Raw genomic sequence first — 57,671 nt, forward strand, 5'->3', positions numbered from 1 at the left:
TGTTCGACACGAGGATCGCCGTCCAGAAGAGGGCTTCCGCGCGGAAGGAGACGATGTCGCGGATGGCGAACGTCAGCCCGGTGGACTTCCAGATGACGAAAATGGCGATCAGCAGCGAGATCAGGATGGCGGCCCCTGTGGGGTATCCCAGCCCCAGGCCCTGCGGTCCCCAGCCGAGCGACTTGGCGCCGTCGGTGAGGAACTTGGCGCTGGCGTCCCGGTTCATGAAGTCGGACATCGTGGTGCCCGCCATGCTCGTGGACAGGATGACGGTCCAGTAGAAGAACGGGTTGTAGCGGCGGGACCGGAGCTGTACGACCAGCGTGATTACGAAGATCAGGAACAGCGCGATGGTGGTCAGGAAGTAGCCGAGCTTGAGGGTCTGGGCGAAGAGGTCGCCGGCCGTCTCGCCGAGGGTCGTCGCGGCGGTCTTCATGACCCAGAAGGCCAGGGTGACTTCCGGGAGCTTCCGCAGCACGTTCCTGTCGGTGCCGGCGACGTCCATGTCGGCCAGGACTTCGGGCTCAGGCAATGTCGATCCCTTCCGGGTGGCGCCTCCGCATCGCCTCACGTCGTGCCGTGGGGGCCTTGCGGAGTGCGCACAGGGGCGGCAAAAGGCGAGTACGAGGTGCACGCGCGCAGCGATGACGTCGCACACCGCCCGACGCTTCCAGCCGCAGCCTGAACACATCCTGAACGCCAACGGCCGCACCCACGAAGCAGCCCCGGACGGGTGAAGCCGGCCCCCGGAACCCGGGGACCGGCCGCCGTCCGGGGCGATCCGTGCTCAGCTCGCCTGCGGGGTGAGGCGTTCCGGCTCCGAGACGTCCCTGCGGGTGACCGTCAAGAAGACCACCAGGCCGAGGATGACGGTCAGGAACAGCACGCTGGTGATCACTGTGCCGAGGCCGAGTCCGCCGTCGGCGGTCGGCTGGGACAGGTAGTCGCCGATCGAGGCGCCCAGTGGCCGGGTCAGGATGTAGGCGATCCAGAAGCTCCACACCGCGTCCAGGCCGAGGGCGAAGTGCGCCACCGCGACCGCGGCGATCGCCAGGGCGAACAGGCCGGCGGAGATCCAGTATCCGAGGTCCATGCGCTCGGCGACCAGGTCACCGGCCGCGGTGCCCAGGGCGAAGGTGAACAGGACGGCGAGCCAGTAGAAGGACTCGCGGCGGGTGGTGTCGACGTGGTGGATGGAGAGCGTGCGCTCGCTGCGGTACCAGGCCACGAACACCACGACGAGGGCCACCGCGAAGGCGACGGTGCTGGTCTCCAGCGGTACGCCCAGGTTGTCGGTGAGGTTGTCGCTGATCAGTGTGCCCACGACGCTGATGAGCGCCACGGCGAGCCAGTAGACGCCGGGCCGGTAGGCGCGGGTGCGGAACTGCGCCACCAGGACCGCGACAAGCAGGACGCTCATCAGCAGCGACACGCCCGTCAGGCCCAGGCCGAGCTTCTCGTTCAGCAAGTCCGCCGCGGTCTCGCCGACCGTGGTGCACAGGATTTTGATCACCCAGAAGTACGCCGTGACTTCGGGAACCTTGTTCCAGCGGAGGCGCTGGCGGGCGTGGGCGGGAGCGGTGCCGGACGCCTCGTGCGTCTCGGTGGCCCCAGGGATATCGGCTGTCATGGTGCCCGACCGTGTCACCCCGAACCTGAACGCATCCTGAGCACCCGCGCTGCGGCGCCCACGAGGGACGGCCCACGCCGAATCATGACTGTCATGTGTCTCCCCCCGCTGCTCGCGATACAGGCGCTCGACCGCGATCTCACGCCATCGACGAAAGAGCGCCCCCATGAACCCCCTACCGCCCGCATCACTCACTCCGCCGCGAACGACCGCGTGGCTGCGCCGACACCTGGGGTGGGCCGTGGCCACGACTTACGTCGTCGCCACAGCTCTGCCCGCACCCGGCCTGTGGCTCCGCCACCCCTTCGTGCTGCCCGGTGCCAACGGTGCGTTCTCCGTGGCCCTGCCGCCGCTGCTGTTGTCACTGGTGCTGTTCGCCGCCGGACTGCAAGTACACCCTGACGACCTGGGCCACCTCCTGCGCAGGCCCGCCGCCCTGCTGACCGGACTCGCCCTCCATCTGCTGACACCGCTGCTGGTCATTCCGTTGATCACGTTCGTATTGCACCGCTCGCCGGACTCCGACGGCGGCAGCGGTCTGACCGCCGCGATGATCCTGATCGTCGCGATGCCGGTGGCGGCCGGCGCCACGGTCTGGACCAGCAAGGGGCGCGGCGCGCAGTCGGTCATGGTGGGGCTGGTCCTGGCCTCGACCCTGATCAGCCCCTTCACCACCCCGGTGACCATCGGGCTGTTGTCTCCGCTGCTCCAAGGGGACTACCAGGGGACACTGTCCCGGGCCGTGTACGGCAACGGCTTCGCGCTCGCTTTCGTCCTGCTGCCTTGCGGGGCGGGCCTGCTGGCGAGGACGCTTCTGTCCGGCAGTTCCCTGAACCGGCTGCTGGGGACCGCGGTGCCCGCGGCGCTGTGGGGCTCGTTGGCCCTGACCTACGTCAATGCCAGCGGAGCCCTGGGCACCTTTCTCGCCCATCCGCGTCCCGTCCTGCTGACGGCGGCCCTGGCCGTGGCCTCGACCGTGTGCGTCCTGTGCTTCGCCGTGGGCCACGTCATCTCGCGGCTGCTCCGTATGGACGCGTCCACAGCGTCGTCCGTCACTCTCGCCTGCGGCATGAACAACAGCAGTGCCAGCGCTGTTCTCCTCACCACCGCGCTTCCCGACCGGCCTCACCTCCTTCTCCCCGTCCTCGCCTACGGCCTCCTGCAGAAACTCGCCGCCGGTCGCGTCGTACGCGATCGGTCGCCCCGCTAGCCTGAGGACGTGGCGCGCATCGTGCTTGTCGAGGACGACGAGACCATTGGGGGCCGCCTCGCCGCGACGCTGCGGGGTGCGGGACACGACAGCGAGTGGTGCCCCGATGGTGCGTCGGCGCTGGCCCGTGCTGTTCGTGGCCCGGCCGACCTGGTGCTGCTGGACCTCGGGCTACCAGACGCCGACGGCTTCGAGCTGTGCCGGCGGTTGAGGGAACTTCTGCCCGGTGCCGTGCTGGTCGTGCTGACCGCACGCACCGCAGAGATGGACGTCATCCAGGCCTTGGAGTCGGGTGCCGACGACTATCTGACCAAGCCCTTCCGGCTCGCCGAGTTGCAGGCGCGGATCGCGGCTCATCTGCGTCGCGCCGAACCGGGCGGGAACCCAAGCCCGCTGCGGATCCGCCACGGCACCCTGCTGATCGACCGCGCGGCCCGGCGCTGCTCCACACCGACGCAGGAGGTGGAACTGCGCCCCAAGGAGTTCGACCTCCTGGTCAGGCTGGCCGAGTCCGTCGGGCAGGCGGTGAGCCGGGAGGACCTGATGAGCGACGTGTGGGACGAGAACTGGTTCGGCCCCACCAAGACGCTCGACGTCCACGTGGCGGCGTTGCGCCGCAAGCTGGGCGACCGGGTGCGCATCACCACCCTGCGGCACTTCGGTTACCGGCTCGAACCGTCCGGGGAGCACTGACCGTGCGCCGCCGTATCCTCCGGGCGGTCGTCGTCGCCGTGGTGTGCGCCGTGGTGCTGTTCTCCGTGCCGCTGGCCGTGGCGACATTGCGTCTGTACCGGCAGGACGAGACGCGCGAGTTGCAGCAACTGGCCGACCGGGTGGCCGTGACCGTCCCCGCGGACATCCACCACCCGCGTGACCCGATGGAGCTGCCGCACGTCGAGTCGGACACCCGGGTCGGGGTGTACGACGACGGCGCGCGCCTCGTCACCGGAGCGGGGCCCGCGCGCGGGGACCGCCCGGTGCGGGATGCCCTGGCGGGGCGTGCCTCGTCGGACCGGCAGGGCGACCGGCTGGTGGCAGCGGTGCCGGCGGGTACGGGCGAGCGGGTACGGGCGGTGGTGCGGGCCAGTTCGCCGGCCGACGGGCCGTTGCACCGGGCGGCGCTCACCTGGGCGGGCATGCTCGCGCTGGCCGTTGTCGCGGTGGGCGTGGGAGCCGTGGTGGGGATCCGCTCGAGCAGACGCCTCGCAGGTCCGATGGAGGATCTGGCGGCGACAGCCGTCCGCCTGGAGACCGGTGATCTGGCCGCCCGGGCAGCCCCTTCCGGCCTGCCGGAAGCCGACAAGGTTGCGACCGCGCTCAACCGTGCCGCCGAGCGCATCGGGGAACTGCTGCGGCGTGAGCGCGCTTTCAGCGCGGATGCCTCGCACCAGCTGCGCACGGCACTGACGGGGGTGCGGCTGGAGCTGGAGAGCGCGCTGGCCGCAGGCGCTCACGCCCCGGGCGCAACCGCGGATCCCCACGAGGCGATGCGCGCCGCTCTGGAGTCGCTGACCCGCATGGAGAGCACGTTGGACGATCTGCTGGACCTGGCCCGGGAGATGCCGGAGCAGGCGCCGCTCGATGTGGAGGTGCTGCTGGCCGATGCCGAGCTGCGCTGGCACGGCGAGCTGGCGGACGTGGGCCGGCCGCTGCGGTTCACCGTTGAGGAGCAGCTGCCCAGCGCGGTCGGCTCGGCGCGCGCCGGGCGGCAGATCCTGGACGTCCTCCTCGGCAACGCCCTCGCCCACGGCAGCGGCACGGTGACCGTCACCGCTCGCGATACGGCAGGGGCGCTCGCGGTAGATGTCGAGGATGAGGGGCCCGGCCTTCCCGAGGGCGAGGACGTCTTCGCGCGGCGGAGGGGCGGCGCGAACGGCGAGGTCAGTGGTCACGGCATCGGGCTGGCCCTGGCCCGTTCCCTGGCGGAGGCCGAGGGCGGCCGCCTCATGGTCTCCAGAAGAGTCCCGCACCCGCGCTTCACCTGGCTGGTTGCGCGTCAGCAGCGCGCCGACGGAGCGGACCGGCCCACCCCGTGACCCGGGGCACGAAGCGACGGGGTGGGTGAGTCACAGCTCTCTCAGCTCCGTGAGCGGTGGCCGCCGGGCGTGACGTACGGCCGTCCACGCCGCGAGGGCCAGGGCAGCCGCGACGGCCACGGCGAGTGCGCCCAGGTATCCCCACGGCACGGCGAGTGCGTCCGGGGGCGGGTCGAACACTCCGGAGAGGACCTTGACCAGCACTTCGGACAGCGACCAGCCGAGGAGGACTCCGCCGGCCGCGCCCGCCACCGCCACCAGGCCGGCCTCGCTCCACACGATTCCGGACAGCTGCCGCCCCCGGGCGCCCAGCACGGATGCCAGCGCCAGGGTGCGGCGCCGCTCGGTGAGGCCGAGGGCGAGCACCAAGCCGCCCGCCGCCGCGCCGATGACCAGGGCGAATCCCAGTTCCACGCGGGTGAGTCCGCCCAGGTCCACGGCGGTGAGGCTGGATCCGGTCACCGTCCGGGCGGACGGCAGGTCGGTGACCTGGGCGGCGGGTCCGAGTACCGACCGGACGTGGCGGGCCACCGCGCGCTGGCCGCTGCCGCCGGTGTCCACCAGCAGCGTGCCGATCGCGCCGCTGCCGGTCGACCGGGCCACGTAGGCGGAGTTGGCCACCAGGAAACTGTCCTTGGGGGCGGTTGGGAACTCCTTGACGACGCCCACGAAGCGGAACGCCACGGGGTGCAGCCGGTGAGTGCGGCTGTCCTGAAGACGCAGCCGGACCTGGTCGCCCGGGTGGAGCTGGAAGTCCTTGGCGGTCTCGGCGCTGACGAGGAGTCCGTCGGGCTGCCGCTGGAGCCGGTCCATCAGCTGCCGCGCGCTGCCGCCCGAGAAGTACGCATTCTGGAGCCGGCCCGCTCCGACAACGGTGGACGGCCGTACCCCGTACAGGTCCTGGAGGTCGGGGCCGACATACGCGAAGCGGTGCTGCAGGGGTTCCACGCTCCGTACCCCGGGCAGGGCCGCCACCCGCGTCGCGTCGGCCGTACCCCCGGTGGAGCCGGGCGACTCGGTGACCGTGACATCGGCGCCGTTGGTGAGCACCGCGTCGACTCCGGCCTGCTGCCGGTACGTGGAGTTGAAGACGGCGGTCGACGCGGCGAAGGCGATGGCCAGCGCGAGCAGCACCACGGCCCTGAGCACGGTGCCCCGCTGCCGGGACAGGCTCGCCGCGGCCGTGCCGGACAGTGCCCCGGTCAGCGGTCGCAGCAGCCGGGCCAGTACCCGCCGTCCCCGCCGCAGCAGCAGGTCCATCAGCAGCCAGGCCAGTAGAGCCCCACCGGTCCACAGCAGGGCCGGGCCGGCGAACGCCCAGTAGTTGACCGACAGGGTCGGTGTGCCCTCGGGAGCGAGGATCAAGGCGTAGTTCGTACGGCTGGTGATCCTGAACACCACCGACGCCGAGGCCAGCAGCCCGGCGGCCAGCACCCACCACGCAGCGCGCGGCACCCGGCGGCGCTCCACCGCCGCCCGTCCCGCCACGACGGTGGCGGCCTTGACGTCACGGCGCGCGGGCAGCAGCACCGTACCGCCGGCGATCACCGCGCCGACGGCGACCGCAGCCAGCGCCCAGCCGGCGGTGAAGGTACCGGTCGTCCCGAAGGCCGTACGCCCCAGCAGTGCCGCCACCCCCAGCCCCGCGGCCCCGCCGGCGACGGCCACGATGCCCGCTTCCACGGCCGCAAGCGCCAGCAGCCGGCCGGCGGAGGCACCACGCGTCCGCAGCAGCGACTGCTCCCTGCGCCGCCGCGCGGCACCCGCTCCGGCGACCGCCGCGGTGAGCGCCCCGGCCAGCACCGCCCCGGGGACGCCGAGGAACAGGAAGAGCATCTGCGCGTACAGGGCGTCGGACCGGGCCGCGTCCAGCACCGCGCCGAGGTTGTCACCGACCACACCGGCACCGGCCAGTCGCAGGTCCGTGTGGTGCGCGCTGCCGGTCGCCGTGTTGTAGGCGACGGCCGGGTCGTGCGGCAGGGCGTGGCTGCGCCGTACATGGATCTGGTCGCGGACGAGGTCGGGGCGGGCGGTGGCCAGCCGGTCGAAGGCCGCGTGCCAGCGCGCTTGCGGAAGCAGCACGACATTGTCCGGGGGAGCGGTCGGCTGGGACTGCGGGGGCGCGCCGACCTTCTGGAACAGCGAGTCGGCGTACGGAAGGTCCACCACCCCGTCGACCCGCACCTTGAGCGGCGGGAGTCCCGCCCGCCCGACGGACACCACGTCACCGGGTGCCGCATGCAGGTTCGCGGCGGTCTGCTGGGCCAGCAACACCCCGTCCCCCCGTCCGGACAGCACCCGGATCTCGCCCGGGAACGCCGTGCGGTAGCCGGCCGGAACGCCCAGCACGGCGCCGGGCCCGGTGGTCTGGGAGGTACCGCCGGCGGTGGCGCTCAGTCCGCTGGTGTCCGCGTACCCGACCGGCAACGCCGTCCGCGTGCCCGGCGTGTGCCGCACGGTGGCCAGCACCTGCCGGGCATCGGCGCCGCTCGCCGCCTGCACCTGCCAGTCCACCACGACCCCGCGCACCGACTGCGCCGTCATCGTCGCGCGCGTGGCACCCAGGAAGCCGCCGAGCGCCGCCAGCAGCGCCACCGCCGTGGCCACCCCGGCCGCCACTCCGAGCAGCCGTCCGCCGCGGCGTCGCAGCAGTCCGGCCAGCCAGATCCTGATCACGGCCGTTCCCCTCCTCGGGAGCGCCGGGGCGGACTCGCCGGACCGCCCGTTCCGTCGTCCGGCTCCGGCTGGATCAGCCGGCCGTCGGCCATGTACCAGCGGACGCCCAACTCCCGTGCGACCCGTGGATCATGGGTGGTGACCAGCACCGCCGCACGCAGCTCTGCGGCCGCGCCGAGCAGCACCGACAGCACCTGACGGCCGGTCTCGCGGTCCAGCTGCCCGGTCGGCTCGTCGGCGAGGACGAGCCGTGGCCGGCGCGCCAGCACCCTGGCCACCGCGACCCGCTGGGCCTGCCCTGCCGACAGCTCGTCCGGCAGCCGCCGCGCCAGCTCCTCCAGCCCGAGACGTGCCAGTGCGGCCCGCGCCCGGGTGTCCGCTTCGTCGTCCGGTACACCGTCGATCCGCAGCGGCAACGCGACGTTCTCGACGGCGGTGAGCGGGGGCAGGAGACTCGGGCCCTGGAAGACGACGCCGATGTGCCGGGCGAGACCGCCCGCAGGCGAACTGCCGAGGCCCGGGTGGCTCACCCGGCCCGCCGTAGGACGGTCCAGCCCCGCCATCAGATGCAGCAGGGTGGACTTCCCCGACCCGGAAGGACCCACCACCGCGATCCGGACGCGGGGCGCAACCACGCAGTTCAGGCCATGGAGGGCGACGACGGCGCCCGGCCCCCTCCCGTAGGTCCGGGCCGCGTTCTCACAGCGGACCAGCGGCGCGCCGGTTTCCTTCGTGCCGGTGGCCCTCAGGGTGTCGGGTGCGTCCATCATGCCCACTTCCCGTCCCTCAGCCGCAGTACCCGGTCAGCGGCCCCCGCCACGGCACGGCTGTGGGTGACGACGACAACGGCGGTCCCGGCAGCGGCACGTTCGCGCAGCAGGTCCAGCAGCCTCCGTTCCGTCTCCGCGTCCACCTCGCCGGTCGGCTCGTCGGCGAGCAGCACATCGGGCGCGTTCGCCAGCGCGACGGCCAGGCCCGCGCGAGCAGCCTCCCCTCCGGACAGCTCACCCGGCAGCGCCCCAGCGCGCAGGCCGATGCCCACACGGTCCAGGAGCTCCTGCGGTGGCGTACAGGTCCGGGCGGGCGCCAGTCGCTGCACCAGCGCGATGTTGTCCCGGACGGTGAGGTGGTCCAGCAGATTGCCCGTCTGGAAGAGCACGCCGATGTGCCTGGCCCGGATGCCGCCGCGCTCGCGTTCGGCGCGGTGGCTGAGCCGTTCGCCGACGACCCGTACCGTGCCGCCGTCCGGTTCGTCGAGCCCCGCCAGACAGTTCAGCAGGGTCGTCTTCCCCGACCCGGACGGCCCGGTCACCGCCACCGTCTCGCCGCGCTCGACCTCCAGTCCGACGCCTCGCAGCGCGAATGTCTCCTCCTCGCCGGCCCGGAAGAACCGGTACAGGGAACGGGCGCTGAGGACGGGCGCGGCCATCAGGACCACCGGAAGGAGTCCGTGACGGTCCGCCAGGGGTCGACGTTGTCGGCTCCCACCCCGCCGGACAGCGTCAGCACGGCCTCGCCCTTGTGCGGCTTGTAGAACACATACCGCTGGACGTCCAGGGGAACGCGCTTGCCGGTCACCTGGTTGGGAGCGGAGCTGACGCGGTACTCGGCCAGCACCGCTGTGCCCTCCTTGCGCTGTACCGAGACCACCTTGACCAGTGAGAAGTGGGTGCTCGCGGCGCGGATCGCCGGAATGTCCTTGGTGCGTACGGAGTTCACCGTCGGGGCAGTCGTCGCGTGGACGCGTTCCACCCGCACGCTGTTGAACTTGTCGGTGAACACCGTCGCCGGCCCCTGCGTGGCCCGCGCCCATCCCTCCGGCACCTTCACCGTGAACCCGCCACCGGGCGGCGACCACGGTACGTACACCTGCGTGTCGGGGATGTCTCCAGGGGGGTTCGAGTCGGCGGGCGCCGGCGTAGGGGCGGACGGCGCCGAGACACCGACAGCGTGACGTGCCGCCGTGGATGCGGACGACGAGCAGGCCACCGCGCCTGCCGTGGCTCCGGTGACGAGCACGACGCCGGCCGCGGCAGCGGCGAGAGGACGACGCATGAGGGACACCTCCCGGTGAGGGCGGCGGCCGACCCGCCGCCGCGGTTTCCGTCCATACCCCGACGCTAGGAGCCGTCCGGCCAGGGCCCGCACTGCGCGTGGTGAGCGCACGGTTAACGGCCCGTCGTGCCCGGCCTCAACGACTCCGACGTTGACCTCGCACGGGCCCGCGAGCTTTCCCAGTACGCGCACGCCACCCCACGCCGCTCGTCCGGTGCCGAGCCCTGTTGCTGTGGTACCGCAGCACGATTGAGAGGCGTCGGGGTCACTCCAGCCCGGCCGCGTGGTCGGGAACGTACGTCTGCAGGTCCCGGGGCGGCCGCTGGTAGCCGGTGGCCGGCGGCCGGGGCGGCAGTTCGAGTGCCGGCGGGGCGACGTCGCGGTAGGGCATGGTGGACAGCAGATGGGCAATCATGTTCAGCCGGGCCCGGCGTTTGTCGTCGCTTTCCACGACGTACCACGGTGACTCCGAGATGTCCGTGTGCACGAACATCTCGTCCTTGGCGCGCGAGTAGTCCTCCCATCGAGTCAGCGACTCGAGGTCGATGGGGGAGAGCTTCCAGCGGCGGGTCGGGTCTTCGAGCCGGCGCCGGAACCGCTGCTCCTGCACCTCGTCGCTCACCGAGAACCAGTATTTGCGCAGCAGGATCCCGTCCTCTACGAGCATCCGTTCGAAGGCCGGGCACTGCCGCAGAAACCGCTGGTGTTCGGAGGGGGTGCAGAAGCCCATGACCCGCTCGACGCCGGCCCGGTTGTACCAGCTGCGGTCGAACAACACGAACTCGCCGGCCGCGGGCAGGTGCTCCGTATAGCGTTGGAAGTACCACTGGGTGCGCTCACGCTCGGTGGGTCGGGGAAGCGCCACGATGCGGGCCACCCGAGGGTTGAGGTACTGGGTGACGCGTTTGATCGCGCTTCCCTTGCCGGCCGCGTCGCGCCCCTCGAAGACCACCACCAGCCGGGCCCCCTCGGTACGCACCCATTCCTGAAGCTTTACCAGCTCCGTCTGTAGCCGGTACAGCTCCCGCTCGTATACCGACCGCGACAACTTTGCACGACTCCCGCTGCCCGGTGACTCCGCCATGCGACGACCGTACGAAGAATTGCCGCCTCCAGCTCAGGCAGGAGAGCCGAACGGGGCCAGGGCCCGCCCGGTGCGCCGCCGCGCCGCATCAGCCGGACATGGTGCGGAGCCGCTCTCGGCCAGGCACATCAGCACTGGAAGTAGCGGTCTCGTCCCGCGTCCAAACGGGCGATGGGCACCCGGTAGGGCGAGCACGAGACGTAGTCCAGCCCGGCCGCATCGAAGAAACGGATGGAGTCAAGGTCGCCACCGTGTTCGCCGCATGCCCCGACCGACAGGCCGGAGTGGGCGGCGCGGCCCTCTTCGCGTGCGAGGGCGACCAGGCGGCCGATGTGAGCGGGGCGCCCACGACCGAGCCGTCCGCGTGCAGGGTGCGGAAGGCGTACGAGCCCCACCCACACCGCTCCGGCGGTACGGGAGGGGGATCAGGCGACGCGTGACGGTGTGGGACTGGAACTGCGAGAGAGGTGGAGGATTCGTAGCCCAGTTCCACACTCAGGGTGGTGCTGACCTTCCCTCCGATCCCGAAGACGCTCACGCCGGCCTCGGCGGTGATGGAGATATCTGTGCTTGCGCGGAATGTGTCGCCCGTCCGATTTCCTGGTGCTTGGCGGCTCCGATACCGGGTACTTTCCGTCGAACTCAGGGGTTTGGCGGTGCCGTGGATCCGCTGTAAGATCCGCGGCCGCCTGTGCGGATATTGATCACCATGCGCATTGACTTTGATCCCGCTGAGATGTCCGGCAACGAGTTCTACAAGCTCCTGACCGCGGTGGTCGTGCCGCGGCCCATTGCATGGGTGTCGACCATTTCCGCCGACGGGACGGCGAACCTTGCCCCTGCGAAGTTCTGAGGAAAGTGGTACGGGGGATGGGACGTTAGCCCAGGTCAAAGCATCGCGGCGATGCGTTTCCTGATGCGCAACCCCCGGCGGGTGCTGTCCGAGGCACAGATCCTCTTCGCTGGGGCGGTACCGGGTCAACGCGGCGAATGGGTGACGACCGCGACGTGCTGATCACGGGTCTGGCACTCCACCCGGTCGAGGAGAGGGTGCACCGGTTGGTGGCGGTCGAGGCGGCGGTGTTCGGCGGCGCCCTCGCGGTGACCGGGTCGGAGTTCACTGACACTGTAGGAGCCCCCTTCCGCTGGCCGGTGCATGCGGGCCGGGGCCCGCCCCCTCGACGTGTTCCCCTCGTCATGCAGGCGTACGACCCGGCACGTGAGCGCCGCGAACGACGCCTCCTCCCTCGGCGGCCCGTCGTGACTCGAGTGGCTCCGTCCCAGGGGGCGGCGCCAGCCCGTCCCGTGCATTTCGGAGCCGCCGACTGGCTGTGTCCCCGCACGGCCATCGGTCCCGGCCGGCATCGCGAGGGCCTCCCACCCGCGGTGCGTTACTGGCTGGACTCCTCGATCAAGCGTCGGTGCAGTTCGGTGGTGAGCGCATGAATTTCCCGCGTGAGCTGGGTGTTGGTCTTGAGCTCCAGCTCCTGCTCGTTGAAGTCGTGGTCGGCCTTGGCCTGCTGGAATGTGGCCTGGCGATTCTGTCCGATCATGATGAAGGTGGACAGGAAGATCGCCTCGAGAGACACGACCAGGGTGAGCGTGGGCCAGGGATCGGACTCGATGAAGAGCATCCAGAGCGCGAACACCGCGGCGTGCACATAGACGAACCGCATCGAGCCGGCATACCTGGTGATCGCATCCGCGATCCGCAACTGAAAGTCGGCCATCCGCTGCGCACGGTGTGCCACGACAACAGGGTGGTGCGGACGACCCTCCGTAGGCTCGGGCTGCACGGGATCTCCAAGGTGGATCTACGGAGCCGGAACGGCTGCCGCGAGCTCGACTTGACTACCACCACACCCCCGGCCGGGTTCGGTGGCAAGCGATGGAAGCAACTGGAGTAGGCCGGTGCCACCACCGGGGTGGACGTCCTTTCGCGCCGGTCGTTCTTCGTGAGGCCGCGAACCGCATCGACGACGCGTCCGACGGTTGGTCCGCTCGTGTATTCACGAGAGGCCGCGTGCGGCTTCTCAGGGACGGGACGGCCCGATTCAGCTCAGGTGGACCCACGCAGCTGAGGACTCAGCCAGGCCAGGGCTGGTCCTGGACGGATCGGCGCTGTGGCCCGTCCACGCAGCGAGGCTCGACGTTCCGCGCACAGCAGCCGTGTGGCTCGCGACGGACACGACACCCGCCTGGCGGACAGGGCGAGAACCAGCTGCGGCTCCAGGGTGGACGAGGCGGGCGCAGGTCGGTTGCGCTCAGTGGGGAGGGGCCCGCGGTGCCGAGACTGCTGAGGCTGGTCGACAGGCATGGGCCGGTCTCGTGGGGGAGTTGCGAACGGTGGATTTCGCCGCGACGTCACCGCCCTGCCCCGCCGGTGGGAGGATCGAGTTCGGGCCCTGGCGCGCTGGGGCCGGGGCGCGATCCGCGCGCGCCGCGATGCGGCCCGCCTGCTCGCCGGGCTCTCCACGGCAGAGGCGCATACCTACCGGTTCGCCGACACGATGATCCAGACTCTGCCCGACGCGGGCTTCTCGCCCCGCACGGCGGCCTGGGCGAACTGGACCATTTTCTATGTGGTCCTGGGCATCACCCAGGAACAGCAGGCGCATGCCGCCGAGCCGCCCGAGCGGGTGACGGAATTCGACGACCCCGACTACCCGGCGCTGAGAGAGGCCGCCGCACACGTCGTCGCCGGTACCTACGAGGAACGCTTCGAGTTCGCACTGAACATGCAAGTGGTCGCGCTTCGAGCGGAGTTGGACCCTATGGGCGGCGGTCCGGCCTGACTCGGTCCGGGCCCGAGGCGGTGTGACGTGCAGACGTTGCCCCGTCGGCGCCTCGCGGAACTCGGCGACCGAAATGTGCGTTGTGCTTCCCAACAACGTTCCCGACCACGGGAGAACGGAGGGACGGCCGATGCGAATCACCGTTGTGGGAGGGGGCATCGCAGGGCTGACCTGCGCCCTGAGCCTGCATGCCGCAGGCTTCCGTCCGCAGGTGCGGGAGGCGGCACGGACCATCGAGGCGGTCGGCGTGGGAATCAACCTGCTGCCGCACGCGGTACGGGAACTCACGGAACTCGGCCTGGCCGACGAACTGGCCGCCATCGCGATGCCGCCGCACCGGCTGAGCTACCGCGACCGGGCGGGCGAACCGGTGTGGGAGGAAGCCCTGGGGCTCGCGGCGGGTTACCGCTGGCCGCAGTACTCCGTACACCGCGGCTGTCTGCACCTGATGCTGCTGGCGGCGGTGCGCAGCCGCCTGGGATCGGACTGCATCCGCACCGGTCAGCTGTTCCAGCGCTTCGAGCAGACGCCGCACGGCGTCCGGGCCCATTTCCTGGACCGGACCGGCGGCACACCAGTGGCCGAGGACACCGATCTGCTGATCGCGTCCGACGGCATCGACTCCGCGGTACGCGCCCAGCTGTACCCGGCCGAAGGCCCCGCGCACGGGAACGGCGTCCACATGTGGCGCGGGGTCGCACCGTACCCTCACCTCCTCGACGGCCGGTCGATCGTGGTGGCCGGCGGCACCCCCGGTGCGAAGTTCGTCGCCTACCCGATCGAGGACGGGGTGGCGCAGGGCGGCGACGCCCTGATGAACTGGGTGCTCGAAGTGCGCCGCGGCACGCACGTCGCACCGCTGGACCGCTCGAACCGCCGCATCACGACGGCGGAAGCCCTTACAGGCGTGAGGGACTGGAGCCTGCCGTGGGTCGACCTGGCGAAGCTGGTCGAGCGCTCATCGGCGATCTTCGAATACCCCATGCTCGACCGCGACCCCCTGCCGCGCTGGAGCTTCGGCCGGGTCACGCTGCTCGGCGACGCGGCCCACCCGATGTTCCCGATGGGCATGAACGGCGGATCGCAGTCCATCGTCGACGCCCGGGTACTGGCCTGGTGCCTGGCTCGGGAGCACGACCCCGAAACCGCACTCCGCCGCTACGACACCATGCGCCGGCCGACGGTCAACGCGATTGTCCTGGCCAACCGCGAGTTGGGGCCGGAGAAGATCATCGCGCGGGCTGCGGAGCACGGCGGGGCGCTGCCCGTCGACGAGGCCACAAAGACGGCGAGCGCCTACAAGGAGCTGACCCGGGCGACAGTCGCACAGGTCAACTCCCGCCCCTCGTGGACCGTTCGGACAGGGCCGCGGACGCGGCCTCGGATCCTGCACGGTGAGGACGCGCCCGCGGGAGTCCCTACATGACTGCCGTGGGATCGCTGTGCGTAGTCGGAAGGGTTCGGCAGTGCACGGGGTTGCCGGTTCGGCAATCCTGATGCAACCCCTTCCATGCACTGGCACAAACTTCTTGCACAGCGTCGAAGACCAAGCAGCGTCCGGCAAGGTTCCGCAGGCTGGGCCGGCCGTCCCGGGGAAGATTGCTTGCCGAAGGTGGTGGTGTCCGGAAGTGTCGCCGGGATAAGCGGGGTCCACACCGGCCCGGGGGCAACTGCGTTGACGCGGATGCCGTCGGAGGCCAGCATCTGGGCGAGTCCCTGGGTGAAGATGACGATGGCGCCCTTCGTCGTCGCGTAGCCGAGCAGGTGCGGGCTCACTGCCGCGTTCATCGTGCATCAGGCTGACGACAGCGCGGACCGTGGTACGGACGGGAGGATCGGGGGAGTGCCCTCTGCTGGAGAAGCCGATGCCCGGGTGGTCGGCCCAGAGCAATAGGCTGGAGAAGACGCATGCACCCGGGGCCCGCACTCTCGGGGCGGAGGTGCCGTATGAGCGCAGGGACAGCGATGCTCGCCCGATCGCGCCCGCTGGTGACGCTGCCCGGTGTCTACGTGCCGCATGAGGACACGCGGCTCCTCTTGCGCGCCCTGTATCGCGAGGGGGTGGGGGCCGGCACCGAGATCCTGGACCTCGGTTCGGGCAGTGGAGCCCTCGCGGTAGGTGCGGCACGGCGTGGCGCCCGGGCCACTGCTGTCGACATCTCGTGGCAGGCGGTGATCTCCACGAGGATCAACGCATGGCTCTCCCGGCAGCGCGTCACCGTGCGCCACGGCGACCTGACTGAGGCCGTCTGCGGCCGTTCCTTCGACATGGTCGTCAGCAACCCGCCTTACGTCCCCACACCCAGCAACCGCTCGCCCTGGGGGGCGGCGCGGGCGTGGGATGCAGGACGCGACGGGAGGCTGCTCGTCGACCGCATCTGCGAGGTCGCGCCTCGGACGCTACGCCCCGGGGGCGTACTGCTCATGGTCCATTCCGCACTGTGCGGCACCGAGGACACCCTGGAACGTCTGGCATCCGAGGGGCTGGCAGCAACGGTCAGTGATCGCGCGATCATACCGTTCGGCCCGGTCATGCGCTCCCGGCTGGCCTGGCTGCAGCGCCAGGGCCTGCTGGACGAGGTCCGGGACACAGACGAATTGGTGATCATTCGTGCCGAGCACTCCTGAACGCCCATGCCGTATCGCCCTCGTCCGCGACGGTCCGCTTCTGATCGAGGGTCCGGTGGAAGTGGTCGGTGACGACGGTACGGTCTGCGTCTCCCGACGCTTCACCGTCGCGATCTGCATGTGCCGACGCAGTCGCAGCTACCCCTGGTGCGACACCAGCCACCGTAATCGTTCGGGGCCTGCGTCCGATCCCGATGACGGCGCCGTGTCCCCGACAGCGGACCGGATCCGCGAAGGAGATGAGCCATGACGGCCGACCTCGGGGCGACCCGTCCCGGCAGGCCACAGCTTCCGCGGCCGCGCGGCTGTCTGTCGGACATGGTGATCGAGTGGCTCCGTGCCGGGGAAGGGCCCCTGCCGGCCCAGGAGGAGGTCCAGCGAGCCGGCCCGTACGGGGAGGATTTCCAGCTAGCCCTCTACGTGCTGTACGAACTGCACTATCAAGGCTTCGACGGCGTGCCCGATGACCGTGAATGGGAGCCTGCGCTGCTGTCGGTGCGGCCCCACCTGGAGGAGGCGTTCCTCCGGGCCCTGCGTGCCGACGTCCCGGCGCTCGACGCACGGGAGGCGATGGCCCGCCTGCTGACCGAGCCCACCACCGACGACGGCACCAGCGTCAGCCACTACTTGAAGCGCGAAGGCCGGCTGTGGCAGCTGAGGGAGTACGCGGCCCTCCGTTCGTTGTACCACCTCAAGGAAGCGGACCCGCACGCCTGGGTTCTTCCTCGTCTGCGGGGCCGCGCGAAGGCAGGGATGGCCGCCATCGAATTCGATGAGTTCGGCGCCGGCCGGGCCGAGGACGTCCACGCCCAGCTCTTCGCCGACCTCATGGCTGACCTCAGCCTGCAGACCGCGTACGGCTACTACCTCGACCTGGCATCCGCCGAAATTCTCGCCACGGTCAATCTGATGTCTCTGCTGGGATTGCACCGATCCCTGCGCGGCGCACTGATCGGCCACTTCGCTACGGTCGAGGTGACCTCGCCGCCGGGGGCACGGCGACTTGCGGAGGCGATGCGCCGCACCGGTGCCGGTCCCGCCGCGGAGAGGTTCTACGACGAGCACGTCGAGGCTGACGCCGTCCATGAACAGGTAGTCCGCAGAGAAGTGATTGACGGCCTGCTGAGCGACGAGCCGAACCTCGAACCCGATGTCGCCTTCGGGATAGGCGCCACCGAATTTCTCGAAGGCAGGCTCGCCGGAAGTCTCCTTGCCGCCTGGCGAGAAGAGCGTAGTGCGCTGCCGACCCCGTTGCCGCTTGCCTGCGCCTGCAAGCCGACATGAAGTGAGAACTGAGGTCGGGTACGTCCTCCTCATAAGGCTCCCGAGGACGGCAGGAGGATGGCATGGACGTGAGCAACGACGGCTTCAGGCCTCTGGCGGTGGAGGGGCATCGGTTGAGAACGGCTGCTGAGGGTCAGCGGGCCGCAAGGAGGACGGCGGTGTAGTGGGCAGCGAAGGCGGCGACGGTGAAGGCGTGGAAGACCTCGTGGTAGCCGAACCAGCGGGGAGAGGGGTCGGGGTGCTTGAGTCCGTAGGTCACTGCGCCCGCGATGTACAGGAGACCTCCGGTGACGATGAGGATCACCACGGCGGCTCCGCAGGTGCGCAGGAAATCGGGCAGGTAGAAGACTGCCGCCCAGCCCAGCACGATGTAGCAGAGGGTGTAGAGCCAGCGTGGGGCGCCGATCCAGACGATGCGGAAGGCGATGCCGGCCAGCGCGCCGGTCCACACCCACCAGAGCAGGACCGAGCACTGTGGGGAGGGCAGAAGGAGCACGCCCAGGGGGTGTAAGTGCCTGCGGTCATCACGAAGATGTTGCTGTGGTCCAGGCGGCGCAAGATGGCCTCGCCGCGCCGTCCCCACGCTCTGCGGTGGTAGACGGCACTGGTGCCGAACAACAGCCAGGAGGAGATCGAGAAGACCGCGCACGCAAGGGTTGCTCGCGGTGAGCGGGCGAGGCGGATGATGACGACACCAGCGACGACCGAGGTGGGGAATATGACTGCGTGAAACCATCCACGCAGTCTCGGTTTGAGCGATTCCAAAGCATCGGCAGCCTGATTCACCGCACCTTTGGCAGAGGCACGCGGGGTGAGGGCCGGAAAGGATGAAGGACCCCTTGCCTGCTCACGCTCCAGGGGGTCTTCGGCAGTCATGCGGTCATGCTAGGAACCCGATGGCTGTGGCGATCGGAGGCGCGGGCGTGCGCAGACCGGAAAAGCATGAGCATTACGTCTTCGGGTTGTTCTTGCTTACGAGCGCGCGAAAGAAGGACGGTCAGCTGAGTGAATTTCTACCCCTGCACCTCGCCCGTCACGTACGTTTCGCCGCTGATGCAGGTCTCGCGACGACCTCGACTCCGGCCGGTGGGCTGAACTCAACAGCGACCTCGCCGACCTCGACGCGGCAGATCTCGGCCTCCGCCTGCTCATACCTTGACCCGCGTCGCATGGCGGCTCCTGGACGGCCTGCTGGTTCGGCTGGTTGTCAGACGGTCCCTCCCGCGTGGCGCAGTCGGATAGGAAGATGACCGTCGCGCCAGGCCCCTCCTGCGGCTGGGCGGGACGGGCCGGGTCGGGCTTCGTCACCTCGGGGTAGGTCCCGCCTTCAGCGGCCTTGCGGGCCTCAAGCGCGACCGCGTCCGCGGTCAGGGCGCCGGCCCGGTGGGCCGCGGCGAGTCCGGCGACGACGTGCTCGTGTTCCATGTGCCGGCCCAGCAGCACCTCGATCAGGGCCTGGTGTTGGCCGCCTCGCCGTGAGGAGCGGCGCGAGCCGCGGTCCACCAGGCTTCATGGACGGGGGTCTACAGACCCGGAGTTGCGTTGGCTGGGTCGGGTCGACTTGTTGAAGACACTCTTTCACGCATGAAGGCACGCCGGGACCGAGTCAGGTGTGCGCAGCGCGTGCCGAAGGGAGCCGGAGCCGCAGCTGTGGGCCCGACATCCTGGACAACTGCTCAGCTATCCGCATCAGTTCGCCCACTGCTACGTCCGTGCCTCGTTCTACCGCGGGATAGTCCGTGATCTTCATGAGGAACCGCCTGGGAAGATGCGAGCCCGTTGTTCCGGGTGGAAGCTGGAAATGCGGGAGGGCACAGCCACCTCGATGGCACCTGGGAGTCTTTCCCTCAGACCGGCGGCAGTGCAAGGAGCTGCTTGCCCTCTAAGTAGTCTGATTCCACGAGTCACACGAGGCCATTCATGGATACCGAAACGAAAGTCACTTTGGCTGCTGCGATCGCTGCCGGATACGCGCTGGGCCGGACCAAGAAAGGCAAGCTCGCCATCGGAGTCGCCTCGATGCTCGCCGGGAAAGGGATGCTCAGTCCGAAAGCGCTGCTCGGTCAAGGCGTGAGCAAGCTGGCTGAGACACCCCAGGTCGCACAGCTCATTGACCAGATTCGTGGTGAGGTTTTGGAGTCTGGTCGTGCCGCACTGTCGGCGACGGTCAACCGCGGGTTCGCGTCCGTCGCCGAGGTCCTGCAGGAGCGCACGAGCGCTCTACAGGAACCACCCGAAGACGAAGAGGCCGACGAGGAAGAGGGCGAGGAAGCGGAACAGCAGGATGAGGACGAAGAGGCCGACGAGGACGAAGAGGCCGACGAGGCCGAGGACGAAGGGGAGAAGACTTCCCGCCGGAGATCAGGGAAGAAGGCGGCCGCGAGGCGGACGGGCAGGGCGCCGCAGAAAAGGGCGACAGGACGGAAGGCTCCGGCGAAGAAGACTGCGGGCAAGAAGGCTCCGGCGAAGAAGACAGGAGCCGGCAAGACGACGGCAAGAAAGTCCGCTGCGAAGAAGACATCCCGCCGGACCGACCGGAGGAGGTAGGCCATGGCCGAGAAGGAGGACGACACCACTCCAGAGGGCCCCTCCGGCCTCGACATGCTCAAAGAGCAGCTAGCTGAATTTGCCCAAGCACAGGGCCAGCGGCTGGTAGACAAAGCCGGGGACAAAATCACCGAACTCGCGCAGGGCCTGGGCGACGTGGGTGACGGCAACAGCACCCTGCTCAACGTAGGGAAGCGCGTTCTCGGCGGAGGGGAGTCGCCCATCAAGGCGTTTCTCAGTGAGAAAGCCGGTGACCTCAAGGATAAAGCGGTAGATACCGTCAAGGGGTTCTTCGGTGGTGGCGGAAAATCCGGGGACAAGAAGGTAACTAATATCGTCGAGGTCATCGACGTTGGTGTGGATCTGCGCACCGTATATGACCGCTGGACTCAACTCGAGGAGTTCAGTAGCTTCACCAAGGGCGTCAAGAGCGTCTCGCAGTCGGACGAGATCGAGAGTGACTGGAAGCTCAAAATCGCCTTTTCCAACCGCAGTTGGAAAGCGACCGTCCAGGAACAGGTCCCCGACGAGCGGATCGTGTGGAACTCCGAGGGAGGGAAAGGCACCACGCGCGGTGCCATCAGCTTCCATGAGTTGACCTCGGACCTCACGCGCGTCGTTGCCGTCGTTGAGTACTACCCTTCCGGATTCTTTGAGAAGACCGGCAACATCTGGCGTGCTCAGGGGCGACGTCTGCGTCTGGACCTCAAACACTTCCAGCGGTTTGTCACGCTCACTGATAACGAAGAGGTCGAGGGCTGGCGCGGCGAGATCCGCGACGGGGAAGTCGTCCGGACCCACGAAGAGGGGCTCGAGGATGACGAGGACCAGGACGACGAAGGTGAAGAAGAGGAAGATGACGAAGGGTTCGAGGACGAATCCGAAGAGGATGAAGGCGAAGACACCGAGTACGACGAGGAGGAGGACGGCGAGGCGGGAGAATACGAAGACGAAGAATAGTAGCAAGCGTCCGCGAGCGCGAGCAGGGGGCGTCCATCTTGCCGTCGGCCCGATTCCATGCCGACGGTGAGGTTGTGTGCGGCAATTGGTTCCTGCAATGCGGGGAGCGGAGGTTGGCGGATTTGTTTATTCAGGGGTGCCAACTATCCTGGTTGTGGCGCCACACTCGGCTGCCCGCGGTGTGGCGGACACGAGAGGCGGGTCTGCACATGACCAAGCACGGAAAAGCATCCCAGCCCTCACGTGGCGAAGGATCGAGCCGCCACAAGGGGACCAAACACCACGGCTGGTCTCAGGATGTCGACGAGACCCGGCAACAGGACAATCCGAGCGCGCACCGCTCGTTCCACCCTGACAAGTACGCACCCGAGCCTGGGACCGACAAGCCCACCTCGAAAGAGGAGATGGAGGGTGTCACGGGCGACACCGTCAAGAGTTCCTCCCGAAGGGGAGAGAGACAGGGCGGCAGGGCCAAGGAAAAGGGCATGCACGACGAAGGCCGTCGCGGCCGTTCACAACGCCCGAGCGGCAGTAGGGACGCCGAGGCGTCCACAGGAGTTGACCCTCAGGAACCGCGCTCCGAGTCGGAGTGAGAACCCTTGCTAGGTGCAGAGAGCTCGGTCGCTGTGGTCTGTGACCCTCGATGCCCCATCCGTGCCGCCGGAACGACTGCCCAGGTCTCACCTGGGACGGAGGCGCCTGCGCAGAGGCTCGGTCGTGTTGAGCTGTGGCCGTCCCTCGTTGCCGCGGTGGCTGACCGCAACGGGCTGAAAAGCGTGCTGTTCAGTAGTGGACGTTGAGGCGTGAGACGGCCTTGTTGACCATGCCTCGGACCTGTTTGGCCGGGCGCTGTTGTTCGCCGTGAAGGGCGTTGAGGACCGGCAAGGTGGCGGGCTGCGCAGGAATGTGTTGCGTTCTTTCATGTCGACCTCATGAAGGCGGGGCGCTGATATGAGGGTTCGTCGTGCGCCGGGGTGATGTCAGTACCGCCCCAACGCGCAGGGTCTCCAGCTCCACGCCGGGGACCTTCGCAGCCTCGCGCCCGAGTACCCGGACGGCCGCCTGCTCGGTGATCCAGGCCCCGTCGTTGGCTCCTCCGAGCGGGAGCAGTCGGCCCACCTCGAGTTGCAGTCTTACAGCCTGCACCCACGCCTCGGCAGTCACCGGCCTCTCACCTCCTTCGCCGTGGTTCGGCTGTCGAGTTGTCCGGATTGCTGCGCGGGCCGAAAGGGCTTTCCTCATGGATGCAGGCCCCACATGCCTGACAGCTGTCGATGTCATCGTGCCGCACCACCAAGCAAAATGTCTTAGATGTTATCTAATGTGCTTAACAGGGTCTGTATGTCGTTTCCGGCGGAAGGGTGACGTGATGACGGAGAACACCTCTGGAAGGGTCCGCGGCGGAGATCCGAGGTCTCGTGGCCGCACGTCCATCGCTGATGTGGTGGTGGAGAAGATCGCTGGAATAGCCGCCCAGGACGTGATCGGCGTCCACGCCCTGGGCAGCGGCTTTGCGCGCTCCATGGGGGCTGTGCGGGGGCGTGTGCCCGGAGCGGGCAGCGGCAAATCCGTCACGCGTGGAGTAAGCGTCGAGGTCGGGGATGTGCAGGCGGCCATTGATCTGGAGATCGTCGTCGACTACGGCGTCTCGATTGTGGACGTTTCCGGCGCCGTGCGGGTGAACGTGATCTCTGCTGTGGAGCGGATGACGGGCTTGGAAGTCGTGGAAGTCAACATCGCGGTCAGCGACGTGAAGCTTCCCGACGAGGAGGACGAAGAGGAAGACCAGCAGCGGGTCCAGTAGCCGAGCCAGGAGCGGGTTGGTTGAGCGAAGGAGCGCGTGATGAGTAGGGCCGTGGTCGGCTTGTTGGCCGGAATGGCGCTCGGGTTCGCCGGGTACTTCGGTGGCTTCGGGGCCTTCCTGACGGTGTTGGGGCTGGGCGTCGTCGGGTTTGTGGTCGGGCTTCTGCTGGATGGTGATCTGGAACCGGGTTACTTCTTCCGTCATCGTGATGATCAGCAGCGGGGCGGCTTTGAGCAGCGACGGGCACCGGGGGACTGGCGGCGGTGACAACGGAAGCCGATCGGCCCTCGGGCGATGCCAGCGGGGAGCGCGGTGCGATCACTATCGCCGACCGGGTCGTTGCGAAGATCGCTTCACAGGTGGCTCGTGAGACGCTGAACCGGTTCGGCGAGGCTGCCGGGCATCTGCCGGCCAACCGTCCGGCACCGCACGTGACGGTGTCCGTGCGGCGGGCAACTGAGCGGAAAGCTGCCCCGCACCAGGCTGTCGGCAGACGGCCAACGGCGCTCGGTGAAGCACGGTTGCGCATCGCCGTGGAACTGGGCTATCCGTCCGACATCGGGGCACAGTGCGCCGCGGTCCGTCGAGACGTCACCCAACGGCTCAGGGCATGGGCCGGCATGGAGGTGCCCGACCTGGCGGTGTCCGTCCAGAGGCTCCACTCGGCGCCCTCACAGCGCACAGGTGGGGAGAGGGTGAGATGAGCGCCCGCGAGCCACGCTCGAACACGGCGACTGCCGGCCGGTAACGGGCATGCACACCCCGGCCCCGATCAAGCTGCATCGGCGGCAAGCGACCCCCCGGAAAGCGGTGCCACGGGAGCGGATGAGGACTCCGGTCGGTCGGCACACCGCTTCTGGTCCGCCCGGCGAATCCCCGCGTCTATCATTGCCCTCTTGTGCGTCGCCGGCATCGGACTGCTCTTGTACGACGTGGTCTCGGTGCGGGCACACCGGCCCGCCATGGGCTGGCGACGGCAGCTCGCCGACGAACTGGCCACGCGGTCGTTGAATGACACCTGGCTCACTGCCGGGGCCGCAATCGCCGTGATCCTGGGTCTGTGGCTCTTCCTGCTGGCGGTGACGCCAGGACTGCGCAGACTGCTACCGATGCGACAGCCCACCGAAGCCCCAGGGGCAGTAGAGGTCCACGCCGGGCTGGACAGCCGCGCAGCCGCCCTCGTGCTGTGGGACCGGGCCATGCAGGTGCCTGGTGTCCAGTCGGCTCGGATCGATGTCGGCCGGCGGAAGATCAAAACCCGGGCCCAGGCACATTTCCGTGATCTCGACGACGTCAGCTCAGACCTGGACGCGGCCCTGAACGAGACGGTGAGGACGTTGGGCCTCGCCCGGCAGCCCAGGCTGACCGTGCGCGTCCAGCGCCCGAAGAAAGGCTGAGGCATCTTGATGCTGACGAGAGCGAACCGGGTGCTGCTCGGCCTGGTGGGCCTTGGACTGTTCGCTCTGGGCGGCGGAGTACTGCTGGGCGGGCTGGGTCTGCAGCGCCACTGGGGCTTCCGCATGCCGGGCTGGTGGCCCTTCCGCGGACCGAACGACGTGCTGCTGAGCGCCGAGGGCCGCACCCGGTGGCAGGGGCAGGGATGGTGGTGGCCGAGCGTGATCGCAGTTCTCGCCGTGGTGTTTGTGCTAGTTCTGTGGTGGCTGCTCGCGCAGTTCCGCAGACATCGGTTGGGAGAGGTCCTCGTGGATGCCGGCGACGGCGCGGGAGCTCGACTCAACGGCCGTGCGCTGGAGAGTGCGATCGCTGCAGAGTCGCAAGCCCTGGACGGAGTGTCACGGGCTCGTGTCCGGCTGACGGGGCGGCGCACCGCTCCAGCCGCACGAGTCCGACTACGGCTGGAAGCCCACGCAGAACCCGTTGAGGCGGTCAGACAATTGGCCATGGAAACGCTCGCGCACGCACGCAACTCGGCAGGTCTGAACCGCCTCCCGGCCGAGGTCCGACTGCGAGAAGTACGCCACCGCGCCCACCGCGTCTCCTAAGGCTGCCCGCAACTGGTGGGCCCGTGGGGGCGCTGGTGGGCAGGGACAGGGAAGATCTCAGCGGATGTCCGATGTGGATCGCGTGGGCTCCCCGGAGTGTCCGGTGTGCCCTGGCGTCGCCTTGCCCGGATGTTTCCCACGGCTGCGGCGCCCTTCTCCGGAGGCCGGCCGCCGACCTCCCGTGACATCCGACTGCGCGAGAGTGGTCATCCGTCCCCGCTGGAGCACTGTGGGCGAGGTTCGGGGGTCAGGGGCGGCAAAGCCCCGCGCGAACCCCAGCGTGTCCTGGTCGTCGTCGATCTGGCTCACGAGCCCTCGCCTCGACGGGACGACTGGCCTGGTGAGGAACTCGGGCACGCGCTGTTTGCGAGCTCACACCACGGTCACGGCGGCCCTCCGGGTGGTGTCCGATGTCCACGTGTTTCACGTGCCGCATGCGTCCCGATCCTGCGCATACGAGACAACCGTCGCATGGTGGAAGTGGATCGCCGAATGTGTCGCGTGCGCTGCCGGCAGAGATCATGCGTGTGAGGAGCCAAGATGAGGGCCCTGGCCTGGCAAGGCAAGCGTGATGTGCGGGTGGAGACGGTTCCCGACCCTGAGATCGTCGGTGCGACCGACATCATCGTGCGCATCACCTCCACTGGAATCTGCGGATCGGACCTGCACCTGTAGGAGGTCCTCGGTCCGTTTCTCGACCCCGGGGACATCCTTGGCCACGAACCGATGGGCATCGTCGAGGCGATTGGTGCGGCGGTTACGGAGGTAGCGGTCGGCGACAGAGTCGTCGTCCCGTTCAACATCTCCTGCGGCACCTGTTGGATGTGCAGTCAGGGCCTGCAGTCGCAGTGTGAAACGACCCAGGTCACGGACCGTGGGATGGGAGCGTCACTCTTCGGCTTCTCCACACTTTACGGCCAAGTTCCGGGTGGACAAGCTGAGTTGCTACGCGTCCCGTTCGGCAACGCGCTGCCCATCAAGGTGCCGCACGGCCCACCGGACCAACGGTTCGTCTACCTGTCCGATGTGCTGCCCACCGCCTGGCAGTCCGTCGCCTGTGCAGGCATCCCCCCGGGCGGCAGCGTCACCGTGTTGGGGCTCGGCCCCATCGGTGACATGGCTGCCCGCATCGCCCTGCACCGTGGTGCAGCCAAGGTGTTCGGCGTCGACCTCGTCCCGGAGCGCCTCGCCAGGGCTCGTGCTCGCGGGGTGCACACCCTGGATCTGAATGAGTAGGGGAAGGGTGTCGGCGACGAAATCCGTCGCCTCACTGAGGGGCGCGGCACCGATGCCGTCATCGAGGCTGTGGGCATGGAGGCGCACGGGGCTCCTCTGAGCAGAGCCGCCCAGAACCTCGCCGGACGACTGCCGGATGCGTTGGGTTCGAAGCAACCGGACTCCTGGGAGCCGGTGGACGCGCTGACGAATCCCGCCCACGGCAGCCGGCGAATCAGGAAGCAGCGGCGAGCGTCCGAGGCCCCCCTCACCGCCTGCCTGCCACTCGGGACGGCTCGCACCTGGGCTGCGGGCCGACTGCTGCTCGGTGGCCCGGTGTCGAGGAATTGCGCCTCCGTCGCAGCGCAGGGCTATTGTCTTCTGGCTTCTTGATCCCCTTCCGGACAGCCTGCTCGGTGAAGCCCGAAGCCAGCGATGCGTCGGCCTGACCCGGCACGGCCCCGCGCCCAGTAAAGAGGTGTGATACCGGCATGGGTCGTTGATCGAGCAGTCGGAATTCTGGGGTGTGCGGCCATTGATGGGCGCACGATGTCACGGCGCGTGGCTGCGTCCGTCCCGAGGGGCGAAGGCTTCGAGAGCGTCTGCGTCGGTTGCTCGCATGTGGAGGAAGTAGTCGGCCCACTCGGCGATTTCAGGGTAAGAGGAGTCCTGGGTGACCTGGGTGATGGCTGCCTCGATGTCGAAGGCTGTGGAGCGTAGTTCGACGCCGGGGCCCAGGAGCGCCCAGTGGGCGCCGGCCCGTCCGTGGGGCATGGGCCGGTCAGCTGTCCATCATCGCCTTCGACCGTGAGTACCCCGCCTGGCAGGGCATGGGCGGGACCACCGACTTTGCGCCGGTCCTGGCCGTTTCCAGCGGCCTCCTGTACGCCGGAGTACGCGGCCTGGGCCACAAGATCTACTACAGGACCTTCAACGGCCGTACCTGGACGGGGTTCGAGATACCCGCCACCAACGCCCTCACCCGCTACCAGTTCGCCATGGCTGCACAGAGCGAGAAGCTGCACTTCGCCTACGCCTCCTGACACCCGCTGCTTCGCTCCGCGGGCGCGCTTCAGCGCGCCCGCGGTCCGGCCGAACTCTCTTGCTCCCGCGTATCCACCAGGTCGCCACCCTGCGCATCACCGCCCACAGCCCCACCTGCTGTGCTTGCTGGAACTCACGGGAGGTGCGCGACGCGGCGCTCGCGCTGCCCCCAGATCAAGGCCCACGCTCCGCCCTGCCGCGCCATCTTCACCGTGTACGAGATGAAGCGTCGCGGTCGCGACTCACCACCCACGGCCTGGTCCTGGAGATGCTCGCCGGACCCTGCCCGGCATGTAGGACCCGTACGGGCAGGCGCGGCGGCCGGCCCCCAGGTCATCACCGAGGGCAGGCTGCCCACCGTGCTCCGGCGCCGGGCGAGCGGCGCGTCCGGCGAGCAGATCCAGTCCCACCTGATCATCCCCACCGGCAGGCGAGAGGGACACAGTCTCTCCGTGGCCAGCATCTACCGAGCTCGCCGAAGACGAGAAGGCCCAGGGAAGAGAGTCTGGAGCGGCTGCGCGCGCAGTTGCGGGGCGCTCCGGAGCCGAAGAACTCTCAGGGGCCTACGCCGTCGCCGCCGGCCATGCACCTGTCCTGTCCGTCCTCAACGGCCTCGTCCAGTGCTCCGTCCTCGGCATGAACAACAAGATCTGGACCAGGACCCTCAACGGCATCACCTGGGGCGTCTGGACCCAGGTGCCCGGCGACGAGAAAATCGTCTCGCCGCCGGCCGTCGTCACCTACCGCAACACCCAGTACATGTCCTACATCACCATCTGAGCCGCCCCCGCACACCGCCGCCCCGGCCCGACCCGTGACCGCCACCGGGCCGGGCCAGCCTTCGTGCCGTCGGGGCGAGGAACCAGAGAGCCACTCACAGCGGCGGCCGCCGTGCGTGTCCTGTCCCAGATAACCGTTGGCATGGTGCGGCCCTGACCTGCTGTGCTTACGGTTGAGCGGAACGAACGCGCCCTCCCCGTCCCGCTCAACCGTAGGCAGCCGCCTCTATGGCGTGCCCGGAAGTGCACTGATCGGCTCGGAGGTCTCATGTCCCTGCAGATGGAACTGGTCGCGATAACGGTCGATTGCCCTGATCCGCTGGCTCTCGCGGCGTTCTATCAGCAGGCCACCGGCTTTGAACCCCACCCGAAGTCGGACGCCGACTTCGCCGGTCTCAACCGTGAGGACGGCCTCTTCATCGGCTTCCAGCGGGTCGAGGGCTATCGGGCTCCGAGTTGGCCTGACCAGATCGTTCCCCAGCAGCTTCATGTCTGCTTCAAGGTCGTGGAGAGCCTGGACGAGGCCGAGGCCCGGCTGCTGGAGCTGGGTGCGGGCAAGCCGGATCACCAGCCGCATGGGGACAAGGCGAGGGTCCTCACCGACCCTGCTGGGCATCCCTTCTGCATCGTCACGCGCTGATTGGCGTTCTCGCGAAGTCGCCAGTTTCACACCCCAGTAAGAGTCAAGCATCGAACGACAGCCGTGGACGTCGAGGTTCGCGCCCGGTGTCCCAGAGTGGCCTTGAGGCAGCGGAACAGCAGGAGAACGCCTCCCCTCGACGTGATCGGTCCAACGCCGACGGATATCGTCACAAGCGCCACCTGTTCGGACACCGACCTGCTCACCGGTAGCCCGTGACCCGGTCGAGCTCCGGCGGGGCAGATCGTGAGCCGCTCGTCGGCGCGGCGGAAGTCGTCGTCCAGGGTGAGTCCGGCGCGTGCGGCAAGCTGCTGGGCGAGATGGCGCAGGTGAGATCCGCGCATGAAGAAGCGACAAGCCGCTGAGGCTGCCCAGGCAGATGGCTATCGAGTCGCCCCGAGTGTCCTGAGCGGAATCGCAGTCCTGCTGCGACGGCTGCCCCATCAGGTCTGGCCGGTGACAGCCACCGGGGCAAGAGCCATCGGGTGTTTCGGGATCTGGATCGCGACACAGTCACGGCCCGAGGGGCCGGAGAATTGCGCCGCTTGCCGTTCCTATGCGCGGGGACCACAGTGGAAGGGAAGGGCCGTATGAGAAGGGAGCGGGATCGTGATCGTTCTCGGGATCATTCTCCTCGTCGTAGGTTTCGTGGTCGGCATCGCCATCCTGTGGACCATCGGAGCGGTCCTTGTCGTACTCGGACTGATTTTCTGGATTCTCGGCACGATGGGGCACGCGGTCTTCGGGCGAAAGCATTACTGGTAGGAGCACGTTCCTGCTCGGCGCCGACCGTCTCCCAACGCGGGGCGAGGTGCCGCGCGACGGCCGCAGAAGGAGCAATCTCAAGGGGAACAGACCTCAGGTCGGCCCAGGTTGCCCGGTAACTGCGAGCGGAGGACTCGACGTCGACCCAGGTCGGATGCCGGTCCGGTGCCGGCAGTCGTTTCGTTGGGTGCCGCGTAGATGTTCGCCTCCACATCGGCGTCTTAGCGGCACAGGGGCCATTGGCGGGTGGATCGCCGACGGGCCGGCCTCAGCCAACGTGGCGGACGTCGCTTTGGCCTGATATTGGACCGCTGGCGACCAGCTCCACCGAGATGTCGGAGGACGAAGCGCATGGCTGTGAGGCATCAGCTGATCGAGAGGGCCCCGGAGGCGGTCTGGGCGGTCCTCGCCGACGGCGCCCGCTACGGGGACTGGGTCGTCGGCACGGAAGAATCACGGCCCGACCAGGGCATGTGGCCTGAGGTGGGCTCCACCATCGCTTACACCGTCCGGGTGGGGCCGTGGACGTTGCAAGGTCACACCACCGTCCGCCGTTGCGTCCCGCCCCGTGAGCTGGAACTGGAAGTGGACAGTGGCTCGCTGGGCACCGCCCGGATCGCCATCAATGTCCGATCGTGGGGAGAGAACAGTCTCGTGATCGTCGATGAGCACCCCCTGACCGGGCTCGCCGGAGTGCTGCACAATGCGGCCCTGGACGCCTTCCTCCAGCTGCGCCACCGCAGCATGCTGAGTCGGCTCGCCGCGGTGATCGAGGACGCTCCGCGGGACCTCAGCGACATGCATTGAGCGTGTAGGGCCGGCTCGCGACGGCACTCTCCGGCAAGGGCCGGCGCTGCCATGTGAACAGGAGACAGTGATGCCTGACGCGGTGGTGATCGGCGCCGGCCCCAATGGACTGGTTGCTGCGAACTTGCTGGCGGACGGCGGGTGGACGGTCGAAGTTCTGGAGGCTCAGCCGGAGCCGGGCGGGGCGGTTCGCAGCGATCGCGGAGTTCACCCCGACTACGTCAGCGATCTGTGCAGCTCCTTCTATCCGCTGGCCGCCGCATCGCCGGTGCTGAGCGCGCTCCGCCTGGAGGAGGAGGGCCTGCGTTGGAGCCACGCGCCACGGGTCCTGGCTCACCCGTTGCTGGACGGTCGGTGCGCGCTCCTGGAACGGCAGGAGGAGGACACCGCACGCGGCCTGGACGGCTTTGCTGCTGGCGACGGTGCGGCCTGGCATGATCTGTGTGCGGTCTGGGACCGCGTGGGGCACGACCTCATCGGTGCCCTGTTCACTCCCTTCCCACCGGTGCGCGCCGGGGCCCGGCTCCTTGCTCGGCTGAGGGGAGCTGGCGGACTGCGCCTGGCACGCACCATGCTCCTGCCTGTACGACGTCTGGGCGAGGAGGAGTTCCGGGGGAAGGGGGCCGGTTGCTGCTCGCAGGCAACGCCCTGCATGCCGACCTCGCCCCGGAGGCCGCGGGTAGCGGCGGCTTCGGCTGGCTGATGTCCATGCTCGGCCAGTCCTACGGCTTTCCCTTGCCGGTCGGCGGCGCCGGCGCACTCACCGATGCCCTGGTACGGCGGCTGGAGCGCCGCGGTGGTGTGATGCGATGCAACGAACCCGTCGTCGAGATCGTGGTGCGTGCCGGCCGTGCCACGGGGGGTGCGTACGGCCAGCGGCGAGGCGGTGCCGGCGGGCCGGGCCGTGCTGGCCGACGTCTCGGTGCCGGCCCTGTACGGCGACTTGCTCGATGCGCGGCATGTTCCTGGCCGGGTCCGCGCGGACCTGTGCCGCTTCCAGTGGGACTTCGCCACCTTCAAGGTCGACTGGGCCTTGAACGGCAAAGTGCCCTGGACCGCTGAGGACGCTGCCACGTCGGGGACTGTGCACGTGGCCGAGGGGGTCGACGGCCTGACCCGGTTCGCGGCACAGCTCTTCATGGGGCAGGTTCCGGACCGGCCATTTGCCCTGTTCGGGCAGATGACCACCGCGGATGCCTCGCGCTCGCCGGTCGGCACGGAGTCTGCCTGGGCCTACACCCATGTACCGCACCGGGTCCGCGGCGACGCGGGCGACGACGGCCTGACGGGGGAGTGGGACGAGCGCGAGCAGGAGGCCATGGCCGACCGACTGGAGAGCCAGGTGGAGCGCTACGCTCCGGGGTTCCGTTCCCGGATCCGTGCCCGCCGGATTCTCGCGCCGCCCACGCTGGAGGCCATGAACGCCAACCTGCACGGTGGGGCGATCAACGGCGGCACCGCCGCCATCCACCAGCAGCTCGTCTTCCGTCCGCTCCCCGGCACCGGACGCCCCGAGACCCCGGTCAAGGGGCTGTACCTGGCCTCGGCCGGGGCTCACCCGGGCGGCGGTGTGCACGGGGCGCCAGGCGCCAACGCCGCCCACGCGGCGCTGCGCACCTGGTCGGCGAGCGGATTGCTCAGCCATACCCAGCGCGCCCTCGCCCGCCGGGGCATTCGCGCTGACCGTTCATGACCCGGCGCAGTGCGAGCCTGCAGGTCCGTTCGGATGTCGCTCGCAGCGAAGGAGATGGAGCGTCAGGTACTTGAGCAACCCGGGCGGGGCCGAGCGGACATGTGCTGCTCACCTCAGGCACTGCGTTCGGCATCGGCATCCCGGATACAAGATTTACGCAGGCCGGGCCAAGCAGCGGACTCGCACGCTCCGAGGTTCTACGGGGGAAGGCAGCTTGATGCGGCACACGGCGGTCATGAATGATCTCGAACTGGCTCAGTCCGAGAGGGGCCGCCACATGACCGATTCCCGGCGTCGTCCGCGACGCGAAACGCGGCACCCCTCTTTCAGCCTCCGGCAGACCGTCCTGTTCTTCGGACTCGTCGCCATCGCTCTGTGTGCCGCGGGGCTCGCCCTGAAGCTGTTGGTGGATCTGCTGACGGTCGGGCTGTTGCGTTCGCGGTGATCGCCGTCGTGGTCGTGGCTGTGTTGAGCAGCCGAAGGCGGCATCGAATCGCAAGTCGCATCGCCGAGGGCGTCATCGACGCCAAGCACAGTAGCGCCGAGCAAGGTACGGAGGTCATGGGGGAGGCACTGGTCGCTGCGGAGGACGAGGCAGCGGATTGCTCGCGTCGTCTGCCCGGCGCGGGCCCGCCTCCGGAACCCTTCGAGGCGGCTGACTTACGGGGCCATGTATCCGGACAGCTTCGAGTCGGCGGCGCTCTGTGAGCGTGACGTTTGCCGAGACGTAGAGGTCGTGGGAGGGCGGGAGACCTCGGTGCCGATGTCGTCGCCCTGGCGCCCGAGGGGCGCCGCGTCGTACTCCAGTGCAAGCGCTACGGTCCGGCGATCAAGGTCCATTCCCAGGACGTCCAGCGGTTCGGTGGCACCTGCTTCGAGTCACGAGGCCCAGGTGGCGGCCGTCGTGACCACCGGAGAGTTCACCGGGCGGCTGCCGAATACGCCGAGCAGTGCGGGATCCGATGCGTGGCACCCGGTCTGATCGCCTGGACCGACGGTGTGGGGCCGGCTCCGTGGGAGGAGGCCGAGGGCGCCCACGAGCCGGAAGGCATGGAATTACCTGGCCCCCGCGGGCGTGCGCGGGGACGTCGAAGTCTTCCCAGACTGCTGTGGCTGTGGCTGGGGCGGTGGACACGGTGTCGGCTCCTGGTGCTCGTCGGCTCCGATACCGGGCACTTTCCGTCGAACTCAGGGGGCTGGCGGTGCCGTGGATCCGCTGTAAGTTCCGCGGCCGCCTGTGCGGATACTGATCACCATGCGCATTGACTTTGATGCCGCTGAGATGTCCCGCAACGAGTTCTACAAGCTCCTGACCGCGGTGGTCGTGCCGCGACCCATTGCCGGGGTGTCGACCATTTCCGCCGACGGGACGGCGAACCTGGCCCCTGCGAAGTTCTGAGGAAAGTGGTATCGGCCGGGCCGACATTAGTCCAGGTGAGAGGGGCCATCAATGGCTGGCGTTGGCGTTGAAGTGCGAGCGCTGGTCTTGTTTGGTGTGGTCTCTGCATCGGTCGTGAGGCGGCGGACCGCGAAGGTCCCTTGCGTCGCGGACGGCCGGTGTCGTCTGCTTTTCCTGCTCGTCGCCGTCGGCGAGCTGTCTTTCTCGGCGAGCCACTGACAGCAGATTCTTCATCTGCTGGTGGTACAGACTCGCTACCCTGTTGACCAGCGCAAACAGTGGATGTTGAGGCCCGGGATGCGGTGTTGGCCCGCGTATGGCCCGGATCTTGGTGCGGAGCTGTCAAGCCCAGGGTGCCAGGGTGAGGTCACCACTGTTGGACTTGGCGAGCGACCGCCCGATGACCATGCGCTGAATCTGGTTCGTGCCTTCGAAGATCTGAGTCACCTTGGCCTCACGCATGTACCGCTCGACCGGGAACTCGCGCGTGTATCCGACCCCGCCGAGCACCTGCACCGCATCGGTGGTGACACGCATCGCGTTGTCGGTCGCGACGAGCTTCGCGACCGACGCCTCACGGCTGAACGGCAGTCCCGCGTCCTTCAACCGGGCGGCATGGAGGGTCGCGGCGCGCGCTGAAAAGACTGCGGCCTCCATGTCGGCGAGCAGGAACGCGATTCCCTGGTGGTCGATGATGCGTGATCCGAACGTCTCCCGATCGCGTGCATAGGCGATCGCGTGGTCGAGAGCGCCTTGGGCGAGACCGACCGCGACGGCCGCGATACCGAGACGGCCGGAATCCAGGCTCGCGAGAGCGATCCGCAGACCGCCGCCCTCAGCACCGATACGCCGCTCGACGGGAACGCGGACATCCCGGAGCACCATGGTCGCCGTCGTGGACCCGTGCAGGCCCATCTTCCGTTCCGGCGCATCAGCCGTGAGGCCCTCGGTGTCAGCCGGGATCATGAAGCACGAGATACCCGTGCGATCGTCCGAGGTGCGGGCCATGACCTTGTAGTAGTCCGCGTGGCCGCCATGGGTCGTCCAGGCTTTCGCGCCGTTCAGGACGTAGTGATCGCCGTCCCGACGGGCCCGGGTCTGCATCGCGGCCGGATCCGAGCCGGCGTGCGGCTCCGAGAGGCAGTAGGCACCCAGCAGTTCGCCGCCGAGCATCGCGGGCAGCCATTCCTGCTTCTGCTCCTCGGTCCCCATGGTCGCCAGGCCGAAGCACGACAGCACGTGCACGGAGACACCTACACCGACCGAGGCCCACACGGACGCGATCTCTTCGACAACCTGCAGATACACCTCGTAGGACAGACCGCTGCCACCGTACGCCTCGGAGTACGGCAAACCGAGCACGCCGACGCGTCCGAGGAGCCTGAAGACGTCGCGCGGGAACGCCTCGTTCTCCTCGTCGGCATCCACCCGCGACGCGAGTTCATCGGCCGCCAGCTTCCGGACCAGCCTGATGAGGTCAAGGGACTCCTCGTTCGGTAACAGACGACGCGCGCTCATGGCACCTTCCAACTGTCGGGGACATCGAAACGGTGGTGGTGGGGTGTCGATTTCGGTCGGTCAGGAGCGGAACACCGTGGCGATCACACCAGCAGACCGGTCGAGCCGGACTCGGCCGAGGGCCACTCGCACGACGCAGTCCTCCGGTACCTCCTGGGTGCAGGCAGTCATCACAAGGTCGGACAGATGTGCGAGCATCTCCTCCATCCGGGTACGGCTTGCGGCGAAGGCACCGGCGGGGACGCGCTCGGACACCTAAGGTGCCACCAGGTCGCCTGACTTGCGCGGTCAGGCGGATCAACCCGGCCAACGGGGGAGGACCTTCCTCTTGCTGCACGTTCGCCGCGTCCGCGCCACGGGCCAGGGTGAACAACCCGCTCGGAGCCGCTCTGCCTTGCTGCTACAGGCCGCCTCCCGTTCCCGCAGCACCTCATCACAGCTCATCCGGCCCACCTCTCACGCCAGCTGATCACCCACCTATCGCAACGAGAAGGGCATCACACCGGACACGGGTGACCCCGCCAACCTCACTCAACGAGAAACGCACCCGATGTGAAGAACGTCCCGGTCCGTCCGGCAGCTGCGGGATCTCACCCGCACCTGGACCGTGTCCGTCCAGGAACGCACCCGGCACAAGCGCCGGGTGGACACGTTCTCCCCCCGGACGCTGGCGGATCTCGCGCGGGCCGGCCCGGCCGTGAAGAAGCCGGCGCTGATCGAGGCCCCGAGCGGGCGGTTCGACGAGTACCACGGCCGCCTGCTGCACGCCGTGCTGGACAGCATCGACCACCTCACCGTGCAAATCCGTGAGCTCGACCGCTGATTGCCCTGGCCCTGGCCCCTGGAAGAGATCGCCGCCCCGTCCGACGATACGGGAACCAGCCCGCCTGACGTGGAGGATGCCGTGCCGGGCGCTACGGGGTGTGCGGCCGGGAAAGGCACGTTCTGTACGTACTCCGCGGTGCCGACGGCGAGGCGCTCTTCGAGAGCGTTCGGTGGTACCTGATCGTCAAGACCGTGGAGGCTCACACCGACGCCGTTTGGGTGGTCCTGTACGTCGAGCGGTGGCTCAAGGCGGGCTGCAACTGCCCGGCGGCACCTTGCAGGAGCCCGCTGTCTTGCTGGTGCCGGCTGCACCCCGTCAGTGAGCGGCAGGCCAGGCAGGGGTCGGCCGCGCTGGGCGACAGGGTGGAGAGGCCGGGCTGCGGCTGCATCCCGACAAGGCCGAGATCGTGTACTGCCAGGGCGAGAAGCGGCGCGGCTCATTCGGGCACACGTTCTTCACCAGCTGCATCGCCGGATCGACCTCACCTTGGCGGGGCTCGCCCGCTGGATCAACCCGCTCATGGCGGGCTGGATGCATACCACGGCCGGTTTGACCGGGCGGCGCCGTATCCGCTCCTGGCACACATCAAACGCCTACCTGGTGCGATGGGTCCGCGAGAACCACAGACGACTGGCGGGCTGCCAACGGCACTCCAGAGCGTGAGGGTCTGTCCGGGCGGGGCGAGACGGGGTTCGGCGTGGAGCACGCCGAGCAGGGTCGCGCTCGTCGGCCTTCACTCCGGTCGGCGCGATGCGGCGGGCAGGCCGTGCAGGGTGCACAGCAGGTGCGGGAGCAAGGCCCAGAAGTGCATAGAGTGTGGCGTGGAGGGAGTCCAGGTCAGGCGTCACAGCCGACCTTTGGACTCCCTCGCTTCATCTCATGCGTGCCAGCAAGCCCTTGGCATCATTCATCCAGTCGGACCGGGAGTTCACACGTGAGGCTTCAGACCACTGACGCGCGCCAGATCGCCGAACCGCGTCGGACGGCCGACCATGGCAGAACCGGCCACCGCGCCCCGACCGCGCCGGCCACTGTCCACGCATCCACCGCGCCCCTCCCCGACCAGCACGACCACCCCGCCCTGCGCGCCGCGCTCGCCGCCGCCATCGAGGACACCATCATCTACGACCTGGACGGCATCGGCCGCCAGTACGCCGCCCTGTGCACCGAACTGCCCGGCGTCGCCGTCCGGTTCGCGATGAAGGCCTGCCCGGTGGACGAGGTGCTCGGCCACCTCGCCCGGCTCGGCTCCGGCTTCGACGCGGCGAGCCCGCAGGAGATCGCCCAGGCGCTGCGCACCGGGGTGGCCCCCGGGCTGATCCACTACGGCAACACCATCAAGTCCGACCGCAACATCGCCGAGGCCTACCGGCTGGGTGTGCGCGACTTCGCCACCGACTGCCTGGAGGACGTCGTCGCGATCGCCGAACACGCCCCCGACTCCAGGGTGTTCTGCCGGATCGCGACCACCGGCGAGGGCGCGCTCTGGGGCCTCAGCCGCAAGTTCGGCTGCTCGCCCGAGGACGCCCCGCGGGTGCTCGGCGCCGCCCGCACCGCCGGACTGGTGCCCTCCGGCCTGTCCGTGCACGTCGGCTCCCAGCAGATGACCGCCGAGGCCTGGGTCGCGGCGATCGACTCGCTGGCCGCTGTCCTGGAGGCGCTCAGCCGACTCGGCATCACCCCGGACCGGATCAACCTCGGCGGCGGACTGCCCGCCCTCGGCGTCCTCGACCGGCGCGGCCGGCCGCTGGAACCGCCGCTGGACAAGATGTTCGTGGTGATCCGCGAGGGCATGGAACGGCTGCGCGCCGTCAACGCCGCCCCGCTGGACTTCCTGCTGGAGCCCGGCCGTCACCTGGTCGCCGACCACGGCGCGATCCGCGCCCACGTGGCGCGGCTCACCTCCCGACAGCGGCGTGACGGCACCCGTGAAGACTGGCTCTACCTGAGCTGCGGCAGGTTCAACGGCCTGTACGAGATTGACCAGTTGCAGTACCGCCTGGAGTTCCCCACTCACCCCGGCGGGCAGTTCGTCAACGCCGTGGTGGCCGGCCCTACCTGCGACAGCGACGACGCGTACGCCCAGGGTGACAGCCTGGTACGGGTCCCGCGCGCGATCTCCTCCGGCGACCCGGTGTGGGTCCACTCCTGCGGCGCGTACGCCGCCGCCTACACCACTCGCAGCTTCAACGGCTTCGCGCCGCTGCCGTACACCTGCGTCGGTGGCCCGGCTCTGGACGGAGGCGGGGCATGACCGACACCCGGATCCGGCTGCTTCAGGAGGAGGACTGGGACGAGGTGGTCGCACTGGAGGAACGCGCCTACGCCGCGAGCGGCCTGTCCGAGGGGCGGGAGGCGCTGCGCTCCCGGCAGCGCGCCTCGCCCTCGACCTGCTTCGTGCTGGAGCACACGGGTGGCTTCGGAGGCTACCTGCTCGCATTGCCGTACCCGCTGTTCCGCTGCCCGGACCTGAGCCTGGCCGAGGAAGGCGCGGCACGGGAGAGCAACGGGGGGAGCAATCTGCACACCCACGACCTGGCGATCGCCGAGCGGGCGCGCGGCCGCGGCCTGGCTCGCCGGATGCAGCGGCATCTGGAGAAGACCGGGCGGGCGGCCCGCTACCGGACCCTCTCGCTGGTCGCCGTCCGCGGCTCCGAGATGCTGTGGTCCCGGCTGGGCTACCGGGCCCGGCCCGAGATCGGGCTGCCCGCGAGCTACGGCGCCGAGGCGGTCTACATGGCGAAGCCGCTGGAACCCGCAGTTACCGATCCGACTCTCGGGTCCTCACCCAGAGCCGAAGCGGGCTGAAGCGGATGTCCCCCGTGCCCGACGAGTTCCGCCGCTCTCAACTGGCCATCACGACGTGGTCAGACGTCTCACCGGCCCTCCTTCCCACGGAGACGGGCAACCGTTGATTGTTGGACGACTGTTCGCTGCTCGTGATCGACCCACCCGCCCGCTCCTCCTGCTACTCGTCTTCAGCGACGCCACCTGCCGGCCGACGCCACCGCGACCATCGCCGAAGCCCTCGGCGCCGGCTGGCTGAGGGCGACCCTTGGCAGTCCCACCGAGCATACGAGTTGTCGAGCACTGACAAGCGGGACTCGACGCCGGCCGCGCTCGACGAGCGTCCGCACACCGAGGTGATCAGCAGCCGCCTCGGGCAGGCCCGTGGCGAGGGCCGCATGAAGTGAATGTCGCCATGTGGGACGACCGCCGCCCACGCGGTCCGGAGCGGAGGTGCTGGGAGTGGTGGGTGCGGGGCTGTCGCCGTAGATTGTCGGGGGTGTTGCCATGCGCCGGCCGCACGAGGCCGCCACCCTCCACTGCCATGCCACCGAGGCCGCTCCTGGCGCCTCATGCCCGACGGCAACGGCGCCTGGCCCGCTCCGCTCACCTTGGACGACGCCATGCCCGCGGCCGCTTCGGCGACGGGCACGGCCGAGGAACTGCTCCTCACCTTCTGGGGGCCGCATCCTGCCGAGCTCCGTGAAGCCTGACACCGACCAGCAGGTTTTCGACCGGCTCATCGTCTGGGAGCCGGAGGAGTAGAGCCGATGCTCGTCAGTAGCGCCAGCGGACGGCCTCAATGGCGTCCGCATCCGTGTGCCTCGCGAACTGTTCCGCCTCCGCCCGACGGACGGCCAGCACGGTCTCGTACAGCTCGGGGCCGAGCGCCTGCCGCAGCAGTGCGGACTTCTCGTACGCGTCGATCGCCTCCGGCAGGCTCGCCGGGAGGCGCTCGGCGCCGCCGAGGGCGGCGGGGTCGCTCGAGGTCTCGGGCGGGAGGGCCAGGCCGGCGTCGAGTCCGGCGAGACCGGCGGCCAGCACGCCGCCGATCTCCAGGTACGGGTTGGCGGCGGCGTCGAAGCACTTGAGCTCGGCATTGGCCTGCCCGGCGGCGGAGCCGGTGATCAGGCGCAGCGCCGCCTCACGGTTCTCCAGGCCCCAGCAGCGGTAGGCCCCGGCAAAGCGGGAGGGGACCAGCCGCAGGTAGGAGGCGACGCTGGGCGCGCCGAGGGCGAGCAGGGCGGGCAGCTCGGCCAGTACGCCCGCGAGGAACTGCTCGGCTTCGGGGTGCAGTCCGTGGCGGCCGGGGCCGCCGTGCCCGAGGTTCCGGCCCTCTTGCCAGAGGCTGAGGTGCAGGTGGCCGCCGTTGCCGAGCGAGCCCTCGGTGAAGACGGGCGCGTACGAGACCCGCAGGCCGTGCCGGGCGGAGACGGCCCGGACGGTGTGGCGCACCAGCATCGTGGTGTCGGCCGCCTCGACCGGCCCCTCGGCGGCCACCGAGACCTCGAACTGCCCGGCGGCGTACTCGGGGTGGAGCTGGAGCACGGCCAGCCCCTGGGCGGTGAGGGCGCGCAGCACCTCCCGCAGGTAGTCGGAGTGCTCGATGAAGCGGGTCATCCCGTACGCCGGCCCGACCGTTGCGGGGTCTCCGGCGGAGTCGGCCACCACCCACTCGACCTCGATCCCGGCTCGCACCGAAAGCCCGCGCCGCTCTACGGCCTCGGTGATCTGGCGGGCGAAGCCGCGCTGGCAGCCGGGGTGCGGGGTGCCGTCCTGGGTGTAGCGGTCGGCCGGGGCCCATGCCCAGCCGGGTTGGGCGGCGAGCGGGGTGAGCCGGTCGAGGTCAGGGACGAGCCGCAGGTCGCCCACCGGGCCGGTACTCGAAGGCGCAACGGTGAAGGAGTCGTCCACCAGGGAGACGTCGAAGCAGGGTGCGGCGCCGACGCCGTACGCGGCGGCGTGTTCGAGCTGGGCGAGCGGGACGGACTTCACCCGGGTGAGCCCGGCGTTGTCGACCCAGCCGAACACCACCCCGTCGATTCCGTCGGCGGCGAGGTGGGCTTCGGCCGACCGGGCCTGGGCGGCCCGCTCAGCTCGGGGGTGCGTGGTGGCCATGCCGACAATGCTGGCGTTCGCCGCAGCCGCTGCGCCAGTGCCGGCCCGGAGTTCACTCGTCCGTGAACGGTCGGAGCTGCGACGTGACACAGGACGCGGGCGCGGGGCCGGAGCTGGATCTGGCGTGGTGGAGCCGTGGCCTCGGGAGGAGGCGCGCTGCCGTTTCCCGCCCTGTGACGGAGGGCGGCGCGCGAACTCGGCAGTCATCATGAAGGCGATCAATAGTAATAGGCAATTCAGAAAAGCACTTTATTTGGTGGCTGCGCCTACTGCAATCCGTAGCGGTCCGAATATGGATAGCACTCGCATGAGTGAAACCCGTCGACGCCGTTTGGCCTCGATGGGCATGACTCGACTACGGTGATCGAGGAACGGACGGTTTATCCCATCGACAAGGAATTCAACCCGGTAGAGGAGTCCTGCACGGGGTATCGGGAATTCCGGAAATGGGTGCCTCCGCCTTCCCCGCTGTGCATGCTCCGGCGTTCGCAGTGCCGTGGGACCCCTGTCATACGTCTGCGTAGAGAGCTTGGAGTACCATGCCGCCCGTCGCACCGCCGTTTCTGATCGGTCTCATCGTCGCCCCGCTGGCCAAGCGTCTCCTCAAGCCGCTGGTGCGCGGCGTCGTCAAGACGTCCGTCGGTGTTGTCATGGAGGTCAAGAAGGCGGCACATGAGGCCGGAGAGAACATCCACGACCTCGCGGCCGAGGTGGCTGCCGACGTGGTGGCGGCGCAGATCGCCTCCGACGGCCAGCGACCCACGGAGGGTGCAACCTCGAACGGCCCGAAGGACGAGGCCAGGACTCCGAAGGTCCGTGCGTCCACCGGCGCCGGGAAGGTGCAGTGACGCCCTGATGCGCGGCCCGGCCCGCCGCCTGGGCGCGACTTCCGGCCGACCTCGGAAGACGGGCCTGCGCGGCGGTCGGCCGCGGGCCTTTCGGTCGAACCTCCGCCCTCTTTCGGACTTTCCACTCCGTTGCAGTAATCCGCCGTGCGCCGCATTCTGCCGCTCCCGCTGACGGATTACCCGTGACTTCCATAAACAGGTGATCGTACGCATGTCATCGCTACTGGGTGCCGCAGCCGGATTCCGAGCCGTGGAATGGGACGCGCGCCCGCGCTCGGTCACTCCGGGCCGCCAGCGCTGGGACGTCAGGCCCTTCCTCGGCTGGACCGGACTGGTCCTCATCAAGGGCGAGGCAGCTCCGCTGGTCGGCCTCGGCCTGACCACCGCGTCCGCTCAACTCTTCGGTCTGGCCGGGCTGGTGGCCGCCGCCTGTGCCGCCGTAGCGGGCCTGTCGTACGCATCGAACCTCCAGTGGCGTCGGCTCGGCCAGGACACCGAGCACGACTGGCGGGGCCGCACGTACCGACACGTCCAGCACCTCGAACTGGGGCACCTGGAGGGCGAACGGTCCAGCCGGGTGGCCGGCGCGCTCACCGACGACGTCGGCCACCTGGGCGCCTTCTTCGCCGGCCCGGCGGGCGACGTGCTGCAGCTGGGCACCAGCCTGGCCCTCCTGGTGCCGGCGTTCCTGCTGCTGGCGCCGCAGATCGCCTGGATCGCGTTCCTGCCGATCCCGGTCGTCGCCTGGCTGTCGCTGCGCCACCAGGACAAGGCCGCGGCCGACTACGCCGTCACCGGCGAGCGGCGGGCCAGGCTGGGCAGCCAGGTGATCAACTCGTTGGAAGCCGGCGCCACCGTCAAGAGTTTCTGCACCGAGGACTACGAGGCCGAGAGCATCGACGAGTTGAGCGAGGCGGCCCAGGAGAGCAGTCGGTGGACCGACCGGAGCACAATCCGCCACGCCGAGACCGTCCGGGCCTGTACCACCGCATCGATGGCCGGCACCCTGCTGATCGGCGGCCGTTCGGTGCTCAACGGCACCCTGCGCTTCGAGGTGTTCAGCCCGCTGATCGGGCTGCCCCAGATGCTGCTGATGCGGATGAGCCGGCTCGGCGGCATCGTCGACCAGACCGTGATCGGCGAACGCGGTGCCGCGCTCTCCGGCGGGCAGCGGCAGCGGATCGCGCCGGCGCGAGCGATCCTCAAGGACGCGCCGGTCGTGATCCTCGACGAAGCCACCTCCGCCGTGGACAACGAGACCGAGGCCGCGATCCAGCGCACGCTCCGCGTCTTCGCGGCCGACCGGACGATGGTGATCATCGCCCACCGGCTCTCCACGGTCCGCCACGCCGACCGGATCTACGTCATGGACAAGGGTGGAGTCGTGGCCGAGCAGGGCACCCACGACGAACTCCTCGCCCAGCAGGGACTCTACGCATCCCTGTGGCAACTCCAGGCCGGCGAACCCGCCGCCTGACCGCAACAGCCGTTCCCCGGCCCGCCGACCGTGTGACGACACCACGGTCGGCGCGGTCCGGCGTGCCCCGCCATCACGCCTGCCCACACCTTCGGAGGTACCCCCATGTCCCGTCGCGACGGTGACACCCTTCCCCTGACAGCGGCCCAGCGAGAGATCTGGCTCGCCGAGCAGCGCTCCCGGACGCCGATTCCGGGCTACCGCGTCGGCGAGTGCCTGGAGATCCACGGGCCGGTGGACCGGGAGCTGTTCGAGAGCGCGCTGCGCCGGGTGGTCGACGAGGTCGACGCCCTGCACGTGACCTTCGTCGACGACGCCGAGGGCCCGCGCCAGGTCTTCCGGCAGAGCTGGGACTGGGCTCCGGACCACCTCGACCTCAGCGGAGAGCCCGACCCCCGGGCGGCGGCCCTGGAATGGATGGAGCGGGACCTGCTGCGCCCGCTGGACCTCGCCCATGACCCGCTGTTCGGCCACGCGCTGATCAAGGCGTCGCCGACGGAGTACCTCTGGTACCTGAACTACCACCACGTGGTGCTGGATGCGATCAGCAGCTCCATGCTCCGGCAGCGGGTCGGCGAGGTGTACTCGGCACTGGCCGAGGGCGGCGCCGTGCCGCCCTGCCCGTTCGGCTCGCTGCGGGACCTGGTCGACAGCGACGCCGCCTACCGCGCCTCCACCGACTTCGCCGCCGACCGCGCCTACTGGACCGAGCGCTTCGCCGACCTGCCCGCCCCGACCCGGCTCACCGACACCTCCGCGACCGACCCGCACCGCGCCCTCCGGCTGGCCGAGGAGCGGGAACTGCGCCGCCCGGACGCCCTGCGGGCGGCGGCGGGACGTTCCGGCGTCCGGTGGTCCCGGCTGGTGGTCGCGGCGACGGCGCTTTACGCCCACCGGCTGACCGGCAACCAGGACGTGGTGCTCGCCCTGCCCGTCACCGCCCGTCGGGGCGCCGACCGGGACCTGACGGCGGTGCCGGGCACGATGTCCAACGTGGTGCCGCTGCGGCTGACGGTGCGGCCGGACATGCCGTGGCGCGAACTCGTCGCCCAGGCGGCGCGGGAGGTCGAGACGGCCGTCGCGCACGAGCGCTACCGCAGCGAGGACCTGCTGCGGGACCTCGGCGCCCCCGGCAGCATCGGGACGGCGTTCCCGCTGATCGTCAACATCATGGCCTTCAACTCCAGGCCGAGCTTCGCCGGACACCCGGCCTCCGTGCACCACTTCGTGTCCGGGTCGACCACCGACGTCGCCGTCTGGGTCTTCGACTACCGGGACGGCAACCCGCCGCTGCTCCGGCTGCACGGCTCGCCGGAGGCGTACGGCCCCGACGACCTCGCCGGCCACCAGCAGCGGCTGCTCGCGCTGCTGGACACCCTCGCGGACTGCGACCAGGACCAGCCGGTGGGCCGGATCGAACTGCTCACCGCCGAGGAGCGCCGCGAGCTGGCGGTGCTCGGCGCCGGGCCGGTGGCGCAGGCCCCGGCCACGAGCCTGCCGGAGCTGTTCCGGGAGCACGTCCGGGCGACTCCGGACCTGGTCGCGCTGGTGTGCGGCGACGTCTCGCTGACGTACGCGGAACTCGACGCGCGGGCCAACCGGCTGGCGCACGCCCTGATCGCCCGGGGAGCGGGCCCGGAGCGGCGGGTGGCGGTGGCCCTGCCGCGCTCGGCGGAGCTGGTGGTGGCGATCCTCGCGGTGCTGAAGACCGGGGCGGCATACGTGCCGGTCGACCCCGAGTACCCGACCGCCCGGATCGCGTACCTGCTCGACGACGCCCGGCCGGCCCTGCTGGTCACGGACTCCCGCAGCGAGGGGCGGCTGCCCGAGGCCGGGCCCTTCGACCGGCTGGTGCTCGACGACCCGGAGACGGCCGTTCTGGTGGCGGGTTGCCCGGCCGCCGACCCGATGGCGGCCGTCGATCCGAGTCACCCGGCGTACGTCATCTACACCTCCGGCTCCACCGGCAGGCCCAAGGGCGTGCTGGCGACCCACGGCGGCCTGCTCGACCTGTTCACCGACCTCCGGCAGGTGCACTTCGCGCCGCTGCTCAAGGAGCGGCAGCGGCTGCGGGTGGCGCTGACCACCTCGGTGTCCTTCGACGCCTCCTGGAACCAGCTGTCCGCCCTGTTCGGGGGCCACGAGCTGCACGTCCTGGAGCACGCTACCTGGACCGACCCAGACACCCTCGTCGGATACGCGGCGCGCTGCGGACTGGACTACATCGAAGCCACCCCGTCCTACCTCCAAGTGCTCGTCTCCCACGGGCTGCTGAGTGACCCGCAGTGGCACCCGGCACTGGTCGCAGCGGGCGGCGAGGCTGTCCCGGAGCGGCTGTGGGAGCAGTTGCGGGCGGCGGAGGGCGTGTCCTGCCTCAACCTCTACGGACCGTCCGAATGCACCGTCAACTCGGGTTTCGCACAAATGAGTTCGAGCCCACGCCCGGTGATCGGCCGACCGGTCACGAACGCCCGGCTGTACGTGCTCGACGGCGCCCTGCGGCCGCTGCCGACCGGTGTGGCGGGTGAGCTGTACATCGCGGGCGCGGGGCTGGCCCGGGGCTACCTGAACCGGCCGGGGCTGACCTCTGGGCGTTTCGTGGCGGACCCGTTCGGGCCGGGCGGTGGGCCCCTCCTGCCCGATGGCGGGCAAGGAGGGAGGATGTACCGCACCGGTGACCTGGTGCGGTGGGGCCCGGACGGGAACCTGGAGTTCCTCGGCCGCACCGACGACCAGGTCAAGATCCGCGGCTTCCGGATCGAACTCGGCGAGATCGAGGCCGTCCTTGCCGAGCACCCGCAGGTCGCCCGGGCCGCCGTGATGGTGCGCACCGAGGAGGAACCCCGGCTGATCGCCTACGCGGTGCCCGAGCCCGGCGCCACCGTGACCGGCACCGCCCTGCGCGACCACCTGCGGGACCGGCTGCCCCGACAGATGGTGCCGGCCGCGTACGTGCTGCTGGACGCGCTGCCTCTGACCCCGAACGGCAAGCTCGACCGGCGGGCCCTCCCGGCGCCCGAGCGACAGCCCGCCGCGCCTGGCCGCGCACCGCGCACCGCGACCGAGCACCTGCTCGTCGGGTTGTTCGCCGAGGTGCTCGGGGTGGCCGAGCCCGGGGTGGACGACAGCTTCTTCGACCTCGGCGGGCACTCCCTGCTGGCCACCCGGCTGGTCGCCCGGGCCCGCTCGATCCTCGGCGTGGAGCTGCGGCTCGGCGACCTGTTCGACGCGCCGACGGTGGCGGAACTGGCGGCGGCCGTAGATGTCGCGGGCCGGGCCCGTCCGGCGCTGGGGCGGCGCGAGCGGCCGGAGACCGTCCCGCTGTCCTTCGCGCAGCGCCGGTTGTGGTTCCTGCACCGCATGGAGGGCCCGAGCGCCACCTACAACATCCCGCTGACCCTACGACTGTCCGGGGGCCTGGACCAGCGGGCCCTGGAAGCCGCCCTGGGGGACGTGGTCGAGCGGCACGAGAGCCTGCGCACCGTCTTCCCGACGGTCGACGACGAGCCCTGCCAGCGGGTGCTGGACCCGGAGGAGGCCCGGCCGCGGCTACGGATGACCGAACTCGGCGAACGCGAGCTGCCGGAGCGGCTGGCGCAGGCGGCCCGGTACGGCTTCGACCTCGCCGAGGAACCGCCGCTGCACGCCGAACTCTTCCAGCTGGCGGCCGAGGAGCACGTACTGCTGCTGGTGGTGCACCACATCGCCGGTGACGGTTGGTCGATGGGGCCGCTCTCGCGGGACCTCACGGCCGCCTACGCGGCCCGCGCCGAGGGCACGAAGCCGGAGTGGTCGCCGCTGCCGGTCCAGTACGCCGACTACGCCCTCTGGCAGCGGGAGCTGCTCGGCGAAGGCTCTGACCCCGAGAGCCTGCTGAGCGGTCAACTGGGCTACTGGAGGGAGCAGTTGGCGGACCTGCCCGAGCAGGTCGAGCTGCCGTTCGACCGGCCCCGGCCGACGACGATGTCCTACCGGGGCTCCCATGTGCCGGTGCGGATCGACGCAGAGCTGCACCAGGGGCTGCGCGCGCTCGCCCGGGACGGCGGGGCCAGCCTCTTCATGGTGCTCCAGGCCGGGCTGGCCGCCCTCCTGGGAAAGCTGGGCGCGGGCACCGACGTACCCGTGGGCACGCCGATCGCCGGACGTACCGACGAGGCCGCGGACGAGCTGGTCGGCTTCTTCGTCAACACCCTGGTGCTGCGCACCGACCTCTCCGGCGACCCGTCGTTCACCGAACTGCTGGGCAGGGTACGCGCCGACGCGCTGGCCGCGTACGCACACCAGGACGTACCTTTCGAGCACCTGGTGGAGGCGCTGAACCCGGCCCGGTCGCTGGCGCACCACCCGCTGTTCCAGACCATGCTCGCGTTGCAGAACGCGCCCCTGGGCACGTTCGACCTGCCGCGGCTGCGGGTGGCGACCGACCTGGTCCACACCGGGACGGCCAAGTGCGACCTGACCTTCATCCTGGCCGAACAGCCAGGTGAGGGCGGCCTGTCGGGCGTGGTGGAGTACAGCACCGACCTGTTCGACGAGGTCACCGTGACCGGGATCGTCGAGCGGTGGCTGCGGCTGCTGCGCGCCGTCGTCGCCGACCCCGGCCGACGGATCGGACAGGTGGACGTGCTGTCCGCCGACGAGCTCCGCGCGCTGTTCCCGGCGCGTACCGACCGGAGCGAGGCACCGTCGGAGAGCAGCCTGACCGCGCTGTTCGAGCGGCAGGTACGGGCGGACCCGGCCGCCGTCGCCCTCACGGACGGCGAAGTCACCCTGACGTACGGGGAGTTGAACGCCCGCGCGAACCGGCTCGCGCACGCCCTGATCGACCGGGGGGTGGGCCCGGAGCGGCGGGTGGCGCTGGCCCTGCCGCGCTCGGCGGAGCAGGTCGTGGCGGTGCTCGCCGTGCTGAAGGCGGGCGGCGCCTACCTGCCGGTGGACCCGCTGTACCCGGCCGCCCGGATCGCCTACCTGCTCCAGGACGCCCGGCCCGCGCTCCTCGTGACCACGAGCCGGACCGGCGACCTGCCGGGCGCAGACCCGGTGGACCGGCTGCTGCTGGACACCGCCGACCTGGACGGGCTACCGGACACGGACCCGAAGATCCCCCTCGACCCCGGCCACGCCGCCTACGTCATCTACACCTCCGGCTCCACCGGCGACCCCAAGGGCGTGGTGGTCCCGCACCGGAACGTGGTGCGGCTGTTCGGCACCACCGAGAAGCTGTTCGGCTTCTCCGCCGAGGACGTCTGGACCCTCTTCCACTCCTACGCCTTCGACTTCTCGGTGTGGGAGCTGTGGGGTGCGCTGCTGTACGGCGGCCGCCTGGTGGTCGTGGACCACGAGACCAGCCGCTCGCCCCACCGGTTCCTGGACCTGCTCGCCCGTGAACGGGTGACGGTGCTCAACCAGACGCCGTCCGCCTTCTATCAGCTGATGCAGGCGGACGAGGAGGCACCGGAGACCGGCCGCTCGCTCGCCCTGGGCACCGTGGTGTTCGGCGGCGAGGCGCTGGAGCACGCCCGGCTGGCCAGTTGGTACGAGCGGCACCCGGACGACGCGCCGCGGCTGGTCAACATGTACGGCATCACCGAGACCACCGTGCACGTGACCTACGCCGCGCTCGACCGGTCCGACACCGCCGTCGGCCGGATCGGCGCGGCCATCCCCGACCTGCGCACGTACGTGCTGGACGCCCACCTGCGGCCGGTGCCTCCGGGAGTGCCCGGCGAGCTGTACGTCGCGGGCGCCGGCCTGGCGCGCGGTTACCTGAACCGGCCCGGTCTGACCGCCGGGCGCTTCGTGGCCGACCCGTTCGGACCACCGGGATCGCGGATGTACCGCAGCGGCGACGTGGTGCGCCGCGCGGCGGACGGCAGCCTGCGCTACGTCGGCCGGGCCGACCAGCAGGTGAAGGTGCGCGGCTACCGGATCGAGCTCGGCGAGGTCGAGGCGGCGCTCGCCGCGCACCCCGGCGTCGCCCAGGTCGCCGTCCTGGCGCGGCAGGACCGTGCCGACGACACCCGGCTGGTCGCGTACCTGGTGCCCGCCCCGGGTGGCGCCCCGCGCTCGGCAGAACTGCGCGAGCATCTGACAGAGCGGCTTCCGGAGTACATGGTTCCGTCGGCGTTCGTCGTGCTGGACGCGCTGCCGCTGACTGCCAACGGCAAGCTGGACCACCGGGCCCTGCCCGCCCCCGACCTCGCCCCGGCGGCCACCGCCCGCGCGCCGCGCACCCCGCAGGAGCAGATCCTGTGCGCGCTGTTCGCCGAGGTCCTGGGCGTGGCGTCGGCCGGCGTCGAGGACGGCTTCTTCGACCTGGGCGGGCACTCGCTGCTGGCCACCCGCCTGGCCGCCCGGATCCGCGCGACGCTCGGCGTGGAAATGCCGCTGCGCACCCTGTTCGAGGCGCCGACCCCGGCCGGCCTGGCCGCCGCCCTGGTGGCTGCCGGACCGGCGCAGGCCGCTCTGGCACGGCGCGAACGCCCCGAGGCAATCCCGCTGTCGTTCGCGCAGCGGCGGCTGTGGTTCCTGCACCAGTTGGAGGGCGCCGGCGCGAACTACCACATCTCCCTGGCCTGGCGGCTGTCCGGGGATCTGGATCGGCGGGCCCTGGAGTCCGCCGTGGCGGATGTGGTCGAGCGGCACGAGAGCCTGCGCACCGTCTTCCCGGCGGTCGACGGCGTGCCGTACCAGCAGGTGCTGGAGGTCGAGGCAGCCCGCCCGCGGCTGCTCGTCAGCCGGACCACTGAGTCCGAGCTGTCGAACGTCGTTGCGGAAGCGAAGGCTCGCCGGTTCGACCTGGCGGTCGATGTGCCCCTGCGCGCCGGGCTGTTCGAGCTGGCGGCGGACGAGCACGTGTTCCAGGTGGTGCTCCACCACATCGCGGGTGACGGCTGGTCGCTGGGCCCACTCGCGCAGGGCCTGACCGCCGCCTACGCGGCGCGCTGCCGCGGCGAGGCGCCGCAGTGGGCGGAGCTGCCGGTCCAGTACGCCGACTACACCCTGTGGCAGCACGAGCTGCTCGGCGACGCGGCCGACGGGGACAGCCTGTTCGCCCGCCAGGCGGCCTACTGGACCCGGCAGCTGGCCGAACTGCCCGAGCAGCTCCAGCTGCCCGGCGACCGGCCCCGCCCGGCGGTCGCCTCGCACCGGGGCGGTTCCGTGCGTGCCGGGCTGGACGCCGAGCTGCACCGCGGGCTGCGCGAACTCGCCCGCGCCCACGGCACCAGTCTTTTCATGGTGCTTCAGGCCGGGCTGGCAGTGCTGCTGAGCAAGCTCGGCGCGGGAGACGACATCCCGGTCGGCAGCCCGGTCGCGGGCCGGACCGACCAGGCGCAGGACGAGCTGGTCGGCTACTTCGTCAACACCCTGGTTTTCCGTACCGACACCTCAGGCGATCCGACGTTCGCCGAACTGCTGGGCCGGGTCCGGGAGACCGCGCTGGCCGGGTACGCCAACCAGGACCTTCCGTTCGAGTACCTGGTCGAGGCCCTCAACCCGGCCCGGTCGCTGGCGCACCACCCGCTGTTCCAGGTCATGCTGGTGCTACAGAACGCGCCCCGGGCCGACTTCGCGCCGCCCGGGCTGCGCGTCGGCGACATGCCGTCGACGTCGACCACCGCCAAGCTCGACCTGATCTTCACCATGTCCGAGCGGCACGCGCAGGACGGTACCCCGGAGGGGATCGACGGGTCCGTCGAGTACACCGGCGACCTGTACGACCCGGCCACCGTCGAGACGATGATCGAGCGGTGGGAGCGGCTGCTCCGCGCCGTGGTCGCCGACCCGCAGCTGCGGCTCAGCCGGTTCGGCCTGCTCACCTCCGAGGAGCACGGTGAGTTGACGGCGCTGGGTACCGGCCCGGCGGCCCAGGCCTTCACCGAGAGCCTGCCGGAGCTCTTCCGGGCTCAGGTGCGTGCGACTCCGGACGCCGTCGCGCTGGTGGGGCCGGAAGCATCGCTGACCTACGCGGAGTTGGACGCACGGGCGAACCGGCTGGCGCACGCTCTGATCGCCCGGGGTGCGGGGCCGGAGCGGCTGGTGGCGGTGGCGCTGCCGCGCTCGGCCCAGCTGGTGGTGACGATCCTCGCGGTGCTGAAGACCGGCGCCGCGTACGTTCCGGTCGATCCGGAGTACCCGGCCGCGCGGATCGCGTACATGCTCGACGACACCCGACCGGTCCTGGTGGTGACCGACACCCACACCCGGGGCCGGCTGCCGGACACCGGTCCCGCCGGATGGCTGGTGGCCGACGACCCGGAGACGACCGCGCTGGTGGTGGGGTGCCCATCGACGGACCCTGCGGTGGCCGTCGACCCGTGCCATCCGGCCTACGTCATCTACACCTCCGGTTCCACCGGCAGGCCCAAGGGCGTGGTGGCGACGCACGGTGGCTTGTCCAACCTGTTCGCCAACCAGTGTCCGCTGGTCTTCCGGACGGGGGAGCGGGTACGGATGGGGCTGACCACGTCGGTGTCGTTCGACGCCTCCTGCGACCAGATGTTCGCCCTGTACGCCGGCCACGAGCTGCACGTCCTGGACGAGGCGACCTGGACCGACCCGGATGCCTACCTCGAGTACGCGGCGCGGGCCGGGCTGGACACGGTCGGCGGTACCCCGTCCTACCTGCAAGTCCTTGTCGACCACGGCCTGTTGGACAACCCGCGGTGGCGTCCGTCGCTGGTCGGGCTGGGCGGGGAGACCGTTCCGGATCAACTGTGGGAACGGTTGCGGGCGGCCGACGGGGTGTTCGCCCTGAACTACTACGGGCCGGCCGAGTGCACGGTGGACTCGACCTTCGCACCGCTGGAGTCGAGTCCGCGCCAGGTGATCGGCCGCCCACTCGGCGGTGTCCGGTTGCACGTGCTCGACGCCGCCTTGGAGCCGGTGCCCGCGGGTGTGCCGGGCGAGCTGTACATCGCCGGTGCGGGGCTGGCGCGTGGCTACCTGAACCGGCCGGGCCTGACCGCGGGACGGTTCGTGGCGGACCCGTTCGGTCCCGGCGGTTCGCGGATGTACCGCACCGGTGACCTGGTGCGGTGGGGCTCGGACGGGAACCTGGAGTTCCTCGGCCGCATCGACGACCAGGTCAAGGTCCGGGGATTCCGGATCGAGCTCGGCGAGATCGAGGCGGCACTGGCGGAACACCCGCAGGTCGCGCAGGCCGCCGTGACCGTCCGGCAGGACCGGGCGGGGGACACCCGCCTGGTCTCCTACCTGGTGCCCGCCACCGGGGCGGAGCTTCGGCCGGAAGACCTGCGTGCGCACCTGCGCGAGCGGCTGCCCGACTACATGGTGCCGGCCGCGTTCGTCGCCCTTGACGTGCTGCCGCTGAACGCCAGCGGCAAGCTGGACCGGCGCGCACTGCCCGAGCCCGAGTACGCGGGGTCGCGGGCCGGCCGGGCCCCGCACACTCCTCAGGAACACGTGCTGGCCGGGCTGTTCGCAGAGGTGCTGGGCCTGCCTCAGGTCGGTGTCGACGACGACTTCTTCGACCTCGGCGGGCACTCCCTGCTGGCCACCCGGTTGGTGGCCCGGGTCCGTGCGGCCCTGGGCGTGGAACTGGCGCTGCGCACCCTGTTCCAGACCCCGACGGTGGCCGGGCTGGCCGCCGGGCTGGGCGGCGCGGACCGGGCCCGGCTCGCCCTGGGGCGGGCGGAGCGGCCCGTGGGGGCACCCCCGGGCGAAGGCTGGGGGATGGTGCCGCTGTCGTCCGCTCAGCGGAGGCTGTGGTTCCTGCGCCAGTTGGAGGGCGCCGACTCGGTCTACAACATGCCGCTCGCGTGGCGGCTCTCGGGGCCACTGGACCTGGCGGCCCTGGAGGCGGCGCTGGGCGACGTCGTCGACCGGCACGAAACCCTGCGCACGGTCTTCCCGGCCGTGGACGGAGTGCCCCACCAGCAGGTGCTGGCCACCGCAGAGGCGTGCCCGAGGCTGTCGGTCACCACGGCCGACGAGACGGTCCTGCCGGAACTGCTGGCGGGGGCCGCGGCGCGCGGATTCGACCTCGCGGCCGAACCGCCGCTGCGCGCCGAGGTGTTCGAAGTTTCGGCGGACGAGCACGTGCTGCTCCTGGTGATGCACCACATCGCCGGTGACGGCTGGTCGCTGGGCCCGCTGGCCGCCGACCTGGCTACCGCGTACGCGGCACGCCGCCAGGGCGAGGAACCGGGGTGGGCACCGCTGCCGGTGCAGTACGCCGACTACACCCTGTGGCAGCAGGAGCTGCTCGGCGACCCGGCCGACCAGGACAGCCTCTTCGCCCGCCAGCAGGCCTACTGGACCGAGCAGTTGGCAAACCTGCCGGAGCAGATCCGGCTCCCCGCCGACCGCCCCCGCCCCGCGACCCCCTCCTGCTCCGGCGGCCACCTCGCGATCGAACTGGACGCCGAACTGCACGCCGGGCTGATCCGGCTGGGCCGGGAGCACGGCGCCAGCGTGTACATGGTGCTGCAGGCCGCCCTGGCATCGCTGCTGGACAAGCTCGGCGCGGGAACGGACATCCCGGTCGGCAGCCTGATCGCGGGCCGGACCGACGAGGCCCTGGACGACCTCGTCGGATTCTTCGTCAACACCCTGGTGCTCCGCACGGACACCAGTGGCAACCCGACCTTCGCCGAACTGCTGGGCCGGGTCCGCGAGGGCGCGCTGGCCGCGTACGCGCACCAGGACCTGCCGTTCGAGCACGTCGTCGAGGCCCTCAACCCGTCCCGGTCGCTCGCCCGTCAGCCGCTGTTCCAGGTGCTACTCGCGCTGCAGAACGTGCCCCGCACCGAGTTCGCGCTGGACGGTCTGGCCGCTGAGATCGTCCTGGTGCGGACACCGACGGCGATGTTCGACCTCGGCTTCCACCTGCTGGAGCGCGGCGGCACCGGCGGGCCGGCCGAGGGCATCGTCGGGCGGGTCGAGTACAGCACCGACCTCTTCGACCCCGCCACGGTGGAGGCGCTGGTCGCCCGGTGGCTGCGTCTGCTGGCGTCGGTGGTCGCCGAACCGGACCGGCCGCTGAGCCGGATCGACGTCCTCACCGCCGAGGAACGGCACGAGCTGCTGGTCGTACGCAACGACACCGCGTGCCCAGCTGACGTCGCCGGCCTGCCGGCCCTGTTCGAGGCCCAGGTCCGGGCGACCCCGGACGCCCCGGCGGTGGTGTTCGAGGACACCGCACTGACCTACCGCGAGCTGAACCGCAGGGCCAATCGCCTGGCGCACGCGCTGATCGCCCGCGGGGCGGGGCCGGAGCAGGTCGTCGCCCTGCGGCTGCCGCGCTCCCCGGAGCTGGTGGTCGCCGTCCTCGCGGTCCTCAAGACAGGTGCGGCGTACCTGCCGGTCGACCCGGAGTACCCGGCGGCCCGCATCGCGTACATGCTGGACGACGCCCGGCCTGCCGTGGTGCTCGACGACCTCGCGGCCGTCACACCGGACGGAGACCTGCCGGAGCACGATCCGGCAGTCGTCGTGGACCCGCGGCACCCGGCCTACGTCATCTACACCTCGGGCTCCACCGGCCGGCCCAAGGCCGTGACGATGCCCGCCGCCGGGCTGTTGAACCTGCTGGCGTGGCACCACAGGGCCGTCGGTGGCGAACCCGGCACGCGTACCGCGCAGTTCACCGCGATCAGCTTCGACGTCTCGGTGCAGGAGATGCTCTCCGCGCTGCTGTACGGCAAGACCCTCGTGGTGCCGACCGAGGAGCAGCGCCGCAGCGCTGAGCTGTTCGCCCGGTGGCTGGACCGGCACGCGGTCGAGGAGCTGTTCGCGCCCAATTTGGTGGTCGAGGCGCTGGCCGAGGCCGCCGAGGAGGCCGGACTGGAACTGCCCAGCTTGCGGCTGGTCGCCCAGGCCGGTGAGGCGATGCGCCTCGGCGGTGCCGTGCGCCGCTTCCAGGCCCGGCGGCCCGGCCGGGTGCTGCACAACCACTACGGGCCCGCCGAGACGCATGTGATCACTGCCTACTCGCTGCCGGCCGATCCCGCCGACTGCCCGCTGCCGGTACCGATCGGCCGGCCGATCGCCAACTGTCAGGCATACGTGCTGGATTCGGCGCTGCGACCGGTCGCCCCCGGCGTGCTGGGTGAGCTGTACCTCGCCGGGGCGGGACTCGCCCGCGGCTATCTGAACCGGCCCGGGCTCACCGCCACGCGGTTCGTCGCCAACCCGTACGGTTCGGCCGGCGCGCTGATGTACCGCACCGGTGACCTGGTCCGCTGGCGCGCCGACGGCGAGCTGGAGTTCGCGGGCCGGGTGGACCATCAGGTGAAGGTCCGCGGGTTCCGGGTCGAGCCGGGTGAGATCGAGGCCGAGCTGGCTGCGCACCCGGGTGTCGCCCAGGTCGCGGTGCTCGCCCGGGAGGACCGGATCGTCGCGTACGTCGTCCCCCTGGCCCAGGCCGGGGCGACCTCGGCGGCGCTGACGGCGTACGTGCGCGACCGGGTGCCGGACCACCTGGTGCCGTCCGCGTTCGTGCTGCTGGATGTGCTGCCGCTGACGCCGAACGGGAAGCTGGACCGGGCGGCGCTGCCCGCGCCCGAGTCGGTGGCCACGGCGACGGGCCGGGCGCCGCGCACGCCGCAGGAGCAGATCCTGTGCGAGCTGTTCGCCGAGGTGCTGGGCGTGCCGCGGGTCGGTGTCGACGACGGCTTCTTCGACCTGGGCGGGCATTCCCTGCTCGCCACCCGGCTGGTCTCGCGGGTCCGGGCGACCCTCGGCGTCGAGCTGGAACTGCGCAGCCTGTTCCAGGCGCCGACGCCCGCCGGGCTCGCGGCCTGGCTGAACAACGCCGGCACCGCGCGGCAGGCCCTGGTACCCCGGCCCCGCCGCGATCCGATGCCGCTGTCGTTCGCGCAGCGCCGGCTCTGGTTCCTCCAGCAGTTCGGGGCGCCGAGCGCGACCTACCACATGCCGCTCGCCCTGCGGCTGTCCGGCGACCTCGACCGGGCCGCGCTGAGCGCCGCGCTCGCGGACGTGGTGGCCCGGCACGAGACCCTGCGCACGGTCTTCCCGCACACCGCCGGAGTCCCGTACCAGCGGGTGCTGGACGCCGGCGAGGCCGCCGTCCCGCTGACCGTGCGCGCGGCCGGCGAGGCGGAGGTGCCCGCCCTGCTGCGCGAGGCGGCGGTACGGGCGTTCGACCTGACCTCGGAAGTACCGCTGCGGGCGGAGCTGTTCGCGCTCGCGCCGGACGAGCACGTGCTGCTGCTGGTGATGCACCACATCGTCGGGGACGGCTGGTCCATGGGCCCGCTGGCCCGTGACCTGGCCACCGCCTACACCACCCGGCAGGGCGGTGGGGCTCCGGCATGGCCGCCGCTGCCGGTCACCTACGGCGACTACACCCTGTGGCAGCACGAGATCCTCGGCGACGAGCACGACACGGACAGCGTGTTCGCCCGCCAGGTCACCTACTGGACCGAGGCGCTGGCCGGGCTGCCCGAGCAGCTGCAGCTGCCTGCCGACCGACCGCGCCCGGCCACCATGTCGTACGGCGGCGACCTGCTGGAACTCCGGATCGACGCCGAACTGCACGCGGCACTGGTGGAGTTGGCCCGAAGGTCGGGTGCCACCCTGTTCATGGTGCTGCAGGCCGCGCTCGCCGCGCTGTACACGCGGCTGGGCGCGGGCACGGACATCCCGATCGGGTCTCCGATCGCGGGGCGTACCGACGAGGCGCTGGACGATCTGGTCGGGTTCTTCATCAACACGCTGGTGCTGCGCACCGACACCAGCGGTGATCCGAGTTTCGCCGAGCTGCTGGGGCGGGTGCGGGAGACGGCGCTGTCGGCGTTCGCGCACCAGGACGTGCCGTTCGAGCACCTGGTGGAGGCGCTGAACCCGTCCCGCTCGCTGTCGCACCACCCGCTGTTCCAGACCGGGCTGGTCGTACAGAACGCGCCGGGCGGCGACTTCGAGCTGCCGGGTCTCCAGGTCTCCGGGGTGACCGTGCTCACCGGGACCGCTCGGCTCGACCTGACCTTCGGGTTCGCGGAGGAGTACGGGCCCGACGGCACGCCGGCCGGGCTCAGTGGCGCGGTCGAGTACAGCACCGACCTGTTCGACCGCTCGACGGTCGAGGCCCTGGTCGCCCGGTGGACCAGGCTGCTGACCGCGGTCGCCGCCGCGCCCGACCGGCCGATCGGCGGGATCGACCTGCTGTCCGCCGAGGAGCGCCTCGAGCTGCTGCCCGCCGTCCAGGACGGGGCGGCCGGGGTGAGCCTGCCGGAGCTGTTCGCGGCGCAGGTGACTGCGACGCCGGACGCGGTCGCGCTCGTCTGCGGTGATGCCGAGGTGACGTACCGTCAACTCGACGCTCGGGCCAACCGGTTCGCGCATGCGCTGATGGCTCGGGGTGTGGGTCCGGAGCAGGTCGTGGCCGTGGCCCTGCCGCGGTCGGTGGAGTCGGTGGTGGCGGTCCTGGGTGTGCTGAAGGCCGGGGCCGCGTACCTCCCGGTGGATCCGGCGTACCCGCAGGCGCGGATCGCGTTCATGCTGGACGACGCGCGGCCCACGGTGGTGATCGACGAGCCGGCGACAGTGACCGAAGGAAACTGGCCGGACACCGACCCGCAGACCGCGCTCGACGCCCGGCACCCGGCATACGTGATCTACACCTCAGGTTCGACGGGTCGGCCCAAGGGCGTCGTGGTGAGCCACACCGGCGTGGCGGGCCTGGTGGCGGAGCAAGTCCAACGGCTCGGTGTGACGCCGGGCAGCCGGGTGCTCCAGTTCGCCTCGCCCAGCTTCGACGCGTCCTTCTGGGACCTGTGCAGCGCCCTGCTCACCGGTGCCGCCCTCGTCCTGGCCCCGTCCGAGGCCCCGCTGGAGGCCCTGATGGACCGCCGGCTCGACGTCACGCATGTGACCCTGCCGCCCTCGGCCCTGGCCGCGCTGGAGAGCGCCGACCTCACGGCCACCACCCTGGTGGTGGCGGGTGAGGCCTGCGCGCCGGAGCTGGTGGCCCGGTGGGCGCCGGGCCGTCGGATGATCAACGCGTACGGTCCGACGGAGACGACGGTGTGCGCGACGATGAGCGACCCCCTCTCACCGG

41 protein-coding genes and 7 pseudogenes (2 of these 48 running past the window's edge) are annotated in these 57,671 nt (G+C 70.3%); 32 read left to right on the plus strand and 16 right to left on the minus strand.

The window, feature by feature from the left end; translation table 11 throughout:
* Both ACIGWZ_RS10090 and ACIGWZ_RS10095 read right to left on the minus strand, forming a co-directional pair.
* Positions 1-532: the 5' portion of a hypothetical protein gene (locus ACIGWZ_RS10090; protein WP_400062724.1), read on the minus strand. Its footprint begins 347 nt before the window's first position; 532 of the gene's 879 nt are visible here — the first part of the coding sequence; its start codon is at positions 530-532; its stop codon lies beyond the left edge, outside the window.
* Positions 533-787: 255 nt separating this feature from the next.
* Complete coding sequence (locus tag ACIGWZ_RS10095; protein WP_400062726.1) at positions 788-1,630, minus strand: hypothetical protein; 843 nt, start codon at positions 1,628-1,630, stop codon at positions 788-790.
* Between the two features lie 241 nt (positions 1,631-1,871).
* On the opposite strand from ACIGWZ_RS10095, the gene ACIGWZ_RS10100 reads away from it, so the two are divergent.
* The 3 genes from ACIGWZ_RS10100 to ACIGWZ_RS10110 are packed head-to-tail and all read left to right on the plus strand — an operon-like array spanning position 1,872 to position 4,876.
* Positions 1,872-2,840, plus strand: coding sequence for a bile acid:sodium symporter family protein (locus ACIGWZ_RS10100; RefSeq protein WP_400062728.1), 969 nt, complete (start codon positions 1,872-1,874; stop codon positions 2,838-2,840).
* 9 nt (positions 2,841-2,849) lie between these two features.
* Positions 2,850-3,533: a response regulator transcription factor gene (locus ACIGWZ_RS10105; protein WP_400062730.1), complete on the plus strand. Its 684-nt coding sequence runs from the start codon at positions 2,850-2,852 to the stop codon at positions 3,531-3,533.
* Positions 3,534-3,535: 2 nt separating this feature from the next.
* Entirely contained in the window at positions 3,536-4,876 is a 1,341-nt protein-coding gene (locus ACIGWZ_RS10110; RefSeq protein ID WP_400062732.1) for an ATP-binding protein, read from the plus strand.
* Positions 4,877-4,906: 30 nt separating this feature from the next.
* Here ACIGWZ_RS10110 and ACIGWZ_RS10115 read toward each other — a convergent pair whose 3' ends face one another.
* From ACIGWZ_RS10115 to ACIGWZ_RS10140, 6 genes and pseudogenes are all read right to left on the minus strand, one after another.
* Entirely contained in the window at positions 4,907-7,552 is a 2,646-nt protein-coding gene (locus ACIGWZ_RS10115) for an FtsX-like permease family protein (protein WP_400062734.1), read from the minus strand.
* On the minus strand, positions 7,549-8,322 hold the full coding sequence (locus ACIGWZ_RS10120) for an ABC transporter ATP-binding protein (protein ID WP_400062736.1): 774 nt from the start codon (positions 8,320-8,322) through the stop codon (positions 7,549-7,551). Before ACIGWZ_RS10120 ends, ACIGWZ_RS10115 begins: the two co-directional genes overlap by 4 nt.
* The gene (locus ACIGWZ_RS10125) at positions 8,319-8,981 is read right to left on the minus strand and encodes an ABC transporter ATP-binding protein (protein WP_400062738.1); all 663 of its coding nucleotides are present in this window, start codon (positions 8,979-8,981) and stop codon (positions 8,319-8,321) included. Before ACIGWZ_RS10125 ends, ACIGWZ_RS10120 begins: the two co-directional genes overlap by 4 nt.
* Positions 8,981-9,607: a hypothetical protein gene (locus tag ACIGWZ_RS10130; RefSeq protein WP_400062739.1), complete on the minus strand. Its 627-nt coding sequence runs from the start codon at positions 9,605-9,607 to the stop codon at positions 8,981-8,983. Before ACIGWZ_RS10130 ends, ACIGWZ_RS10125 begins: the two co-directional genes overlap by 1 nt.
* Before the next feature lie 265 nt (positions 9,608-9,872).
* A complete protein-coding gene (gene ppk2, locus ACIGWZ_RS10135; protein WP_400062741.1) occupies positions 9,873-10,691 on the minus strand; it encodes a polyphosphate kinase 2 in 819 nt (272 codons plus the stop codon).
* Positions 10,692-10,819: 128 nt separating this feature from the next.
* Positions 10,820-11,023, minus strand: a pseudogene (locus tag ACIGWZ_RS10140) (putative PEP-binding protein); the annotation flags it as partial.
* A 377-nt stretch (positions 11,024-11,400) separates the two neighbouring features.
* Between ACIGWZ_RS10140 and ACIGWZ_RS10145 the strand changes: the two are divergent.
* Positions 11,401-11,541 (plus strand): annotated as a pseudogene (locus tag ACIGWZ_RS10145) (flavin reductase family protein); the annotation flags it as partial.
* A 541-nt stretch (positions 11,542-12,082) separates the two neighbouring features.
* Here ACIGWZ_RS10145 and ACIGWZ_RS10150 read toward each other — a convergent pair.
* The gene (locus tag ACIGWZ_RS10150; RefSeq protein WP_400062743.1) at positions 12,083-12,442 is read right to left on the minus strand and encodes a DUF1003 domain-containing protein; all 360 of its coding nucleotides are present in this window, start codon (positions 12,440-12,442) and stop codon (positions 12,083-12,085) included.
* A 564-nt stretch (positions 12,443-13,006) separates the two neighbouring features.
* On the opposite strand from ACIGWZ_RS10150, the gene ACIGWZ_RS10155 reads away from it, so the two are divergent.
* Both ACIGWZ_RS10155 and ACIGWZ_RS10160 read left to right on the plus strand, forming a co-directional pair.
* Positions 13,007-13,486, plus strand: coding sequence for a TetR/AcrR family transcriptional regulator C-terminal domain-containing protein (locus ACIGWZ_RS10155; RefSeq protein ID WP_400062745.1), 480 nt, complete (start codon positions 13,007-13,009; stop codon positions 13,484-13,486).
* 130 nt (positions 13,487-13,616) lie between these two features.
* Positions 13,617-14,912 (plus strand): FAD-dependent monooxygenase, encoded by a 1,296-nt coding sequence (locus ACIGWZ_RS10160; RefSeq protein WP_400062746.1) that lies wholly within the window; start codon positions 13,617-13,619, stop codon positions 14,910-14,912.
* A gap of 140 nt (positions 14,913-15,052) precedes the next feature.
* On the opposite strand, the pseudogene ACIGWZ_RS10165 reads toward ACIGWZ_RS10160, so the two are convergent.
* A pseudogene (locus ACIGWZ_RS10165) lies at positions 15,053-15,259 on the minus strand (SDR family oxidoreductase); the annotation flags it as partial.
* A 174-nt stretch (positions 15,260-15,433) separates the two neighbouring features.
* Between ACIGWZ_RS10165 and ACIGWZ_RS10170 the strand changes: the two are divergent.
* The 3 genes from ACIGWZ_RS10170 to ACIGWZ_RS10180 all read left to right on the plus strand — a co-directional run bounded on the left by ACIGWZ_RS10170 (position 15,434) and on the right by ACIGWZ_RS10180 (position 17,398).
* Positions 15,434-16,114: a HemK2/MTQ2 family protein methyltransferase gene (locus ACIGWZ_RS10170; RefSeq protein WP_400062748.1), complete on the plus strand. Its 681-nt coding sequence runs from the start codon at positions 15,434-15,436 to the stop codon at positions 16,112-16,114.
* A gap of 61 nt (positions 16,115-16,175) precedes the next feature.
* Positions 16,176-16,364, plus strand: a complete 189-nt coding sequence (locus ACIGWZ_RS10175; RefSeq protein ID WP_400063270.1) for a CDGSH iron-sulfur domain-containing protein — start codon at positions 16,176-16,178, stop codon at positions 16,362-16,364.
* Entirely contained in the window at positions 16,361-17,398 is a 1,038-nt protein-coding gene (locus ACIGWZ_RS10180; protein WP_400062750.1) for an iron-containing redox enzyme family protein, read from the plus strand. Before ACIGWZ_RS10175 ends, ACIGWZ_RS10180 begins: the two co-directional genes overlap by 4 nt.
* Before the next feature lie 220 nt (positions 17,399-17,618).
* Here ACIGWZ_RS10180 and ACIGWZ_RS10185 read toward each other — a convergent pair.
* Positions 17,619-18,274 (minus strand): annotated as a pseudogene (locus tag ACIGWZ_RS10185) (hemolysin III family protein); the annotation flags it as partial.
* A 1,044-nt stretch (positions 18,275-19,318) separates the two neighbouring features.
* Between ACIGWZ_RS10185 and ACIGWZ_RS10190 the strand changes: the two are divergent.
* The 7 genes and pseudogenes from ACIGWZ_RS10190 to ACIGWZ_RS10220 form a co-directional block, all read left to right on the plus strand.
* Positions 19,319-19,945, plus strand: coding sequence for a hypothetical protein (locus ACIGWZ_RS10190; RefSeq protein WP_400062752.1), 627 nt, complete (start codon positions 19,319-19,321; stop codon positions 19,943-19,945).
* Between the two features lie 3 nt (positions 19,946-19,948).
* The gene (locus ACIGWZ_RS10195; protein ID WP_400062754.1) at positions 19,949-20,905 is read left to right on the plus strand and encodes an SRPBCC family protein; all 957 of its coding nucleotides are present in this window, start codon (positions 19,949-19,951) and stop codon (positions 20,903-20,905) included.
* A 1,369-nt stretch (positions 20,906-22,274) separates the two neighbouring features.
* Complete coding sequence (locus ACIGWZ_RS10200; protein WP_400062756.1) at positions 22,275-22,709, plus strand: Asp23/Gls24 family envelope stress response protein; 435 nt, start codon at positions 22,275-22,277, stop codon at positions 22,707-22,709.
* Between the two features lie 39 nt (positions 22,710-22,748).
* Positions 22,749-22,976 carry a hypothetical protein gene (locus ACIGWZ_RS10205; protein WP_400062758.1) on the plus strand — a complete coding sequence of 76 codons (228 nt, stop codon included), beginning with the start codon at positions 22,749-22,751 and terminating at the stop codon, positions 22,974-22,976.
* 629 nt (positions 22,977-23,605) lie between these two features.
* A complete protein-coding gene (locus ACIGWZ_RS10210; RefSeq protein ID WP_400062760.1) occupies positions 23,606-24,106 on the plus strand; it encodes a DUF6286 domain-containing protein in 501 nt (166 codons plus the stop codon).
* A 9-nt stretch (positions 24,107-24,115) separates the two neighbouring features.
* Positions 24,116-24,712, plus strand: a complete 597-nt coding sequence (gene amaP / locus ACIGWZ_RS10215; protein WP_400062762.1) for an alkaline shock response membrane anchor protein AmaP — start codon at positions 24,116-24,118, stop codon at positions 24,710-24,712.
* A gap of 540 nt (positions 24,713-25,252) precedes the next feature.
* Positions 25,253-26,101: pseudogene (locus ACIGWZ_RS10220) on the plus strand (alcohol dehydrogenase catalytic domain-containing protein); the annotation flags it as partial.
* Positions 26,102-26,479: 378 nt separating this feature from the next.
* On the opposite strand, the gene ACIGWZ_RS10225 reads toward ACIGWZ_RS10220, so the two are convergent.
* Entirely contained in the window at positions 26,480-26,701 is a 222-nt protein-coding gene (locus tag ACIGWZ_RS10225; RefSeq protein ID WP_400062763.1) for a hypothetical protein, read from the minus strand.
* 56 nt (positions 26,702-26,757) lie between these two features.
* Between ACIGWZ_RS10225 and ACIGWZ_RS10230 the strand changes: the two genes are divergently transcribed.
* The 9 genes and pseudogenes from ACIGWZ_RS10230 to ACIGWZ_RS10270 form a co-directional block, all read left to right on the plus strand.
* Entirely contained in the window at positions 26,758-26,970 is a 213-nt protein-coding gene (locus ACIGWZ_RS10230; RefSeq protein WP_400062765.1) for a hypothetical protein, read from the plus strand.
* 637 nt (positions 26,971-27,607) lie between these two features.
* A complete protein-coding gene (locus ACIGWZ_RS10235; protein ID WP_400062767.1) occupies positions 27,608-27,751 on the plus strand; it encodes a hypothetical protein in 144 nt (47 codons plus the stop codon).
* 267 nt (positions 27,752-28,018) lie between these two features.
* The gene (locus tag ACIGWZ_RS10240) at positions 28,019-28,390 is read left to right on the plus strand and encodes a VOC family protein (protein ID WP_400062768.1); all 372 of its coding nucleotides are present in this window, start codon (positions 28,019-28,021) and stop codon (positions 28,388-28,390) included.
* Positions 28,391-28,999: 609 nt separating this feature from the next.
* Positions 29,000-29,155 (plus strand): DUF6131 family protein, encoded by a 156-nt coding sequence (locus tag ACIGWZ_RS10245; protein WP_400062770.1) that lies wholly within the window; start codon positions 29,000-29,002, stop codon positions 29,153-29,155.
* A 351-nt stretch (positions 29,156-29,506) separates the two neighbouring features.
* Complete coding sequence (locus tag ACIGWZ_RS10250) at positions 29,507-29,962, plus strand: SRPBCC family protein (protein WP_400062772.1); 456 nt, start codon at positions 29,507-29,509, stop codon at positions 29,960-29,962.
* A gap of 70 nt (positions 29,963-30,032) precedes the next feature.
* A pseudogene (locus tag ACIGWZ_RS10255) lies at positions 30,033-31,655 on the plus strand (phytoene desaturase family protein).
* Positions 31,656-31,932: 277 nt separating this feature from the next.
* A complete protein-coding gene (locus tag ACIGWZ_RS10260) occupies positions 31,933-32,100 on the plus strand; it encodes a hypothetical protein (protein WP_400062774.1) in 168 nt (55 codons plus the stop codon).
* 272 nt (positions 32,101-32,372) lie between these two features.
* Positions 32,373-32,921, plus strand: a complete 549-nt coding sequence (locus tag ACIGWZ_RS10265; protein ID WP_400062775.1) for a restriction endonuclease — start codon at positions 32,373-32,375, stop codon at positions 32,919-32,921.
* A pseudogene (locus ACIGWZ_RS10270) lies at positions 32,911-33,051 on the plus strand (flavin reductase family protein); the annotation flags it as partial. The gene ACIGWZ_RS10265 and the pseudogene ACIGWZ_RS10270, both read left to right, overlap by 11 nt.
* 51 nt (positions 33,052-33,102) lie before the next feature.
* On the opposite strand, the gene ACIGWZ_RS10275 reads toward ACIGWZ_RS10270, so the two are convergent.
* The 3 genes from ACIGWZ_RS10275 to ACIGWZ_RS10285 form a co-directional block, all read right to left on the minus strand.
* Complete coding sequence (locus ACIGWZ_RS10275; protein ID WP_400062778.1) at positions 33,103-33,288, minus strand: hypothetical protein; 186 nt, start codon at positions 33,286-33,288, stop codon at positions 33,103-33,105.
* A 108-nt stretch (positions 33,289-33,396) separates the two neighbouring features.
* On the minus strand, positions 33,397-34,572 hold the full coding sequence (locus ACIGWZ_RS10280) for an acyl-CoA dehydrogenase family protein (RefSeq protein WP_400062780.1): 1,176 nt from the start codon (positions 34,570-34,572) through the stop codon (positions 33,397-33,399).
* Between the two features lie 60 nt (positions 34,573-34,632).
* Complete coding sequence (locus ACIGWZ_RS10285; protein ID WP_400062783.1) at positions 34,633-34,827, minus strand: hypothetical protein; 195 nt, start codon at positions 34,825-34,827, stop codon at positions 34,633-34,635.
* A 352-nt stretch (positions 34,828-35,179) separates the two neighbouring features.
* On the opposite strand from ACIGWZ_RS10285, the gene ACIGWZ_RS10290 reads away from it, so the two are divergent.
* The 4 genes from ACIGWZ_RS10290 (at position 35,180) to ACIGWZ_RS10305 (ending at position 38,898) form a co-directional block, all read left to right on the plus strand.
* On the plus strand, positions 35,180-35,395 hold the full coding sequence (locus tag ACIGWZ_RS10290) for a hypothetical protein (protein ID WP_400062785.1): 216 nt from the start codon (positions 35,180-35,182) through the stop codon (positions 35,393-35,395).
* A 1,084-nt stretch (positions 35,396-36,479) separates the two neighbouring features.
* Positions 36,480-37,652 carry a type III PLP-dependent enzyme gene (locus ACIGWZ_RS10295; protein WP_400063272.1) on the plus strand — a complete coding sequence of 391 codons (1,173 nt, stop codon included), beginning with the start codon at positions 36,480-36,482 and terminating at the stop codon, positions 37,650-37,652.
* Positions 37,649-38,206, plus strand: coding sequence for a GNAT family N-acetyltransferase (locus ACIGWZ_RS10300; RefSeq protein ID WP_400062787.1), 558 nt, complete (start codon positions 37,649-37,651; stop codon positions 38,204-38,206). Before ACIGWZ_RS10295 ends, ACIGWZ_RS10300 begins: the two co-directional genes overlap by 4 nt.
* A 551-nt stretch (positions 38,207-38,757) precedes the next feature.
* The gene (locus ACIGWZ_RS10305; protein ID WP_400062789.1) at positions 38,758-38,898 is read left to right on the plus strand and encodes a hypothetical protein; all 141 of its coding nucleotides are present in this window, start codon (positions 38,758-38,760) and stop codon (positions 38,896-38,898) included.
* Positions 38,899-38,962: 64 nt separating this feature from the next.
* Here the strand turns inward: ACIGWZ_RS10305 and ACIGWZ_RS10310 are convergent, their stop codons facing one another.
* The gene (locus tag ACIGWZ_RS10310) at positions 38,963-40,303 is read right to left on the minus strand and encodes a glutamine synthetase (RefSeq protein ID WP_400062791.1); all 1,341 of its coding nucleotides are present in this window, start codon (positions 40,301-40,303) and stop codon (positions 38,963-38,965) included.
* A gap of 539 nt (positions 40,304-40,842) precedes the next feature.
* Here ACIGWZ_RS10310 and ACIGWZ_RS10315 point away from each other — a divergent pair.
* The 3 genes from ACIGWZ_RS10315 to ACIGWZ_RS10325 all read left to right on the plus strand — a co-directional run.
* Complete coding sequence (locus ACIGWZ_RS10315; protein WP_400062792.1) at positions 40,843-41,151, plus strand: DUF5132 domain-containing protein; 309 nt, start codon at positions 40,843-40,845, stop codon at positions 41,149-41,151.
* Positions 41,152-41,362: 211 nt separating this feature from the next.
* A complete protein-coding gene (locus ACIGWZ_RS10320) occupies positions 41,363-42,628 on the plus strand; it encodes an ABC transporter transmembrane domain-containing protein (RefSeq protein ID WP_400062794.1) in 1,266 nt (421 codons plus the stop codon).
* 105 nt (positions 42,629-42,733) lie between these two features.
* Positions 42,734-57,671, plus strand: the 5' portion of a protein-coding gene (locus ACIGWZ_RS10325; protein WP_400062796.1) for a non-ribosomal peptide synthase/polyketide synthase. Its footprint extends 9,089 nt past the window's final position; 14,938 of the gene's 24,027 nt are visible here — the first part of the coding sequence; its start codon is at positions 42,734-42,736; its stop codon lies beyond the right edge, outside the window.

Source organism: Streptomyces sp. NPDC053427, assembly GCF_044544985.1.
In the GTDB taxonomy this organism is placed as follows: domain Bacteria; phylum Actinomycetota; class Actinomycetes; order Streptomycetales; family Streptomycetaceae; genus Streptomyces.

Bases quoted from the DNA above. Each gene is read 5' to 3' on its own strand.
- ACIGWZ_RS10095 (WP_400062726.1), bottom strand. From the start codon at position 1,630: ATGACAGCCGATATCCCTGGGGCCACCGAGACGCACGAGGCGTCCGGC.
- ACIGWZ_RS10120 (WP_400062736.1), bottom strand. From the start codon at position 8,322: ATGATGGACGCACCCGACACCCTGAGGGCCACCGGCACGAAGGAAACC.
- ACIGWZ_RS10125 (WP_400062738.1), bottom strand. From the start codon at position 8,981: ATGGCCGCGCCCGTCCTCAGCGCCCGTTCCCTGTACCGGTTCTTCCGG.
- ACIGWZ_RS10130 (WP_400062739.1), bottom strand. From the start codon at position 9,607: ATGCGTCGTCCTCTCGCCGCTGCCGCGGCCGGCGTCGTGCTCGTCACC.
- ppk2 (WP_400062741.1), bottom strand. From the start codon at position 10,691: ATGGCGGAGTCACCGGGCAGCGGGAGTCGTGCAAAGTTGTCGCGGTCG.
- ACIGWZ_RS10155 (WP_400062745.1), top strand. From the start codon at position 13,007: ATGGGCCGGTCTCGTGGGGGAGTTGCGAACGGTGGATTTCGCCGCGAC.
- ACIGWZ_RS10160 (WP_400062746.1), top strand. From the start codon at position 13,617: ATGCGAATCACCGTTGTGGGAGGGGGCATCGCAGGGCTGACCTGCGCC.
- ACIGWZ_RS10170 (WP_400062748.1), top strand. From the start codon at position 15,434: ATGAGCGCAGGGACAGCGATGCTCGCCCGATCGCGCCCGCTGGTGACG.
- ACIGWZ_RS10180 (WP_400062750.1), top strand. From the start codon at position 16,361: ATGACGGCCGACCTCGGGGCGACCCGTCCCGGCAGGCCACAGCTTCCG.
- ACIGWZ_RS10190 (WP_400062752.1), top strand. From the start codon at position 19,319: ATGGATACCGAAACGAAAGTCACTTTGGCTGCTGCGATCGCTGCCGGA.
- ACIGWZ_RS10195 (WP_400062754.1), top strand. From the start codon at position 19,949: ATGGCCGAGAAGGAGGACGACACCACTCCAGAGGGCCCCTCCGGCCTC.
- ACIGWZ_RS10200 (WP_400062756.1), top strand. From the start codon at position 22,275: ATGACGGAGAACACCTCTGGAAGGGTCCGCGGCGGAGATCCGAGGTCT.
- ACIGWZ_RS10205 (WP_400062758.1), top strand. From the start codon at position 22,749: ATGAGTAGGGCCGTGGTCGGCTTGTTGGCCGGAATGGCGCTCGGGTTC.
- amaP (WP_400062762.1), top strand. From the start codon at position 24,116: ATGCTGACGAGAGCGAACCGGGTGCTGCTCGGCCTGGTGGGCCTTGGA.
- ACIGWZ_RS10225 (WP_400062763.1), bottom strand. From the start codon at position 26,701: ATGCCCCACGGACGGGCCGGCGCCCACTGGGCGCTCCTGGGCCCCGGC.
- ACIGWZ_RS10230 (WP_400062765.1), top strand. From the start codon at position 26,758: ATGGGCGGGACCACCGACTTTGCGCCGGTCCTGGCCGTTTCCAGCGGC.
- ACIGWZ_RS10235 (WP_400062767.1), top strand. From the start codon at position 27,608: ATGAACAACAAGATCTGGACCAGGACCCTCAACGGCATCACCTGGGGC.
- ACIGWZ_RS10240 (WP_400062768.1), top strand. From the start codon at position 28,019: ATGTCCCTGCAGATGGAACTGGTCGCGATAACGGTCGATTGCCCTGAT.
- ACIGWZ_RS10250 (WP_400062772.1), top strand. From the start codon at position 29,507: ATGGCTGTGAGGCATCAGCTGATCGAGAGGGCCCCGGAGGCGGTCTGG.
- ACIGWZ_RS10260 (WP_400062774.1), top strand. From the start codon at position 31,933: ATGACCGATTCCCGGCGTCGTCCGCGACGCGAAACGCGGCACCCCTCT.
- ACIGWZ_RS10275 (WP_400062778.1), bottom strand. From the start codon at position 33,288: ATGAAGAATCTGCTGTCAGTGGCTCGCCGAGAAAGACAGCTCGCCGAC.
- ACIGWZ_RS10280 (WP_400062780.1), bottom strand. From the start codon at position 34,572: ATGAGCGCGCGTCGTCTGTTACCGAACGAGGAGTCCCTTGACCTCATC.
- ACIGWZ_RS10300 (WP_400062787.1), top strand. From the start codon at position 37,649: ATGACCGACACCCGGATCCGGCTGCTTCAGGAGGAGGACTGGGACGAG.
- ACIGWZ_RS10305 (WP_400062789.1), top strand. From the start codon at position 38,758: ATGCCCGACGGCAACGGCGCCTGGCCCGCTCCGCTCACCTTGGACGAC.
- ACIGWZ_RS10310 (WP_400062791.1), bottom strand. From the start codon at position 40,303: ATGGCCACCACGCACCCCCGAGCTGAGCGGGCCGCCCAGGCCCGGTCG.
- ACIGWZ_RS10315 (WP_400062792.1), top strand. From the start codon at position 40,843: ATGCCGCCCGTCGCACCGCCGTTTCTGATCGGTCTCATCGTCGCCCCG.
- ACIGWZ_RS10320 (WP_400062794.1), top strand. From the start codon at position 41,363: ATGTCATCGCTACTGGGTGCCGCAGCCGGATTCCGAGCCGTGGAATGG.